The organism is Thermococcus sp. (assembly GCF_015523185.1).
Taxonomy (GTDB): Archaea; Methanobacteriota_B; Thermococci; order Thermococcales; family Thermococcaceae; genus Thermococcus.
Window position 1 is genome coordinate 1 of record NZ_WAKV01000029.1, and the last position, 46,777, is coordinate 46,777.

Genomic DNA, 46,777 nt, shown 5'->3' on the forward strand with positions numbered 1-46,777 from the left:
TATGTTTATGTTCATCGGAGGTGATTGGGTTGAGATACGTTAAGTTGCCGAAAGAACACACCTACGAGTTCCTTGAGAGGCTCAAGGAGTGGGGCAAGCTCTATGCCCCGGTAAGGATTTCAGAAAAGTTCTACGACTTCAGGGAGGTCGATGATGTCAGGAAGGTCGAGTTCCACTACACGAGGACGATAATGCCACCGAAGAAGTTCTTCTTCAAGCCGAGGGAGAAGCTCTTCGAGTTCGACCTGGGGAAGCCGGAGTACAGGGAAACCATAGAAGACGTTGAACCCTTCGTGATCTTCGGCGTCCACGCCTGCGACATCTTCGGGCTTAAGATACTCGACACAGTTTATCTCGATGAGCTTCCCGACAAGTATTACAGGGTTCGCAGGGAGAAGGGAATCATAATCGGGATAAGTTGCATGCCAGATGAGTACTGCTTCTGCAACCTAAGGGAGACCGATTTTGCCGACGACGGCTTCGACCTCTTCCTCCACGAGCTCCCCGACGGCTGGCTGGTCAGGGTTGGAACCCCCACAGGTCACAGAATAGTTGACAAGAACATCGAGCTCTTTGAAGAGGTCACCACCGAGGACATCTGCGCCTTCAGGGAGTTCGAGAGGAAGAGAAGCGAGGCCTTCAGGTACCACGAGGACTGGAGTGACCTGAGGTATCTCCTTGAGCTCGAAATGGAGCACCCCATGTGGGATGAGGAGAGCGAGAAATGCCTGGCATGTGGAATATGCAATACCACTTGCCCCACCTGTCGCTGTTATGAGGTGCAGGACATCGTAAACCTCGACGGCGTTACAGGCTATAGGGAACGGCGCTGGGACTCCTGCCAGTTCAGAAGTCACGGTTTAGTTGCCGGCGGTCACAACTTTAGACCAACCAAAAAGGACCGCTTTAGAAACCGCTACCTTTGCAAGAACTCCTACAACGAAAAGCTCGGTCTAAGCTTCTGTGTCGGCTGTGGCCGCTGTACGGCATTCTGTCCAGCAGGGATTAGCTTTGTGAGGAATCTGCGTGTCATTCTCGGCCTTGAGGAGCGCTCCTGTCCGACAAAGATAGCCGAGGAGATTCCGAAGAAAGGTTTTGCCTATGCAGAAAACATCAGGGGTGAGGACGTATGAGCGAGGTCGTGCCCAAGGATATTATGATGCCCGACGATAACCCCTACGCCCTCCACAGAGCTAAGGTTTTGAAAGTTTACAAACTCACGGAAAAGGAAAAGCTCTTCCTGTTCCGCTTTGAGGACCCGAAGATAGCCGAGAAGTGGGTCTTCAGGCCGGGCCAGTTCGTCCAGCTGACCATTCCCGGCGTTGGGGAGGTGCCAATAAGCATCTGCTCCTCGCCGATGAGAAGGGGATTCTTTGAGCTGTGCATCAGAAAAGCGGGAAGGGTGACAACTGTCGTCCACAGGCTTAAGCCCGGAGATACGGTTTTAGTTCGCGGCCCCTACGGCAACGGCTTCCCTGTGGACGAATGGGAGGGTATGGACCTGCTACTTATCGCCGCGGGCCTCGGAACGGCTCCACTGAGGAGCGTTTTCCTTTACGCGATGGATAACCGCTGGAAGTACGGCAACATAACATTCATCAACACCGCCCGCTACGGTAAGGACCTGCTCTTTTACAAGGAGCTTGAGGCAATGAAGGACTTGGCGGAAGCTGAGAACGTCAAAATAATCCAGAGCGTAACCAGAGACCCAGACTGGCCCGGGAGACACGGCAGGCCCCAGAAGTTTATCCCCGAGGCAAACACCGACCCGAAGAAGACGGCCATAGCCATCTGCGGTCCCCCGAGGATGTATAAGTCAGTCTTTGAAGCCCTCATAGAATACGGCTACCGGCCGGAGAACATCTACGTAACACTAGAGAGGAAGATGAAGTGTGGAATCGGAAAATGTGGCCACTGCGTTGCCGGAACGAGCACGAGCTGGAAGTACGTCTGCAAAGACGGGCCCGTCTTCGGCTACTTCGATATAGTTTCAACGCCCGGCCTGCTCGACTGAGGTGGTGGTTATGGAAGAGAAAAAAATCCGCATTGGGTTTTACGCTTTAACCTCATGTTACGGCTGTCAGCTCCAGTTGGCTATGATGGATGAGCTCCTACAACTTATTCCAAACGCCGAAATCGTCTGCTGGTACATGCTTGACAGAAACAGCGTCGAGGATGAGCCAGTTGACATAGCCTTCATCGAGGGAAGCGTCTCAACGGAGGAAGAGGTTGAGCTGGTGAAAAAAATCAGGGAGAACGCTAAAATAGTGGTGGCCGTCGGTTCCTGTGCAGTCCAGGGCGGTGTTCAGAGCTGGGAAAAGGATAAACCCCTTGAGGAGCTCTGGAAGACGGTTTACGGCGATGCCAAGGTCAAGTTCCAGCCCAAAATGGCCGAGCCGGTCTCGAAATACATCAAGGTAGATTACAACATCTACGGCTGTCCACCAGAGAAGAGGGACTTCCTCTACGCCCTCGGGACATTCCTGATAGGTTCCTGGCCGGAGGACATAGACTACCCAGTCTGCCTTGAGTGCAGGCTGAACGGAAATCCGTGCGTGCTCCTAGAGAAGGGTGAGCCCTGCCTCGGCCCGATAACAAGGGCCGGGTGTAACGCCCGCTGTCCTGCTTACGGTATAGCGTGCATCGGTTGCAGGGGCGCGATAGGCTACGACGTTGCCTGGTTCGACTCGCTTGCGAGAGTCTTCAGGGAGAAGGGCCTGACCAAGGAAGAAATCCTGGAGAGAATGAAGATTTTCAACGCCCACAATCCAAAGGTCGAGGAAATGGTTAACAAGATATTCGAGGGGGTGAAAGAATGAGCATGAAAAATCTCTACCTCCCAATCACCGTTGACCACATAGCGAGAGTGGAAGGCAAAGGCGGGGTTGAGATACTGATTGGAGAGGACGGCGTCAAGGAAGTCAAGCTCAACATCATCGAGGGGCCAAGGTTTTTCGAGGCAATAACCATAGGCAAAAAACTTGAGGAGGCCCTGGCGGTTTATCCAAGGATATGCTCCTTCTGTTCCGCCGCCCACAAGCTGACTGCGGTCGAAGCGGCCGAGAAAGCGGTAGGATTTACTCCACACGAGGAGATTCAGGCCTTAAGGGAAGTTCTTTACATAGGCGATATGATAGAGAGTCACGCGCTTCACCTCTACCTCCTCGTTCTGCCCGACTACCTCGGCTACTCCGGGCCACTTCACATGGTTGAGGAATACAAGAAGGAGATAAGCATAGCTTTAGAGCTTAAAAATCTTGGAAGCTGGATTATGGACGTTCTTGGCTCAAGGGCAATCCACCAGGAGAACGTCATCCTAGGTGGCTTTGGAAAGCTTCCCGACAAAAGCATTCTTGAGAAAATGAAGGAGCGCCTGAAGGAAGCTTTACCTAAAGCGGAATACACCTTCGAGCTGTTCGCGAATCTTAAGCAGTACGAGGAAGTTGAGGGGCCGATAACCCACTTGGCGGTAAAACCGAGGGACAACGCTTACGGAATCTACGGCGACTATATAAAGGCTAGCGACGGCAACGAGTTCCCGAGTGAAGAGTATAGGGAGCACATAAAGGAGTTCGTTGTTGAACACAGCTTTGCGAAACACTCTCACTACCACGAAAAGCCCTTCATGGTTGGAGCCATATCGCGCGTCGTCAATAACTCGAGTCTCCTCTACGGGAAAGCTAAGGAACTTTACGAGGGCCACAGAGACCTGCTCCGCCCAACGAATCCCTTCGCTAATAACCTCGCCCAGGCGCTGGAGCTGGTGTACTTCATCGAGCGCGGAATCGACCTCATTGATAATGCCCTCGCCAAATGGCCCTTCAGAGCCAAAGACGAGGTAAGGATTAGGGACGGCTTTGGCGTCTCTACCACGGAAGCACCGCGTGGAATACTCGTCTACGCTCTCAAAGTTGAGAACGGAAGGATTTCCTACGCGGACATCATAACACCAACAGCCTTCAACCTAGCGATGATGGAGGAGCATGTCAGAATGATGGCCGAGAAGCACTACAACGACGACCCAGAGAGGCTGAAGCTTTTGGCTGAGATGGTCGTAAGGGCCTATGACCCGTGCATCTCCTGTTCGGTGCACGTTGCAAAGCTCTGACCTCTCAACTTTTTTTTAAGGTCTTTAAATTAACTAAAATCAGTCGTCGTTCCCGATGGTTATGAGGAAACCTTCAAAAAAGAGGTCGAGGAGATGGCCAAATACCTGCGAAACAGGGAGGGGCTAAAGAAAAAATGGAAAAGCTCTTTGGAATCATCAAGACCGAAAAAACGTGGAAGGAACTGAAGGGGGAGATTTATAAAGGGCGTTTTGCTCGATACCTAGATTCTCCTTGAGCACTTCATGGGAAATTCCAAAGCCAAGGACATCATCCTGCGTTTAATGGACTCAGATGTAGTTCTCTTCATTAATTCAATAGTCTTCAGTGAGGTCGTTTATCTGCTTCTCGGCTTCTATCCCGGTGATCTCTGAGAAGCCTGAAGGGAAAGCCTGAAAAGCTACCTGAAGAGCTTGACCTTGTTTTTGAAGCCCTTGAAGAATACGCCTTTGTGGAGCTCGGTGAGAAAACTTCTCTGATAGCCAGAGACCTCATTAGGAAATACGCCATGCTCCCGAAAGACGCCTTAATCCTGGCGACCTGCATGGAGCACGACTTTTCCCTGGCGACGCTCGATGATGATTTTAAAATCCCGGTGAAAGAAGAGGGAATCCAGTTGTTAGGCGTATGAACAAAAAACAAAAAAGAATATCATCCAGTCATTCTCTCGCAGGGGAAGTAAACCTTGCCAACGAAGCCATCTCCTGTGGGCCCAACGATGTAAACGTCCCCTATTGAGTACCTGTAAACGATAGCCATGTCCCCGCTCTTGGATTTACAGACGTTGGGCAGAACATACGTTCCGTTTATAAACTCAACCTGGGGAGCGTTGGCAATCTGCATGGGCTCGCGCAACTTCACTGTAACGTTGAACATCTCGTTCCACAGGGCTATCTTTTTCACGGACCAGCTAAGGGGTCTCACAATGTAGTTGGTTCCGTTCTTCTCGACCTCGTAGTTGACCGTCATATCAACGGTTCTGTTGGGGACTCCTGAGACCCTAATATTCAGAAGAACGATAGAGCCGTTGTTGAGGAACGCCGTCAGTGAAAGGGGCTCGCGGGACTCGTTGTACTCATAAGCTGGAATCATGTATGTGGGAACCATGTATACATCATTTGAGAGCCTGAAAGTCGAGACGTTGTAAACGGTCTCACCGACCTTTATGAATATCACTGGATACGAGTAGTGAACAATTAGGTGACGGTAGCCTATGAAATCTGCTGTGACGTTAACCGTTACGGCCGTTATGTTGATGGGGACTTTAAACGGAACCTCCGTAACGTTGAGGGAAAAGCTCTGAGAAGTCGATGAGTTTCTTCCAGCCTGCCCGAGGCACCCGGCTGAGAAAACAGCCAGGAGAAGAACAAGGGAAGCAATCTTCTTTACCATAGGAACATCCCTCACAAATTTCTTTAATATCATTATAACGACTATCAGTTGTATTTATAAGGGTTTTGATAAAACTTCATAAACATCGGGGGGGAACCCAGTTGGGGAGATGTATGAGGACACTGGTTCTCGCCCTCGGAAACGAACTCATGAGGGACGATGGAGTTGGACTTAAAGTTGGCAGGGTTCTCAAGGAGAGGGGCTACAACGTTCTCGAAGCCGGAACCGACGTCTTCCTCTTGGCCAACCACTACAAAGGAGAGGACAGGATTGTGATAGTTGATGCAATACTCAGCGATAAGCTTGAAGCGGGTGAAATAGTTCATCTGAGGGGGGAGGAAGTTTTTGAAAAACTAAAGGCGGAGATAAGGAGTGCTCACTTCATGGGGGCTATCGAGGGGTTAAGGCTTTTGATGGAGCTCGATGAGCGCTTAAAAAGGGCCGAGATACACTTCGTAGGCATCGTGGCAAAGGAGATAGACCTCGGCATGGAGCTTAGCGATGAAGTCAAGGATGCCGTTCCGAGGGTCGTTGAGCTTATCGAACGCCTTTTTAGGGACAGTAAACTCCCAAAAAGAACATCCTTAAATACAATGTGAACATTAGGTAAATGAGTGATGTTTATGGAGGCATATAAGTGCGAACGCTGTGGGGCGCCCCTTGAGGTGACCCCCGAGACAATCGTTGCCGTCTGTCCCTACTGTGGTTTTCCGAACCACATCACCGGAAACCTCAGGACGGAGGACATGTTCATCGTTCCATCAATGAACAAAAACCAGATAGCGGAAGCGTTCTGGCGAACCGTTGAGAGGGACTTTGACCTTAGGCGGATTAAGGACTCCATCCAAATAGTGGAAATCGAAGGCCACTACGCTCCCTACTGGGTTGGGGACGTTCACGTCGAGGGAGACGTTGAGTATACGGTTCTTGAGGAGGAGTGCCACACCTACACCGACAGCGAGGGAAAAACCGAGACTAGATGCCACACCGTCGAGAGGCACTATCACGACCACGTTGATGAGACGCTTCACCTGATAGGACCCGCCAGGAGACAGGTGGCGAGCTTCGGCGTTGACGACATCATAAAACACTACTCCAAGACAAATCCCGAGGAGAAGCGCCTGCTCGACCTCGACGAGGGCCAGTGGGAGAGGCTCAAGCTTGAGATACTCAACACCGAGATGGACGAGGAGCAGGCGAAGCTGATGATGAGGGAAGACGCGATAGACGTCATAAGGAACCGCTATTCCGCGAAGGCTGACAGGATAGACCTCTTCGATGTAAAGGCAGGGGAACCTAATTACACGCGCCTCGTGCTCCTGCCGATGTGGACCGTCTATTACAAGTTTGAGAACTCGATATACCATTCGGTCTTCTCGGGCTGGGACGGAAAGAGGGTGGCATCAACCGAACCCATGTCCACCCTGAGGAGGGCCGAGTACCTCGGCGGTGTAGTGCTTGGGCTTCTCATTGGGGCCTTTGGAGTTGCCTACGGGGCGGGAGTAAACGACCTGGGCATAGGGGCTTTCTCCCTTGGAATAGGCTCAGTTCTGAGCGGTTACTTCGGTTTTAAAGTCCTCGAAGGCCAGCGCGTCGAGAGGGGTGGTTGAAGTGGAGGTCACCTGTCCCACCTGCTCGGCCAAGTTCAAAGTTCCCGATACCGTTGAGGTGGCAACCTGTCCCTACTGCGGAACGACGTTTCACGTTCATACCAAAAAGACTGGTGAACACTTCTTCTTCCCGCCGATGAAAAAAGACGCAGGCGGAGTTCTCCTCAAGTTCCTCTCAAGGCAGTACGGTGCTCCGGCGGACATAACGGGGGCGAGGATAACCAAAAAGGAACTTCACTGGGTTCCGGTTTACTTCTTCTACCTCCATGGGAGGAGCAGAAGATGGGAGAGCGTTGAGGAAGTCCAGTTCATGGGAATTCCGGCGGGTTCTCCCTTCGAGAGCCTCCTTCAAGGTTATCCCTTCCCGATTAGGGGGAAGGTCTTCTTCAACGAGGACATCGTGAAGAAAGGCCACTACTACGAGCCCGAGGTGTCGAGAGAAGAGGCGGAGGAGCTGGCGAGGGTGGCTTTGATAAACGCCCTGAAGGGAGAGGGAAGTCAGGAGGACAAGCATATAAGCGAGGAGGAACTTGAGCTCGAGGTTCGCTACCTCGGTTTAGTTCATTACCCCCTTTGGGAGCTTCGCTACGAGTACGGAGATAAAGAATACTGGGGCTACGTTGACGGAACCGATGGGAGGGTCATCTCCGCGGAGTACCCGCTGGAGAGCGGGGCCAGGAAGAAGGCAACCGCCCTAGCGATGGGCGTCGTTGGAGCGGGGGCGGTTCTGGGTGTAATAGCCTCAGCTATGTTTGGAACGCCATGGGGAATTCTTGGGGGAGTTATCCCGGGCATTGCCGGGGCCTGGGGGATAGGCTCAAAGGGTGCCGTGAAGAAGAGGATAGTAAGCGGTGTCATGAAGGGTCGCTCCGGAAACCTTTACTTCCAGCCGATTTGAGGTGATAACATGGGGAAGGAAACCTCGATTGTTGAAAAGCTTGAGCTCGTGATTCCCGGTTTCCACGGATACAAGAAGAAGGAACTTTTGAGGGAGGACGACAGGCTAATCAGGGGCAAGGTCGCGGAGATACTCAGCCAGGCCAAGAGGGAAATGGAGAGGGCACTTCAAAGGTGCGCGATGGTAAACTGCCAGCAACTTATGGCCATTGAGAACCTCAGGAAGAAGCTTATGATGCTTGAGAGCAGGGTCAGACATGCGGAGGCCGGCTACCGCGGTTACTTCGACAGGATTAAGTTCAGGGAGGAGGAGATAAAGAGGCTCATAGAGTACGACGCCAAGATGATTGAGCTGGCTGAGGGGATACTCAACGAGGCTAAGAACCTGAACGCGCAGGTTGCAAACCCCCAGTCCATTGGAATAGCTGTGCTAAACCTCGACGACAAGCTCGTTAACTTCGAAGAGGTTTTGAGCCAGAGGATGAGCTTCGCGGTGGGTGAGTAATATGGTTCAGGTGATAGAATGGGTCAACCCTGGGGAAGACGAGATAATCTGGCGCTATCCGAACGAGGTCATAAAGTGGGGCGCCCAGCTGATAGTCCACGAGTACGAGGTAGCGGTCTTCATGCGCGACGGAAAAATCTACGACGTCCTCGGCCCGGGAAGGCATACCTTAACGACGCAAAACTTGCCACTCCTCTACAAGCTCGTAGGGGGGAGCAACAGCCCCTTCAAGGCCACTATAATCTTCGTCAGCACCAAGCAGTTCCAGGGACGATACGGAGGAGAAACCCAGACGAGGGAGCTGGCTCCGGTCAAGTACTACGGCGTCTACTGGTTCAAGGTTGCCGACCCGGTTCTCTTCATAACCGAGGTGGTCGGGGGGCAAAGCCTCTACGACGCTCAGGACGTTACAAAGTTCATTCGCGCTTATTTCAACGAGGGCATGATGAAGCACCTTTCCACTTACTCAATAGTTGACCTCTTCCAGAACCTTGACATGGTGAGCACCCAAGTTAAGGTAAAGCTTATGGAGGACTTCAGAAGGCTCGGCCTTGAGCTGGTAGATGTGAAAATTGAGGGCGTCAACACCACCGATGAGTGGCGCCAGAGGCTCTTCTGGCTCATGCAGACGGGCAACGCTCAGGCAGTGATGCAGATGGACACGGTAAAGCAAGTCGCTGCTGAACTCGGAAAGAGCCCCGGGGCAGGAATGGGAACCGGGATGGTCCTAGTTCCTCAGCTCTTCCAGCAACCGACCCAGCCGGCACAACCAGCTCAACCCTATGCCGGAACACCTGGGGGGCCACAGCAGTCCGCTCCAGCTACACAGCAGGGCCAGCAGGAAATCTGTCCGTACTGTGGCAAGCCAATTCCACCTGGAGCGCGCTTCTGTCCCTACTGCGGGCACGAAATCAAGCGCTGTCCCAACGGCCACATAGTTCCTGAGGGAGCTAAGTTCTGTCCCGTCTGCGGGGCGAAGATTGAGTGATTACTTCCTCTCCATATTTTTGAGGCTCTCCCTGGCTAGTTCCAAGAGCTCCTCGGGTGTTAGGACCTCGATGTCCTCGGGTTTCTTTTCGAGCACGTCTTCCGATGGCACGATGAGGACCCTTCTGCATTTGAATTTTCCGAGTCTGTCTTCTAGCCTCCTGACTTCTTCCCTTTTAACACGCTTCTTCCACTTGACCTCACCAACGAGCTCCAGCCGATTAAAGCCTTGGAGGGCGATGTCAAGCTCAAGCTTCGGCTTTTCTATCCTAACTGGTCTCAGTCCATAGACCTTCGACAGCAAGGATTCCACAAAGCCTTCCACCGCCTTTGGAACCTTCTCGTTAACGGCCCGCGCTATGAATTCCCTCGGGGTTTCGAGCTCGGTGTATGCGTATTTTTCTTCCAGGTAAAAATGCAGGTCGAGGAGCGGTGACGAGTGCTGATATGAGAACTTCCTTCTCCTCTTACCAGTCACGGGAAGTTTTCTGAGTATCCCCATGTCTGTCAGGATCAGCAGATACCTCTGGAGAACCCCGGGGTTGTCCTTCTCTATGAGACCCCGCGAATAAAGGAGAGACGAAAGTTCGGTGCTCGTCCTCTTTCCGTCGGCAATCCCCTTCATTATCACCTCGTAGACCGCGGTTAGTTCCTTCACCTCCTCCGTGAAGGTCTCCCCTATCAACTCCCTTATCATCAAACCCGCGGAGAAAAGGTAATCGGTTAGGAACTCTCTCAGGGAGGGTCTGTACGGCTGGATGAGAAGTGGCTCGCGGAGGTAGGCAGATGCCTCGACGAGCTCCCTTCCTCCCAGCTCCCTGGAAAGCTCCACCAAGATTTCCCTCTCGTCTATCAGACCAACCCTGACCGGTGTGACTATTCCAAGCAACGGACTTTCTTTACTGAGCAGAACCCTCCTTGAAAGCCACAGGGTAGAGGTAACCAAGATGAGCTCTCCCCTTCCGGAATACGCGTGTAGAACATCGAGGAATCTACTTGGAAGGCGGTGAAACTCGTCAACCACTACCCTTCCTCTCTTTAAGAATCTTGGGAACAGGTTAATGAACTCGGCGCTTGTCATCGTCCCCCCGTTTGTCCTGTCGTAAACCACACCATCCCTGCCCACAAAGAAGAACTCGTCGTAATCGAGGAAATTCTGAACGAGGAATGTTTTCCCGGTCTTCCTTCTACCATAAAGCATCTTCCAGCCCTGACCTTCCAGGGCCTTAAGTTCTATTCTCCTTTGAATTATTCTCATGGAAATAATTTGCACAAAAATATATTTAAAGTTTTGGGATCACTCCCCGTAGAACTCCTTCTCAAAAACATCTATCCCGACCTCAAGGTTTTCCAGCCAGTCGAGGAACTTCCCGACGTGCTCGTCCCTGAAAATCGCCCCGTGTTGCGGCGATATGACCTTCGGCTTCAGCTTCCTGACGTGCCTCACCCAGGCCCTCAGCGCCTTTGTGGAACTCATATAGCGCCTGTGGAAGCCCTCCATGTGCCGGAGATGGTCGTCGAAGTCCTCCACGAAGAGGTACCACTCCCCGTCCGTGAAGGCCGCCGCACCTATGTCCGAGCTGAAGAGGATTCCGCTCTTCTCGTCGTAGAAGGAGAAGTTGCCTGGACTGTGGAGATAGTGGCTTGGAACTGCTTTGATGATAGATTTCCCGAGCTTAAAGTCGGCTCCTTTGTCAGGGATTCCGATGGTCCTTCCCGCGCTGAGAACCGCGAGGTGCGGGATGAAGCGAACCCAAAGGTCAGAGATAACGAGTTTCGCCAGCGGGGCGTACTCGAACCAGAGGTTCAGCCCGGCCACAACATCGGGATCCTGGTGCGAGTACATGAGGTACTTTATCTGGGTCGGAGGAACTATCGAGGAGACGTTTTTAAGAACCCTGGAGAAGACGAAGAATCCGCCAGGCTCTATCAGAGCTGCCTCGCTTCCGTCAACGACCAGATACTGGTTCGTGAGAATCCCCTTCTCGTCCTCGCTCTCCTCTATTCCGAGCCAGAATACCTTGTGCTCCCCGTCGTCGTAGAGCGGGTAGCTGTTCATGTTCCTTATCATTCAGACACCCCCAACCGGAACCCAAACGTTCACCATAAACGCTCCCTCTATCAGCGAGGCCAGCTCGACAGCCGCCCGCGCATCAGCTTCGTTCTGGACTTTGAGGGCCTTCGGCCCGTTCTCGTCCCTGTATTCGATGGCGAGTATCCTGCTCCCCTCGAGCAGAACCTTGAAGGACTTGGTTCCATCGTTGGTTATCCCCGAGATGTAGAGAATCTTGTCCTTCACATTAGCGCGGAGTTCTCCAACGAGGTCGAAGAAGCCGTTCTTTCCGATGATGTGAAGCCCACCGTGCACCATGCGGGACTTGGCGAGGAAGTTGGCAACGCTCATCGGGTCCGAGAAGTCCACGTGCTCCGAGATAAACCCGTGCTCTTTCCCGGCTGGAACCTTCAGCTCCTCAGAAACGGGCCTGTTTTCCGCCAGCTCTTTCAGGGACTTTCCAATCCTGTCCACAAAGTCCTGGAGGGTTTTCCCGAGCCAGAACTTGCCTTTCCCCTGATAGGAAAGCTCCAGTTCGACACTGGTACTCTTCTGCCACTCCTTAAGGGTAACGAGGAGGACTAGATGGCCTCTCTTTCCAGTTCCGTCGTAGATGTAGCTGTTGTAGTCGGTGTGATAATCGAACTGGTACGTGTCCCTGAACTTGAAGACGAACCTGGGGAGCATTATCTCCGCGCTCACCCCGTTCCTTGTGCTCACCTTAACCACATAGGGCCAGTTGGTTATGAACGAGGGAAGGTCCTCAAGAACAGCCTCAACGGCTTCCTTTGGAGCGTTAACAGAAACGGAAGAGTTCTTCCTCTTCATTTTGCATCACTCAGTAGCCTATGGATTCCGACGTAGATGCCCTCAACCCCTTCCGCAGGCCTGGCGGGCACCATGAAGTAAACGTCGTTCCCGTCCCTGAAGGAGTACTCCTTCTCCTCACTGTGGAGTATCACTTCCATCTCAAGGCCTGATATCCTGCCCTCACTGATAGTAGCCCTACCAACTACGTGAGGCACGCCCAGATTGACTCCCTCAGTTATGCTCTTCCAGAGCTTCTGGAGCTCTCCAAAAGGGTCGAGGCTCCATCCCTCAAACCTTGAAAAATTGTCACTTTCAGTGCCCATAATACCCACCAGCTTTTCGCTTATTAATCATGTTTGTATAACCAACTCACACAATACGTGTATTAAAACCCTTTGGTTTGCAAAATAAACCAAATTTGTGTCGGTAATAATCAGATATGTGCAATCTTCGGATTTTAGTTTGAATTCCAAAAATAAAGCTCGGGATTGTGGTTCGATTATAGGATATGGCCAAATGGAAACAGAAAGTTATGTTAGAAGTACCAGAGGCTCAAAAGTCCGCTTATAGAGTTCTGAGATGAATGGAAAAGGTAAACAATTACTTAAAGCCCAAACCTATTCTCGATGTAAGCCCTTATCAGCTCCTTAGTTGCGAGGAGGCCCTTAACGTGCGTCCTTTCCATACCGTGGCTCGCGTGGACACCGGGTCCGATGAGAGCAACCCTGAAGTCCCAGCCGGCCCTTAATGCTGCAGAACCATCGGAGCCGTAGTAGGGGAACACATCAACCACGTGCGGTATGTCTCTCTCCACGGCCAGCTCTATCAGTCTGGTAGTCATCTCGTAGTCGTAGGGACCGGTTGAGTCCTTTGCCGCTATCGAGACGGCCGTTTCTTTGCCGTAGACGCCTTCGCCGACAACGCCCATATCCACAACGAGTAGCTCTTTAGTGCTGGAGGGATAGCCGGCGGAACCCCCGTGACCGACCTCCTCATAGGGTGAGAAGAAGAAGGCCACAGGGAGCTTTTCCAGTTTCTCTGCTCCAAGCTCCAAAAGCAGGTCAATCATAACCGCGATGCTCGCCTTGTCATCCAAGAAGTGCGCCTTGACGAAGCCGTTGACGTATTCGAACTTCGGGTCGAAGGCTATAAAATCCCCCGGTCTAATGCCGAGCTTCTCGGTGTCTTCCTTCTTCTCGACGAGCTCGTCGAGGCGGATGTACATGTTCTCCTCTTTCCTCTCCTTCTTTCCTGCTTCCCTATTGACGTGGACGCTCGGGTTCTTGAGGAGGAGCGTTCCTCTATAGCGCTTCCCAGAGCGGGTGATTATCGTGCAGTACTCTCCCTCGAACGTCGGGAGAAGAAGTCCACCGATTTTTGTAAAGCTCAGGTGTCCATCTGGCAGGATTCCCTTCACCATGGCTCCAAGCGTATCAACATGGCCCGCTATGACAAGCTCGGGCTTCGGGTGGTTGCCCGCTATTAAAGCTCCTTTGTTGGTGTAATACGTCTTTATTCCAGCCTCGTTGAGCTTCCTCTCGATGTGGGCGAGAACCTCCTTGGTGTAACCGGTTGGGGAGGGTATTTCCAGAGTCTCCCTAAGAATCTCAACGACGCGCTCCATAGGAACCACCGTTAAGAAGTGGCTCGAAGGGTTAAAAAGGGCACCGGCAGAAGGTCAAGGGGACAAAAGCGCCCAAGAAATCTGGTAGCGGGGGGAGGATTTGAACCTCCGACCTCCGGGTTATGAGCCCGGCGGGCACTCCTAGCTGCCCCACCCCGCTGCTCGACCCGTTAGTTAGTCATTCGGGGAGACTTTATAAATCTTTCGGAGCGGGATTTATATTCCCTCCCGTCGTTTTTGGTTCGGTGGTGTCATGTACCTGACAAAGGAAGAGGAGCTCATTCTAGCTGGGGAATACGGCTACGCGCTCCAGAAGGCGATGGAAATACTAGTGGCACTCGGGGATATTTACGGTGCCGAAAGGCTCATTCCGATAAAGAGTGCACAGATTGCCGGTGTTTCCTACAAGAACCTTGGAGAGGCTGGCCTTGAGTTCCTGAGGGACTTTGTAAACGCTGGAGCAAAGGTGAGTGTCCATACAACGCTGAACCCGGCAGGGATAGGCAATGAGGAGTTCATGGAAAAGCAGAGGGAAGTCCTGGACCTTTACAGGGCCATGGGGATAGAGGTCACCTCAACGTGCACGCCCTACTACGGGGCGAACCTGCCCAAGTTCGGCGACCACGTAGCTTGGAGCGAGAGTTCGGCGGTAAGCTTTGCCAACTCTGTAATAGGTGCCAGAACCAACCGCGAGGGAGGACCTTCAAGCCTCGCCTCAGCCATCGTTGGCAAAACACCTGAATACGGGCTCCACCTCGAGGAGAACAGGAAAGCCACTGTGAGGGTGAGGGTTGAGGCAAGGGTAAAGACGTTCGTTGATTACTCGGCACTCGGCTACCACCTAGGAAAAACCCTTGGCAACGACGTGCCCTACATAACCGGCCTCATGCCGGAGAGCACAGATTACCTCAAAGAACTCGGCGCTTCAATGGCGGCAACGGGTTCAATAGCCCTCTACCACGTCGAGAACGAGACACCTGAATACAGGGATGCGATAGACGATAGTTTGGAAACCATAACCGTTGAGGAAAAAGATATTGAAGCCGTTAGGGAGCAGTTCCGGGATGACTGGAGGGACATAGACACGATTCTAATTGGTTGTCCTCATGCATCAATTCAAGAGGTAAAAGGGATAGCCGAACTTTTAAAGATGAGAGGAAGGCCACTCAAAATACCGCTCTTCATCACCGCGAGTAGGGCAGTGAAGGCGCTCGCCGATGCTCTAGGCTACACTGAAATTATAGAGCGCTACAACGGCCGGATTATATCCGATTCGTGCTTTGTCGTGTCTCCAATAAGGGGCTGGTACAGGGGGATAGCCACCAACAGCGGAAAGTCGGCCTTTTACTTCCGCTCCTTCGGCTTCAATGTCAGGCTTGACGACGCCGAGAGGCTCATAAAAGAGGCCCCGTGAGGTGAGATTATGAAGCTTAGGGGAAGGAAAATCGTCGGCGGAAAGGCCGAGGGAGAACTGATAGTGTCCCAAAAGCCCCTCTCATTTCTCGGAGGCGTTGACCCGGAAACGGGAATCGTCACCGACGCCGAGAGTGACATAAGGGGAGAGAGCATAGCCGGGAAGATACTGGCCTTCCCGAGGGGAAAGGGCTCAACGGTTGGCTCCTACATAATCTACGCTCTCAAGAAGAACGGAAAGGCACCAAAGGCTATAATAGTGGGCGAGGCAGAGACCATAGTTGCAACCGGTGCCATAATAGCAGGAATCCCGATGGTGGACGGTATAGATATCTCAAAGCTGAAGACAGGGATGAAAGTTAAGGTTGATGCCGACTCCGGGGAGGTTTACTTAGAGGAGTAACCCAATTTTCTTCTCTTTGCTTTGAGAAGCTGACTTTTCAAGGAAAACGATGTCGACTAGAACACTCCCAGAAAAGGAGATTTTGAGAGGCCATCAGGCCTCCGGCTCGGCGAGAACTTTAATTTTCCTAATCTCGGCGCGCTTAATTGGGTATATCTTCCTTGCTTCCTTGGCAATCTCCTGGGCAATCTGGCCGTTAACAGACTGGAGGACGAAGTCCGCGAAGTTAAGCTCCTCGGCTTTCTTGTAGATTATGTCCTGTATTATCTTCCTGATGGCTCTCTCTTGGCTGGTCTGGATTCTCCTGTAGGCTATGACCATGCCCATAACTCTGAGCTTGTAGCCGTCCTTGGTGGTGATGTTGAAGATTCCGTCAACGCGGGTGGTTCTTCTCCTGACGAGTGAGCGAATGTAGCTCCTCGCGAGGGTGTGACCCTTGAACTTGGTGTAGGCGTTCTGGCCCTTAACGTCGTAGACCTGGAAGTAGAGCTTGACGTGGCTCTTAGTGAAGTCTCCGGTGAGGTCCCTAAGGGTGGTCTCGATTACCCTTCCTATAACCTTTTCAGGCTCGTCCGCCGGGGTAAGTCCTATTTCCTTGCTTCCGAAAAAGTCTGGAGCGTAAATCACGAACCATTCTTTCATCTTCCACTTATCCTTAGTAGCGGCTGCCCTACGCCTTGGGTTACCCCTTGCCATCTTAACACCTCCAATTCACACCTTTTCGGTCATTTCCTCGGCGACCTTGACCGAAAACACCAAATCATCGAGCGCTTTGATGAGTGTCTCAATCTCACCCGAGTATTTAACCTTTGTTATAACGTCCCCATCAACCCATCGGGTTCGCACATTTAAACTTTTCTTTAGCCGGGCTGGCATGGCCTCGTTGTCAACCTCTATCGCCTCAGCTATGGCCCGGGCCTTGAGTTCGTCGCCGTAGTGCCACCGTATCTCAACGTTTGCCTCAATTTCCATCCTTCTTCACCTGCTTCGCTAGAACCTCGTTGAAAAACTTTATGAACTCGTCTATCTTAGATTTCGGGAACCTTATTCCCGCGGCTATTGCGTGACCACCGCCTTCTCCACCAAGCTTCTCGGCAACCTCCTTGAGTGCCTCGCCAAGGTGGTAGCCCTTCGCCAGGGCCTTTTCCGTCGTTCTTGCAGAGGCCTTCACGAGGTTTTCATCTTCTTCACTGTCCGCTATGACAACAACAGGCTTTTCTGGATTTGCCAGGCCCGCGTTGATGGCCATGTTGGCCACTATACCAACGAGCGTGTCGCGAATGTTTTTGCCTGCGTAAAAGACGTAGGCGTGTTGGCCCTCTTCAACCATGCTCCAGTTCTGTATCAGGAACTTCCTAGCCTCTATCTGCTCCCTCTTGTAGTCCTCGAGCATCTTCCGGGCCTTTTTGTAAGCGTCTTCATCTCCGAGGCATATCGCCACGCCGAGCGTTCCAGCGTTCAGCCTTCCGGTGGCGTTAAGAAGGGTTGCAAACTCCCTCGCCTCGTGCCTGACGTCGCCCTCGGGATACAGCGGGCTTACCACGACGTCTCCTATGAGCCTGTCTATTACCTCCTTTGGCGCGGAGTGCTTTATCAGATGCACAAGCAAGGCCTCGTGAAGCTTCCGCTTTTCCTCCTCGCGGAGTTGCCAGTAATGGATTTCAGGGTCGAAGCCCCTGGCGCGGAGCCATTCAATGGCTTTCCTTTCATCCCCTGTAATCTCGGGGATTTCTGGGTTGGTGGCATAAGCTAGCATCTGGTAGAGTGGCCTACTCTCCCTGCCGAAAAGGCGAAGCTCCTTTCTAACCTCTAGAACACCCAGGTCTTTGCCGTCCTCAAGGATTTCAAGGTTCAAACCGTGGAACTGGCCGTCTATCTCCTGCATATCGCCAACGGCCCCAACCGTTGCTATGTAAGCCAAATCCCTGTTCTTCCTGTTCATCTCTCTTGCTATGAAATACGCAACGCCGGAACCACTCAAATCGCGGACGCTGTTTGCCCCGAATGGAACGGGGTTCACGAGGAGTTTCGATTCCTCCGAGAAGTCGCCCTCTGGAGGATGATGGTCGGCAACAACAACGGTTCCATCTAGTTTTTTCTGAATCGGCTCTATTGAACCGCTTCCCAAGTCACTGAAGACGTAGATTTCCCTCTTTTCCCTTGCGAGCTCTTCTATCAGCCCCTCGCTCACCTGCTTGACTATGCTGAGCTGGAAGGTTCCACCTTCCCTCGCGACGGCTTTGGCCAGAATAGCGCCGGCTGTAATGCCATCGGCATCGCGGTGGGAGATGAGCCGTATAGTGTGGCCTAACTCGATGTGCATCTTAATAAGCTCGGCTCCCTCGCGAACCCTCTCCAGAAAGGCTTCCCTGTCCACGGGGCATCACCAAGGAAGAAGAAGGAGAGGGTCAGCGAACAAGGAGCTTTGCCTGCTCCGGGTCGTAGCGCCACTTTGCCGGCAACTTCCCGGTTCTTCTGTAGTACTTGACGAGCCTCCTGATTTTGCTCTCGATGAGCTGGAGACCCCTCCTGGAATGCTTGTCCTTCGGATGCTGTTCAAGGTGCTTCCTGAGGTTGACGGCTCTCCTGATGAGGAACATTAGGTCTTCCGGTATCTCCGGTGCAAGTCCGTTCTCCTCAAGGATTTTGGTTATCTTCTTACCTGTGACGAGCTTAACGCTCGGTATGCCGTACTGGTCGCGGAGAATCGTTCCTATCATCGCTGTGCTGTAGCCCTCTTTCCTGAGCTTTATAACGAGGGCCTCGACCTCTTCAGCGGTGTATTCCACCCAGGCCGGCGGAGCGGTCCTTGGGGGCTTCTTTGAACCGGACTTACCCCTCTTTCTCGCGTGTATCCTCGCCATACAACCACCTCCCGGTGACGGCCAGCTCCCGCCAGCCGCCCCTTCGCGTTGGGAATTGAGGAGGGATTTAAAAAGGTTTGCCCAAAAAAGGAAAAGGTCACCCGAACTCATAGCCGTAGCCTGAAACCGTGAAGCCATAGACCTCGCAGTAGTAGTCGTTGCAGGCCTTCACCGTTACGTGGTAGGTCGTCTTCTCCCTTCTAGCCCTCATCTCGGCCTCGTTGGCGTACTGGACGGCTTTTTCGGTGACGTAGTCGAAGGTTTTGTCTACTAACTGTTCCTTCACCCAGTCGAGCAGGCCCTCTTTGAAGGCCTCCTTGTCAAAGCGTACAGAATCGGGAGCCTCAACTCCCTCAGTCTCAGGCATTTCCTCTTCCTCTGGGATAAAGGCCTCGACGCCTCCAACGATGGTTTTCACGCCCTTCGCCAAAGCCACCATGCCATAGGTTATCTTTGCCCCTAAGCTCCTCGCTTCTACCATTTTCGCGGTTAGAACTCCTATGTCCTTACCTGTCTTAAGGACTTCAACGCTATTCTCATACTTTGTGTGGATTGTGCCAACATCTTTCTCTCCGGGCAGTTTGTAGCGCTTTGGAACGAGCCTAGCGTAGAAGTACTTGACCGGCCTCGTCGAGCCGAGGTCAATAACCCTCTTGGGCTTTCCGTTGATTAAAGCTCCCGGCGCGCTTATCGTGACGTTCTTGCAGTGATGACACTCGAAGTAGAGAAGCCCAACGTCTGTGCTGTTGAGCCACTCCGAGCTTACAAGCTTCACCTCGGGCTTGGCCTTATAGCGGGCCTCGATATTGAACTCGTAAGTGTAGGACTTCTCTTCGCTCCCGTCTGAAAAGCGAAGCTCCACCTTAAACGAGACGAAGGCGAAGCCAATCTCTGTGATGTTCGGCAGGCTGAGCGTGTATTCGGTCTTGCTTACCTTCTCCAGCTTATCCTTATCGTCTCCACCGAGCGATACTCCCGTGAGCTGGTATTCCTCAATGCTTCCGTCAGGTAAAGTCACCCTTATCGGGTCGGCCTTTGTCTCAAAGCTGACCGAGTTACTATCAACAACCACGGTGGTGAATTCGTCGGGTTTAATCTTCTTTCCGTCCAGGAGGAACTCAACGTGCCTGTGAACCTTTGGCCTCGGCGTTTCCTTGATAGCGGTGTCCACCTTCCTGTACTCGGGCTTTTCTGCGCTAGGTGGTGAGGTAGGCTTTGAGGTTGGGTCGTTCGGGTTGCTTCCGGCTTTGACCTCCTGGAAGTCGGTGAAGCCGTCGCCGTCGGTGTCTTGGACGAGCGGGTTTGTGTAGTACCAGAAGAGCTCTTGCCAGTCGGTAAGGCCATCGCCGTCCGTATCTGGGTTGGCCGGGTCTGTATTCGAGCGATTTTCCACTTTATCACTAACGCCGTCCTCGTCGCAGTCCAAAGCAAAGGCGCAGGCGTTGTCCTCCATCAGGCCGTCTCCATCGAAGTCGTAGTGAGCAGGAACCGGGTCGCTCCCATCGGGAATTCCGTCGCCATCCGTGTCTGGATTTGTCGGGTCGAGGATTATCTGGTTTCCCCCTATGATGGACGTGGAGTTGTCGGCCCTATCGTAGGAGGTGTAAATGTAGTTAAAATGAAGCTCATCATAGTCGCTCAAACCATCACCGTCGGTATCGGGATTCGTTGGGCTCGTGGATGGAAGGAGGAAGCAGAGCTGACCATCGTGTTCAAACATCTTTTTCCTGAAAACGTCTTCCGGGAGGCCGTATTGAACTGTTAAGCTTTTCTCATCCAACGAGCAGAGAAGGTACTTCCACTCAACGGGCTGAACGAGGTAGTAGTCAATGTACCTCGAGAGGCTTATCTCCTCACCACTCGCACCGTCCCAGACCTTCACCTCACCGGGGCTCTGCGGAAGCCACGGGGGAACTTCCCCCGTCAGCTCCATGTTCACGAGCTGGGGCATCACCTCCTCGTAATCGCTCAGGCCATCGCCGTCGGTGTCTGCATTGAACGGGTCCGTACCGAGCTTGACCTCCCAGCCGTCCCAGAGGCCGTCTCCGTCCGTATCTCTGGCGTAGACGAGCGTTCCAAGCTCCAGCTCTTCCCTATCTGTCAAGCCGTCGCCGTCGCAGTCAGGACTTAGGAAGCAGAGGTAGTAGGGCGTGTTGAAGAGCGGACTCGGTGCAGGAAACATCCCCGCGTTGTAAACCAGAGCATCTGCTGGGTACCTCCCATCATAGCGGTAAAGCTCCTCACCGTCAGGAATCCCGTCGTCGTCCCAGTCGGGATTGGTGTAGAAGGGTCTCTCCTCATCGCCGTAGAGGTACGTGAGAACCGTCGCTTCGTAGTAGTCATCAAGGCCATCGCCGTCCGTGTCTGGTGTCGTCGGGTCGCTGGGGGTTCCTTTCTCAACGCCTTGAACGAGATACCTCCCGGTAAGCTCATCGTAGTCGGGGAGATTGTCTCCGTCCGTGTCGTAGCTCACGGGATTCGTCCCGTACTTGAGAACCTCTTCACCATCGGTCAGATGGTCTGCATCGCTGTCCTGCCTCATCGGGTCACTTCCATAGTAGAACTCCAGCTTATCGCTAAGGCCATCCCCATCGCTGTCCGGGTTATTGGGCAAACTTTCGTGGGCAATCTCGAAGGCATCGCTCAGCCCATCGCCATCCGTATCGAGGTTCTGGCTCGCTCCGTTCCCGGCTGACTGCGCCTGTGGTGTGAGGAAGAGGGAAAACACGAAAATCCCCGCGAGAACGAGAGGAGTGAGCTTCATCCTTCCGCCTCCGTCCAGACTATCTTACATTTGTCACCAGACAGGAAAGTAACGTAGTTTCTCTCGATGCCCTTCAGCTGGCCATCCTTCATGATGACCGCTGAGTAATAGTATTTGCACGCCACCAGTTGAGTGCTCACAGGGAAGCACTCCAGGTTTTTCACCTTCAGGTCTTTGAAGTCAACCGCCTCGTAGAGCGCTTTGTGAAGCTCCTCCAACGAGCCTTCGTCAACTACTGAAAGGTCGAAGAAGCCCGAAACGTTTTTCTCACCCCTGACTGCGCTGTAGTAGCCTTCAATGACTGACGGCGCTTTATCGGAGCACGTCCAGACGTAATCCGGGACGAGCGAGGCGTTTAACTCGACCGTGCGATTGAGCAACCTGTATGTTTTGATTCCCAGTGAGTGGGCGTAAGTAGATGTTGTAGACGTTTCACTCACCCCTGTCTGGTGCGATTCCGTTCCTTGAGCTATGGTCTGGGTGTTTCCAGCTGGGGAACTTGAGTGTGTGGTTTCCACGCCGGAATTGATGCATCCACCGGCCAGAACGAGGAAGACAACCAAGCCAACGAGAAAAAGCCTTCCAACCTTCAAGTGCACTACCTCCGCACTACTTCACCTCAAACCTGCCTAAGAAGTCCCCGTGCTTCTCGATGAGATTCTCGTACTGCGCCTCGCTCAGGTGAATCCACAGCTCGAAGGTCGGGTCGAGTCTCTCCTTTTCCCTCTCGTAGACTCCCTCGTCCTCGCCCTCTGCGTAGTACCAGATTTCAATCTTCTTCCACTCTCCCTCTCCGTCCCTGCGGACTTCGTCAATCTCATAGGGCTGGGCGTGCTTCTTAAGGCTGAAGTAAACGCTTCCAGCATCCCTTAGCTTCCCCCAGTTGTCAGCAAGCTCCGCCGCAGTCATCTTGAAGTGTTTCTTTTTCAGATGTTTGGTGGCTGAGCTGAGACCGGACTTAAGTTTTCCCACCAGACCCATAATAACACACTCCAAAATCATTAAAGAGAGAATAGGGCAGGAAAGCTTATTACCCTTTCCTTTTGGAAGTCTAATAAAGTTCTATAATCAAAATTTTAACCCAGAACAGCCTTCAGGATAACAAAGAGTCCTATGACAAGCAGTGTCAGCACAAAGGTAACGCTTATCGCCTCATCAGCCTTGAGCCTGTATTGGGCTAAAATGGCGTTGGCCGCTATGGCCGGCGGCATGCTTGCCTCAACCAGGACAGAGTAAAAGATTTCAGGCCTTGCGTTCCTGAGTGTTAAGAAAACGAAAATAAAGGGAATCACTATTCTAAAGGCCCCAACCTCAAGGAGCTTTCTAAGCTCGAAAGCCCTCAGCGTTATCCTTGAGCCGAAGTATATGAGAAGGAGCGGAATACTGAGCCAGCCGATGGTCTTTATTGGGTCAATGAACCAGCCCGGAAGGTTAATTCCAGCTATAATTAAGCCAAGCGCGAGGAGGTTCGCCAGCGTCGGCGGGAACTTCAAAGCTTTGAGAAAGCTCTCCCTAACGCTAGCGCCTCCACTTGAATAGTGGGCGGCAATGAAAGTAACTATGGGAATGACTATCATCGAGTTGGTCGTTGAGTAGAGTATCGCCGGTGTTATGTCTTTCAGGAAGAGGCTCGCTATCGGAAAGCCGAGTGCTGCCGTGTTGGGATAGACCGAAAGAACCATTAAAGCCCCGGCCCAGGGGTCGTTTTTGAGAACGAACTTGCCGTAAAGGTAGGAGAAACCCAGGCTTATGCTGATTATCAGGAAGACATAGAGGAAGACAGTCTTTATGCTGAGCAGATAGTCTAAATCCTTGCTCGCGACGTTGCCGAAGATGAACAGGGCAAGAAGGACATCGTTCACCAGAATCCGGAGGTAGTCAAAGGGTTTATCGTCCTTTATGATAAGCTTAATGGCGTAACCAATGGCTATGAGCACGAGCATCTCGGCGATGTTCATGATGAAAGCTTCGGTTTAGCGCTTAAAAGCGTGTCGAAGGGAAAAGCAAAAAGGATAAAGAGATTGTGGCGTCACTCCTTCTCGAACTTCTTGGTCTTGTGCAGTGGCCACCAAGCCTTCTCTCCAAAGAGGCTCATCATCGCCGGACCGAGGAAGTAAACCGCCAGTGTTGCCGTTATTAGCACTCCAGCCGCCAGAGCGAATCCTATCTCCCTCGTTCCCCATGTTGAGCTGGTCATCAGCGCTCCGTAGGTTGTGGCAAGCACCGCAGCGAGGCCAATAACTACGAGGTCCATCGTTCCAGCCGCAACGATGAGGGCTTCATCTGGCTTCCTGCGCTCGAACTCGTCTCTAGCTTTGACTAAGTAGAAGCTGTTGTAGTCTATGCCAACTCCCATGAGCACGACGAAGACCATCAGCGGCAGGAACCACATGATTTCCTGACCAAAGACCTTCTGGAATAGCCATGTTGATATAGCTATGCTGAGCAGGACTCCCATGCCTATTGTGGTCATAGTCGAGATAACCGCCGGGATTCCCCTGAGTGTCGGTATAAGCGACAGGAACATCAGGACGAGCGCTACTGGAAGGATTCTGTGCCAGAATATGTTGTTGATAAGGTTGCTCAAGTCGAGGTCCAGAGCGGCTCCACCGCCGACCATGCCCTTGGCTATCTTCCCGCTTGCTTCGTAACCCTTCATGAGGTTCCTTATCTGCTCAACTATGTGGTGGGCCTGTGGTGTTGTTGCCTCGTACTTGCTGACGACCTCGATGAGCACCATGTTTCCGGTAGTTGAGATGTATTTGTTGCCCCCTATTGCCTTAAGCTTGTCGAGGCTCGCATTGACAGGCTTTCCAAAGGGCTGTGTGACTGTGTAGACGTACTTAACGCCGTTAATCTTCTCGATGTCATTCACTATCTCGTTGATTGTTGCCAAATCCTTGTCGGTGATTGGGTGGTTGAACTTAACGAGGACGTAGGTTGCGCCCATGACATCTACTCCAAGCTTGCTCTGGCTTATCTCAAGGAAGTGGTATGTCTCACTGTCCTTCGGCAGGAAGAGCTTTATGTCATGGGTTCCGTTGAAGTTGGCGAAGGCATAGACTGCCGGGGCAAGCAAGAGCAGGAATATCAGCAGTACAGCCTTGGCGTGTTTGATTGACCACCTAGCTATTCTGCTCTCCTCGTGGATGTCCGTTTCGGTAATGTGCTTGATGTGCCTCGGCCACCAGAATACCGGTTTATCACCTATTAACACTGTTATTGCCGGGATGAAGGTTAGACTCGCTATAAGGACGACTATGACCGCTATTGGCGCTATTATACCCATCTGCTTGAATATGGGGAACTCCCAAGCAAGGATAAAACTCGCAAAGGCTATGATGTCAGTTGATGCACTGGCCAAAACAGCATCTTTGGCCCTCTTCAAGGCCTCGCTTGCCGCTTTGTTGTGGTCGTAGCCTTCGGCAAGGTACTCCTTAAACCTGTGCAGGTAGTAGGTCGAGTAGTCTATACCGAGACCCAGTGCTGTCGTCACTGTAATCATCTGAGCCCAGCTTCCAACGTTTATGACGTCACCCTTGGCGAGCAGGTAGAGGATTCCGAGAGCGGTTAGAGTTGCCGTTGCAACACCCGTGAACGGCAGTAGTGTAGCGAGGAGAGCGGCTCCAAGGATAATAAAAAGGACTATTAAGGCCCCTATGAAGCTGAACTTCGTCGTCTTCGCGTTGTCCTCTTTGCCGTAGTGTATCATTTCATAGGTCTGAACTGGTGTTCCGCTGATGTAAGCCTTTGCATCCGGGAAGTACTTCCTCATCTCCTTAAGCAGGACTTCCTTGGCCTTCAGGGTGTTCTCGTACTGGAATTTGGTCTGTTTCTCAAGGTCGGTAACGTTCTTGAGGCTCTTTGGAACCATCATGATTAGCATCGTCGTATTGTCAGGGCTCTTCAGCATGCCTATGTAGTCCTTTGCGAGGCTGTAGATTGACGGGTAAATCTGCTCCTCTATGGGCTTAACGTCCTCCCTGGTTATCTTGTTCGGGTCCTGCCTGAATCTAAATGCTATATCAACGAGCTGTGTGGCATTGACATGAATCGGAACACCGAGGTTTATCTCCTTTACAAACTTCTCCACTAGCTTTGCCGTTTCTTCCTTGACAAGGGTCTCGATGTCGGAGTCGCTCATGGGGTAGTTCTTGGCAACTGTCAACAGTATCTCCTTGAGCGTTTCCTTAACGTCCTCAGGGGCCGTGACGTTGGCGAGCTTCTCGTTTACCCCTTCCTCGAACAGACTGTAGGCTATCTGGTAGGCGTCCTCCCCGGCGTAAATCTGGTCAACAACCTTTCCGATGTCCACGGGAACTTTTCCAGCAACGCTCGTGATAATTTCCTTGACTACCTCTTTTACTCCAATACCCTTGGCCAGCTCCTCCGGGTTGTTGTTAATAACGGCGTTTACCATAATCTCGGTTACCTTCTCGTTCTTCACCTTCTCGGCCGTCTTCTGAATCAGGATTTCCCTCGCTATTGGCTCAACGTTGCCGTTGGAGTCGTAAACCTTCCCTATTACATCGGCTGAGAGCTCAACGCCCCTCTCCTTGAGAACTTCCTCAAGCAACGAAACGGTGGCCTTTTTGAGCACCTCAGGTTCCTTGGCCAGAACTCCCTTGGCGTCGGGGTCGAAGCTCACAACGGTCTTCGCTATGAGCTCTGCAAGGGGCTTCTCTTCCTCAGGTAGCTTTTCCTCGAGGGCGTTGGCGAGCAGGTTAGTCTCAAGTTCCTTTGTGGGCCCGTAGAGGAGGAGGGTTCTCAATACTTCATCGGCGTTAGGCAGATTCATGAGCGGGCTGTTTGCCATGAGGGTCTTGGCGATTGCTATGGTCGCGTTTTCAAGGGCACTTGAGGAGGAATTCCTCCCAAGGCCTATCGAGACGTTCACGATGTAGGCCAAGGTCTGAGCAGGAACCTGACCGAAGCCCGGAACCTCAAAGCTTCCTCCGGCATTCTCAATAACCAGCGGGAGGTTCTTGAGGGCCGTGCTGGCTATCTCCTCAACCGGTTGCACCGCATTCTTTCCAAGCTGAATGAGCGCGTAGTTGCTTCCAGCCTGCTCGTCGAAGGCCACAACACCCCGATAGAAGGCAACTGAATAAGCCTCGGCGAGGTTTTTCTGCATGGTGTCGTTAATCTGGCTCAGAACGATTGCCTTCGTGACGTTGGCCAGGAAGGCATCGGTTATAGCGCCGGCTCCGTAGGCGGAGTAAACCTGATAGGTCGCGTTGTAAACCACGTAGACGAACTCCACAGGAACGTTGAGCTGGGTCGCTATGGCCTGGGCCGTTGCGCCGTCAAGTCCCCTCTCATAGGCCCCTGCCTGGACAAGGGCATCATAGGTTCCAAGAACGCCGAGGTAGGTTCTGGCATAGTCATCGCTCAGGTTGTAGAGGCCTGTATTAAGGCCAGCTATCGTTGAGTTCAGTTCCTTCAACTGCTCACTTGCTCTGGTAAGGTTCTGGTGGAGCTCAACGTAAGCCATGTCGGTCTGGTTGAGTGCCTTCCTGAGGGCGAGGCTCTGGTTGTAGAGGACAGTAAGGTTGGCTTTAAGGGCCAAATACGCCCTTGCAAGCTCGGGAACTGTCTGGTTAAGGAGTTTCACCTGGTTGGTGAGGTTCTCAACCTGAAGGAGGGTCATCCTGTATGCGTTGCTTGCGTTGATTGCTGAGGTATAGAACAGCTCGGTAAGGTTTGCCGTCGTTTTTGTGAGGTTCAGTGCTATGTCGTATGACTTGTTGTGGAGCAAATCGATGGCATCGTAGTAAGAGGTAAAGTTACTTCCATAGGGCTTTGCCTCCGCTTTAAAAATCTCGTAGGCTTCCTTTGCCTGCGGACTGTTGAGTTTGATGTTTGTGATAATTATGTACGTCATGTTGTCGTTCTGGGCAAAGCTTGGGAAGTACTTGCTCATGTTGTTCTGAACCTCAACGCTCTCCACGTGCTTTGGCAGGAACTGACTCATGCTGTAGTTGGTTACATCGCTGAGCTTCATAGCCAGCGGTGTGGCCAGTACGATGACCACTATCCAGAGGGCAACTATCAGCTTCGCGTGCTTTACAATCCAGTCGTTCCATGCCATGTCAATCACCTATGTTATCTTTTAACACTTCGTTCTTAAACATGTCTATTTCCGACATGTCATCAGAGGGAATAGTTTATAAAGGTTTTTGGTCATTTACATGTCAGGGGTGATAGTAACGAAGGACGTTGAGCGGAAAATACTCAAAGGCCTCTTCACGGTCCCGCTGAAGAACATAATCCTTGTCATCGTTGGCCTTAAGGGAGAAACCCACGGCTATGAACTCCTTAAGGAACTGGAGAAGTTCACGGTTGGGATCTGGAAGCCGAGCCACAGCAACCTTTACACGCTCCTCAACAAGATGGTGGAGGAGGGCCTTCTCGAGCCGAGGGAAGAATACAGGGGAAAGGTGAGGCGCGTTAAGTATCGTCTCACCGAGAAGGGCTGGGAATACCTGAGGACGTCGAACGATTTAGCACTCCGCTCGCTCTATACTGCAATAAGCTACCACGAGAGGCTTAAAAAGAAGATTGAGGAGCGAGGAGGAGAGAGGAGAATCAATAAGGAAACCCTCAGAGAGTACCTGGAGTTGCTCATGAAGATTAGGGACTTACTCGATGAGGAAATAAAGACCCTGGAAAAGGAACTCTCTTCCGAGAGCTAACAGCAAATAGGGCCAACGTTGGTAGTATCTCGCCATTCTTTTGGTTTAGATTAGTGTCTCGTGTGCTGTTCTTGATAGAGCTTGTCTGCACGATCGATAAGTTTTTATATACTTCCAGCACAACTTAAATACATAAAATTGTACTACAAAACTCTGTACCTGGTGGTAGCATGGAAAACCTGAGAGCCCAGCTCGAAGAGCTGAAGAAAAGGCTGGAGGTGCTTGAGGAGAGCATAGATCCAGTTGACGAGGTAATGCTCTCTATAAAGGCCCGGTTGAGAAAGAAGCTCAGCGACGGAGAACTTCCTGAGCTGGACGAGGAAAAAGCCGCGAAGACGCTCAAGGCCCTGGCAAATCCTGATAGGATTAGAATCCTCAAGATGCTCTCCGAGAGGCCTATGGGCTTCAAGGAGATAAAAGAAGCCCTCGGCGTCGAGAGTCCAACGGTTTCCCATCATCTTAAACTCCTCACGAGAACCAGAATGGTTAGGAAAGGAGACAAGTACGAGATATCGCCGGATGGACGTTTGTTTTTGCGTTTGCTCGAGATAATCACCGCCCTTGGGGAGGTGGAAGAATGAGTTATCCCTTTGTAGATGAGAGCTCAAGGTTTAAGGTCGCCGATTACCTGAAGAAGCTCACCGCGGTTCTTTTGATAGTATGGCTCTTCAAAGGCCACCTTGGATTAGAGAACTACAACGAATACCTCGTTTACATGATAATCGCGCTGATATTCGCCTTCGAACTATTAAGCGTTGGCAAATGGTTCGGTATTACACTCAGCGGGGTTATATTTGCCCTGTCAAAGGCCTTCTTCTGGACGGCCCTCTTTCTCTACGTTGGTGGATGGCTTGGAATGCCGGAGGGCCTTCACGGTCTCGCGGGCAGGGCTTTCGCCTACTCGGTTGTGCTGGCAATAGCCGGCCTACTCCTGGGAAGGGCCGAGAGTGATAGGCTTGAGTGGAAGGTCGAGAAGAAGGCCTACTCTTTCGACGGTGCCGACTTCGGCAATGTAATATTAAGGGGAAAGGGAAAGGCCTATCCAGTAAAGTTCGGCGGAAAGAGGGTCGGTTGGGTTATAGACGGAAGCGTTGAAGTTGAGGCCAACACACCCCTTGGGAAGATAAAGAAAGTCCTCTCAAGTCCAGTTGCAGTATGGGGAGAGCTTGAGGTTGGGAAGAAAGTCAAGGTCGATGAGGCCTTTGTTGAGACAGCATCAAGACTAATCGACCCGGACAGGCTTTACAGGAAGGTCAAGAAAGGTTCAATGGCAGTTGACCTCGGAATAATCAAGGTTTACGAGGGCGAGGACTTTGAGTACGTGAAGTTGCCCTTCATCGAGGTCATTGAGACGCCCACCGGCCAGGAGGTCAAAGTCGGGCCGATACACATCCACGATGGCAAGGTTAAGAAACCGGAGGGGATGCTCACTATCAAGGAGCTTCGCAACGGATTCCAGCTCACAAAAGTCGGGGACAGGCTAAAAATTCAGACCGAGGAGTTCTTGATTGAAGTAGAAGGCAACAGGGTCACCTACAGGAGCGGAGACGAGACGTTAAGCCTTGGCGATTCTGTATCTCTCCGCTCTGGGGACGTTTCCGTCACCGTTGGGAGAGGCAGGGCTAAGATACGCATCGGGGACGTCGTAATCTCGGCAAGGGACGGTACAGTCAGGATAAGGACAGGAGGGAAGACCTACACCATAGAGGACGAGCGGGCCTACAGGCTCGTCGTAAGGAAGGCAAAGGAGATAGTCGAGGAGCAGAGCGCCGGCCTCATTGAAGGTTTGGGCATCAACAGGACGCTCCTGAACAAGCACGTGAAGGAACTTATTGACGAGCTGATGGACTATCTGGGGTGAAGACAATGGAATTTGAAAACGTCAAGGAAATCGAGGCAACGGCAGTTAACGGTAGGGTCAGGATTGAGGGCTGGGAAAACGACTACGTTGAGGTGAACTACACCCTGCACGGGGAGGTGGACGTCGAGGTTGAGCAGAGCGGAGGGAGGTTACTCGTCAGGGAGAAGCCCAAGACCAAGAAGGTCCTCGGAATCTTCCCAAAATCCTCTGAGGGATGGGCGGAGATAAGCCTGAAGGTGCCGAAGAGTGCCATCGTAAACGCCAGGAACGTCAACGGCGAGCTTAAAGCCAAAGGTGTGCGCTTTGAGGAGGTAACAACGGTTAACGGGGAGATTCACCTTGAGGACTGCGAGGCCGAAAAGCTCTCCACAGTCAACGGAGAGATAATGGCCCATCTAAGCGTTGCTGGACCACTCAGAGCTTCAACTGTCAACGGAGAACTTGAGATTACCATCGAGGAACTCGAAGGTGACGTGGAGGCGAGCTGTGTTAATGGCGATATCGTTCTCCGCCTCACGGACTTCTGCGATGCGAGGATAGAAACGAAGAAAGCCAACGGTGACGTTGAGTTTGTCGGGGTAGACCCGGACGACCCTGTGATAGGTACGGGGGAGTTTACCGTCAAAGTAAGCACCGTCAACGGGGACGTGAGAATAGAGCTTATTTGATTAAACAATTACCGAATTGTCTAATATAACATGGCGAGAGTTATTCACTAATTCCGTGGAGGGTTCCATATGGAAACTCGAAAAGGGATTGGCAGGAACTTCTGGCTCTTTGCAGTGGGTCGCTTTATTTCACAGCTCGGCTGGGCGGTTCAGGACGTCGCTTTGCCACTCTATGTTCTCGACAAAACGCACAGCGGGACCATGATGACGGCATTTATCTTGGCTGAGATGGTGCCAGCTTTGATTGTTATGCCCTTCGCCGGTGTGGTTGGAGACCGCTACAACAGAAAGCACCTGATGGTCAGTTTTGACCTCGCGCGCGGAGTTCTTCTCTTCGGCGTTTTAGCTTTCAATCTGCTCTCAATCAAGCAACTCCTCGTTGTTCAGGTTGTCATGGCCACGATGGGAGCGTTTTTTGGAGCATCAACGAGCGCAATGTTTCCTGACCTCGTTGACTCTGACGAGCTTGAGAGAGCCAACTCCATAACGAGCTCATTCAACATTTTCGCAAGGCTTGTTGGCCCGGCCCTCGGTGGCTTCATCTACGCGGTTGGGGGGATAGCCTTAGCACTCTTCGTCAACGCGGTGAGTTTCTTCGGCTCCGGTCTCTTTGAAATCCTCATCAAATACGAATGGAAGGCGAAGAAACTTGAGGGCTTTTCTCAAGTAGTATCGGACTTAAGGGAGGGTATATCCTTCATCCGCTCGAACCGCTACCTCTGGACGCTTATGGGTTTTGCAATATTCATGATAGCATTCGCCCAGCCCTTTGGAGCCGTTCTGATGCCTTACTCCATGAGGGAAATCCTGAAGTTCTCAAGCTACCAGTTTGGACTCCAGGAGAGCGCCTTCATGGTTGGAGCTTTAATAGGGAACGTGCTCATAGCAACGAAATTCGGCAGAAAAGCTGGTAGATATCTCTTTCACGCACTTCTTTTCAATGGTTTGCTTATACTCGCCTTTACGTGGTTAATAAGCCCCTTTTCGGATTTTTCCAGAAATACGGCATTTTTTGCCCTCGCAATAGTAAACGTCCTCTGGGGTACTCTCTCGGCCTTTATAGACGTCCCAATAACAGCTAGGATACAGCGCGCCGTCCCAAGTGAGGTGCGCGGGAGGGTCTTCTCGGCCATGGCAGTGCTCATGCATTCGGCTGGTCCCTTCGGGCTAATCGCTGTCGGTCCTCTCCTTGACAGGTTCCCAGCGTGGCTTGTCTCGCTCAGTCTCTGGACAGGAATGGGGGTGGTGGTGCTCTACTATTGGGCAAGGTACAGGGACATCCTAACTGGAGATTCAGAAGCTACAAATGGATAACGGGCCAGAAAAAGCGTAAAATTTTTAAGTTACTTTTTGTTTCTAAACTTGGGGGTGGGACCCATGGCGGCGGTGGACCTCGTGATGGGAAAGATACTAACGGACATGCTTGAAATAGACGGTGTTATTGGAACGATAGTGGTTGACAAGGACGGCCTTGTAATCGAATCGGCCATGAAGAAGAACCTCGACAGGGAAGCTATAGCCGGAGTTCTCCATGAGCTGGTCTCCGCGATAAAGCTGATGGGGGACCAGTTTGGGGCCGGCGAGCTTAAGGAAGCCATACTCGAATACAAGAACGCAAGAACCTTCGTGAACCCAATTGGTGGAGACTATTACCTTATAGTTATCGGCGATGAGAACCTTAACCTTGGAAGAATGAAACTCGAGCTGAGAAAGGTCCTTCCAAAGCTCGATGAGATGCTCTACTGATTTTCTTTCCATTTTGGGGGTGAGAAGATGCCAGTGAAGATACTGTCGTTTCTTTGGGGCAGGGGAAAGCCAGAAATATACGAAATGGTCATCACGCAGGATGGCCTGAGCCTCGAGGGCAACGAGAACCTTGGAGCCCACATAGAGGACATCCTCCACTACGTCGAGAAGAAGGCTCCCGAACTCGGAGTCAAGAAGGAGGAACTTCAAATATTTATCAAGAATGGCAAGAAGGTCATAGCAATACGTAGGATGGAAGGGCTCGGCGTTGCCGTCGTTAGCTCGTCTATAGAGGGTGCCATTGAGGCCCTAAAAGACATCGAAGGCAGGGTTAAGGAGCTTCTCAGGGACAAATATGAAGAGAGAATGAAAGAGTTCAGGAAGTCGGCTTGACTTCCCTAAGCTTTCCTTCGCGCTTCTCTATAACCCTCGCCATTACAAAGAGCAAATCGCTGAGTCTGTTGAGATAGACGAGGGCGTTCTTTCCAAAGCCATACTCAAGGACTATTTTTGCGACCTTTCTCTCGGCCCTCCTAGCTATAGCTCTACAAATGTCAAGCTTTGCACTGCCTATCGTCGAACCAGGTAGAACGAAGGCCCTCATCTGAAATTCTTCCTCGTATTTTGCAATTAGCTCTTCTAGCCACTTGATTTCTTTGTCGCCTATTTTGGAGTATTTGCCCTTGCTAGCGAGCTCGCCCATCAACTCGTAGAGCTGGACCTGTATCGTTTCTATTATCCCTGACATCTCTTTAGGAACGTAGTGCATTGCCTCTCCAAGGAAACTATCAAGTTCATCTATGGTTCCGTTAGCCTCCATTATTGAGGAATACTTCACGACCCTGTCGCCAGTAAATAAACCCGTCAACCCCTCATCGCCGGTTTTTGTTGTCACGGACATGTTTTTCACCGCAGGGTTTAACATGTTCCTGTTTATTAGGCTTCCGGAAAGCTTTTTAGGGAGTTTATGAAGAATACGCGGGTGATGTCATGAAGCGCCTGGCGATTGCAATTGTGTTACTACTATTAATGGTTTTTGCGCCAGTGGGTGGAATAAAACTTGCACTTGCGACTACTTCCGAACCCGCTGGCCAATATGTTGTGAAAATAATCAACGTGACAGCAAGTGCAGACGCCTACAGTTACATCTACAAGGGACAGTATTACAAGTGGTATAGCTATCATGAATATTCCGGAAAATATGAGCTCGCTATTGGAAACAGCTCTTACTATCAGAGAGAACGCACGTATCTTCGCTTCAATCTCTCTGAAATACCCAAAGTCGCCGAAATAGCAAACGCCGAGGTGTGCGTTTACGTTGCCTACATAAAATACTTCTCAACCCCGATGAACGTGGGTATCTACAACATCACCAACGACTGGAAGGAAAGTTACACGAATCCCGCTCCCACCCCGGAGGTTCTTTTTGATAACAAAACCCTCTCCAAAGGTTGGGTATGCTTCAACGTTACAAGCTACATCAAGGCAAAATTCCCGGAGCAGAGTGTGTTTAGTTTCGTTCTTAAGCTTGTAAATGAGAGCATATACAACTACGCTTGGATATACTCAAGAGAAAACGCCTTTGACAAGCCAGTTTTAAAGATATCCTATTACGTCCCCGTTGCGGTTAGCTCCCTTGTGGTAAACGAGCCCGTTTATTCTGGAATTCCAAGCAAAATCTACGCCAGTATAACCAACGGCGGGAACGTGGAGACCAACGTCACCTTCTATCTTAAGATAAACGGCGTTCCCCTCTACATTGAGAACATAACACTTCAACCAAAGAGCACCGAGACGATTGTTAAGACATGGATACCAACGATGGAAGGCCAGTATAATATTACAGCTGAAATAGTTGGAAACGGTGTAAGCGACCTCATAACCAAGAGCGTTCAGGTTTATGTCAACCCATACAGGCTGTTCTACGGTCTCACATACCTCTACGAAAACGGCTACGAGAAGATTGCGCCCCAGCTTGACGAGTTCTACGCTAATTTCACTGCCACAGTTCAGGAGCTCGAAAAGTGTGGTGTAAATCTCGGCGACTTGGCTGACGACGTCAAATGGATTGAGACCAATTACAACCTCACAAAGGCAGAATATGCCAAGTTCCTTGAGATGAAGAACAGAACTGCACTGTTTCTTTCAGGAAACAGACTCTACACATATTCCGTTATGGTCCACATAAGAAAGGCCCGCTTCTTGGCCCAAGATGTAGTTGAGAGGATTGAAAAAGTCCTTCCAGTTCTTCAGGAGACGCTTGTCAAGGTCGAGCCCCTCTGTCACCCGCAGGTGAATGAGACGAACCAGACCCAGACGAACCAGACGACTGGAAACATAACCGCGCCTTCTAATGGAACCACAGTGAATCAGACGGCGAACTACACCATACACATAACCAAAGTTCTCATTGACCTCTCGCACGGCCAGTACTACTTCACCAGATACGGCTTTACAGGACTACAGAAGGACATTGAGGAACTCGGCTGGGAAGTTAACGTCACCTACGCCCCGCTCACATACGACGAACTGAAGGAATACGACGTTGTTATACTCACCAACCCCAAGACTAAGCTGAGCGATGATGAAATAAGCGCCCTCAGAAAGTACGTTAAGGATGGAGGAGCTCTCTTCGTTGCGGGCGACTGGTACAAGTACCTGAGCGAGGACCTCAACGTACTCCTCGAAGGAACGGGAGTGCGGTTTGAGAAGACCGAGCTCATGGACGACGACAGGAACAGTGGAAAGCCCTACTATCCGTTCGTTGGAGTCTACAATAGGAACTGCTCAATAACCAAGTTCATTCCTGAGAACTGGACGATGTACTACAACGGCGACACCATTAAGGTTACAGGAAATGCAATCTGGATAATCAGGGGCTACGAGAGCGCCTACGCGGTTGATGCCGATGGGAACATTGTTTACGAGAAGGGAAGCGAACCCGTTGTTGCCGCGGCAGTAACCTTCGGAAAGGGCAGAATAGTTGTCTACGGCTCAAGCAAGGCCTTGAGTGATGCCTATTACGGAAAGTACATCAAGAGCAACTGGCCCTTTGTCAAGGGCGCCCTCCTCTGGCTCGTCGGGGAGAACTGATTCTTCCCCCTCTTTAAATTTCTCTCGGCGGAACGAGGATTCCAAGTTCTGTAATTATGCCCCTGACGTATTTCCAGGGAGTAATGTCGAAGAGAAAGTTCCTAACGCGATAACCCTGTCTCGCGTAGGGCCTCTCAAGTATCTCCACCTCATCGCTTTTCAGTTCGGGATGGAGCTTAAAGCTCTCAGCCGCGACATAAAAGGGAACGTTGTTGTCGTGAGAGGCAAGGGCTAGGAGATAAGTCCCAGCTTTGTTAATTACGGCCCCGTCCTTTGTTACGTTGTCCGCTCCAACCATTGCAATCGTGGCCTTTCCCGCGAAAAGTCCGAGCTGAGCATCGGTGATAAGCTCAAATGGAATTCCCTCTTTTTCAAGGGCACTAGCCAGTGCAATCCCCTCGTAGTCAGGAGCACTCTCTGTGAGTATAACCCGGAAGGTTGCCCCCTTGTTTTTTGCGCTTTTTAGTATCTCAAAAACAGCCGAGGAGAAGGAGTGTGTTATGACAATGTCTCCGTCATCAATCAGCTCGCTACCGATGTTGCCGATTGTTTTCTTTGCCTCGTCAATCAGATGGATAAACTCCTCGGCCCGTGATTTAACCAGAAAGGGATTTTCTGTTACGGGTATGAAGCGCGAGAGATTGTATAGGGAGGCCATCGTCGGATTAACGGCTGGAAGTTCCCTTCTTAGTTCAAGAAGTGCTTTCCTCAGTTCATCTCCATCCAAAAGGCTGGCAAGAACGAGATATGCCTCCGCCCCACGCCTTGCCATCCAGCTGGCACCGCGTATCCTCTCGGAGCGGAGCTCCTCCAGAATGGACTCCACCTCAGGAGGTAGCATTTTAATCCCTCAGGGGATGGTTCTGTCTGGGTGGACGACCATTCCGGTCTCGGTTATCTCGTAGGGCCTTATAACATTATCAAATCCACTCCCTCTGAACTTCGTTACCTTAATTGCCCTCATCAGCTTTCCATCACGCTCAAGGAGTTTCATCTCGATAACTCCACTTACAAGGTATTCCTCTATGTCCGTTCTTTCGAGCTCTGAAGTTATGAGAACCGTCACTCTGAGGCGCATCATACTCTTCACAAAGGTTAGAAAAGCTCTGCGGTAGTCCATCTCCTCCTTGCTGGCAAGTTTTAGCATTGTTATGGGGTCCACAACTACCCTTGAGTACCTCTTCACCCGGAATTGCTCCTTTATTGATTCAGTCAGTTTGTTGAGGTTCTTTGCAAATGTTTCAAAGAAGTCTTCAACCAAGACATAGTGTTCCGTTGTTGGAGTTGCATCTATGAGGGTGAATTCGTCATGATAGACATCAAAGCCCATCCTCCCAAAGTCTTCCCTTATGTTTTCTGCCGGCTCCTCGAGAGTTATGTACAACACGCTCTCTCCGTTGGCCACTCCGGCCATTGCAAAGTGCATTGCAAGGGTTGTCTTCCCTGTTCCGGGAGAGCCCTTGACGAGGTAAACCCTGCCGGGAATGAGACCCCCGTGAAGCATTATGTCAAGCCCAGGAACCCCGGTTGAAATCCTACCCGCCACCATCACCTCTCAGCCATAACCACTAACGGTGTTCACAATTATAAGCTTATCTCTTCCAGATTAACACCGAATACCCCTCGGCTGAACTCCAAAAAAAGTATGGTCTGAGGAGAACTACGGGAAGGAATTACTAACCCAATGAGAAGAAATACCTCGTCATCCACAGTGGTCTGGGTGACACTGGGCCCCTTCAAATCTCAACCGGGAAAAGCTTTATAACCGGGCCTTTTAAGTTAAGCCGACAAGCTCATCTAAAGGTGGTGTGTTATGGGAAGAAGGGAAGAGATGATTGCGAAGATTAAAGAACTGATGACCCAGCCTGAGAGAATCAGGAACATGGGTATCGCCGCTCATATTGACCACGGTAAGACAACCCTCAGCGACAACCTGCTCGCCGGAGCGGGAATGATTAGCGAGGAACTTGCTGGAAAACAGCTGGTCTTGGATTTCGATGAGCAGGAGCAGGCGAGGGGTATTACAATCAACGCGGCCAACGTCTCGATGGTCCACAACTACGAGGGCAACGACTACCTCATCAACCTGATTGACACTCCAGGTCACGTTGACTTCGGGGGTGACGTTACTAGGGCCATGCGTGCCATAGACGGTGCGATTATAGTCGTCGACGCCGTTGAGGGTGTCATGCCCCAGACCGAGACCGTTCTCAGGCAGGCCCTCAGGGAATACGTCAAGCCGGTTCTCTTCATCAATAAAGTTGACCGCCTCATAAAGGAGCTCAAGCTCGGCCCGAACGAGATACTCAACCGCTTCGCCAAGATAATCACCGACGTCAACAGGCTGATAAAGAGATACGCCCCGGAGGAGTTCAAGAACCAGTGGCTGGTTAAAGTTGATGACGGTAGCGTCGCCTTTGGGAGTGCCTACTACAACTGGGCCCTCAGCGTTCCCTTCATGAAGAAGACAGGCGTTACCTTCAAGGACATCGTCGAGCTAACCAACGCCGGTGACCTTAAAACACTCAGGCAGAAGGCCCCGCTCCACGTCGTGGTTCTCGATATGGTCGTCAGGCACCTTCCGAACCCGCTTGAGGCCCAGAAGTACAGGATTCCGCACCTCTGGCAGGGCGACATAAACAGCGAGGTCGGTCAGGCCATGCTCAAGTGTGACCCGAAGGGCAAGATGGTCATGGTCGTGACCAAGATAATCATTGACAAACACGCTGGTGAGGTCGCTACCGGCCGTGTCTGGAGCGGAACCGTCAAGAGCGGTAAGGAGGTCTACCTAATCAACAGCAAGAGGAAGGCCAGAATCCAGCAGGTCGGTATCTACATGGGTCCCGAGAGGATTAATATGGACGCCGTCCCGGCCGGAAACATTGTAGCGGTTACCGGTCTGCGCGACGCCATGGCCGGTGAGACCGTCGCCGAGGAGCCAATCGAACCGTTCGAGGCCCTCCACTACGTCAGCGAGCCGGTGGTTACCGTCGCCATTGAGGCCAAGAACGTTAAAGATTTACCGAGGCTCATCGAGGCTTTGAGACAGCTCGCCAAGGAGGACCCAACGCTTCACGTCAAGATTGATGAAGAAACCGGTCAGCACCTCCTCAGTGGTATGGGTGAGCTCCACCTTGAGGTCAAGCTCGTCAAGCTCAAGGAGGACTGGAAGATTGACGTTGACGTTTCACCGCCGATAGTAGTTTACCGCGAGAGCGTCACAAAGCAGAGCCCAATCGTTGAAGGAAAGAGCCCGAACAAGCACAACAGGTTCTACATCACCGTCGAGCCCATGCCCGACGAGATTTACGAGGCCATCAAGGAGGGTATCATTCCTGAGGGCAGGCCAAAGGACCCGAAGGCCGTCGCCAAGAAGCTCGCCGAGCTCGGCATGGACTACGAGATGGCCAAGGGTATCGTTGATGTCTACAATGGCAACATGTTCTTCGACAACACCAAGGGTATCCAGTACCTCAACGAGGTCATGGACTTACTCGTTGACGGATTCCACATGGCCATGGATGAGGGACCGCTCGCTAAGGAGCCCGTCATGAAGGTCATAGTCAGGCTCCACGATGCCAAGATACACGAGGACAACGTCCACCGTGGTCCGGCTCAGATTTATCCGGCCATAAGGACTGCCATCCACTGTGCCATGATGAAGGCCGGCCCGGTCCTCTACGAGCCCTACCAGAAGGTCATTATCAACGTGCCCTACGAGTACATGGGCGCCGTCAGCAGGGAAATCAACCAGAGGCGTGGTCAGCTCATCGATATGAGGCAGGAAGGTGAGGTCATGATTATCATTGCAGAGGCTCCCGTCGCAGAGATGTTCGGATTCGCGGGAGCGATACGTGGTGCGACCAGCGGAAGGGCCCTCTGGAGCACTGAACATGCGGGCTTCAAGCGCGTTCCGAACGAGCTGGCCCAGCAAATTATCAGGCAGATACGCCAGAGGAAGGGCCTCGACCCGAACCCGCCGACCGAGAAGGACGTCTGCCCGCAGCAGTGAGTTTTTCAATTCCTTTCCCTTTCTCAATTCTAGGATATAGTTCGTTTCCAACCTAATCCTCCCACCCAGAATAGAGAAGCCCAGATTTTAACAATCCGCGTTCAAAGGCGATTAGTTAACTTTTTAAACTCACCCCTCAAGTTAGGGTCGGAACTCATGAGGCCCCCCCGTAAACGGCGGGTTCCCCGCCCGAGGGGGCTGAGGTTCGAAAGATTTAAAAAGCCATCCTAGTCAACGAGACTAGACCAAAATCTGGAGGTGTTTGAAAATGCCAAAGGAGAAGCCGCACGTTAATATAGTGTTTATCGGCCACGTCGACCACGGAAAGAGCACCACCATCGGAAGACTGCTCTTCGACACCGCCAACATACCGGAGAACATCATTAAGAAGTTCGAGGAGATGGGTGAGAAGGGTAAGTCCTTCAAGTTCGCTTGGGTCATGGACAGGCTTAAGGAGGAGCGCGAGAGGGGTATCACCATTGACGTTGCCCACACCAAGTTCGAGACCCCGCACAGGTACATTACTATCATTGACGCTCCAGGCCACAGGGACTTCGTTAAGAACATGATTACAGGTGCCAGCCAGGCTGACGCCGCCGTTCTCATCGTCGCCGCCACCGACGGTGTCATGCCCCAGACCAAGGAGCACGCTTTCCTTGCCAGGACCCTTGGTATAAACCACATAATCGTCGCCATCAACAAGATGGACATGGTCAACTACGACCAGAAGGCCTTTGAGAAGGTCAAGGCCCAGGTCGAGAAGCTTCTCAAGATGCTCGGCTACAAGGACTTCCCAGTTATACCGATTAGCGCCTGGGAAGGCGATAACGTCGTTAAGAAGAGCGACAAGATGCCCTGGTACAACGGCCCGACCCTCATCGAGGCCCTCGACCAGATACCCGAGCCGCCGAAGCCAACCGACAAGCCGCTCAGGATACCGATTCAGGACGTCTACTCAATCAAGGGTGTCGGTACCGTTCCCGTTGGTAGAGTCGAGACCGGTGTCCTTCGCGTCGGTGACGTAGTTATCTTCGAGCCGGCGAGCACCATCTTCCACAAGCCCATCCAGGGTGAAGTCAAGTCTATCGAGATGCACCACGAGCCACTCCAAGAGGCTTACCCGGGTGACAACATCGGATTCAACGTCCGTGGCGTTGGTAAGAACGACATAAAGCGCGGTGACGTTGCCGGACACACCAACAACCCACCGACCGTCGTCAGGCCAAAGGACACCTTCAAGGCCCAGATAATCGTCCTCAACCACCCGACTGCTATTACAGTCGGATACACCCCGGTACTGCACGCCCACACTACTCAGGTCGCTGTTAGATTCGAGCAGCTCCTCGCTAAGCTCGACCCCAGGACCGGTAACGTCGTCGAGGAGAACCCGCAGTTCATCAAGACCGGTGACTCAGCCATCGTCATCCTCAGGCCGACCAAGGCCATGGTCATCGAGCCAGTCAAGGAGATACCGCAGCTCGGTAGGTTCGCCATCCGTGACATGGGCCAGACCGTTGCTGCCGGTATGGTTATCTCCATCCAGAAGGCCGAGTGATTTCTTCGGCCTTTCCTTTACTTCCTAAACCTTAGGAGGGGCGGAAATGCAGAAGGCGAGGATTAAGCTTGCTAGTACCAACATCAAGGCCCTCAACGAAGTCACCGACCAGATTAAACAGATAGCCGAGAGAACCGGTGTCAGGATGAGCGGCCCAATCCCACTCCCGACCAAGAGGATAAGGATAACTACTAGGAAGAGCCCGGACGGAGAGGGTTCAGCCACTTTCGACCGCTGGGAGCTTCGCGTTCACAAGAGGCTCGTTGACATAGAGGCCGACGAGAGGGCCATGCGCCAGATTATGCGCATCCGTGTTCCTGAGGATGTCACCATCGAGATTGAGCTCATCTCTTGATTCCTCTCCTTTATGCGCCGGGGTAGCCTAGCCTGGGAAGGCGCGGGCCTGGAGAGTCCGTGGGCGTTAGCCCGCCAGGGTTCAAATCCCTGCCCCGGCGCCAAAACCATTTTGCCATCGTTTTCATCGTTAAGGGCCTTTGTTGTGACACAGAAGATAGCATTACTCTTTATTCAACGCTCGCAATGAAAACAGAACAAGAGGATGAATGGCAGTTCAATGGCGCCTTCTCCTATGTCTCGGCATGTTCTTTCCCCATCTTCGCCTGTACTCGTTCTCAAGCTCGTCCCTTCTCACCATCTCGCGGTACTCCCTAGGCAGTTCCTCGCTCAGCTCCGACTTCCTGACGTCAACGCCAGACTGCCTTGCTATATACCTAAACCTTCTCAGTTCCCCGGGTGCGATGAATGTTATCGCCTTACCCCTCTTACCCATCCTCCCCGTTCTCCCAATCCGGTGGATATATTGCTCCGCGTTCATCGGTATAGAGTAGTTAACAACATGAGTAATCTCTGGGACGTCCAGACCCCTAGCGGCAACATCCGTCGCAACCAGAACCCTTGTTCTGCCCTCCTTAAAGCGCCTGAAGGTTTTCTCCCGGGATGGCTGGCTCATGTCACCGTTAAGGGCCTCAGCTTTGAAACCGTCCTTTCTAAGCCTGCCGGCCAACTCCTTTGTCTCCACCTTCGTCTGGCAGAAAACTATACCGTAGAAGTTACCGCTCAGAATTTTCTGTAGGATTCTGTAGCGTCTCGCGGGAACGGTCTCTACAAACTCCTGCTCTACCTCACCCGGTACTAACTCGTCCCTGCTGACGATTACTACCTCCGGGTTTCTCATATACTTCTTGGCGAGTAAAAGCACTTCCATCGGCATCGTGGCCGAGAACATCATGACGCGCTTTTCCCGGGGTGTTACCCTAAAAATCGCCTCGATGTCCTCCTGAAAGCCCATGTCCAACATCCTATCAGCTTCGTCAAGGACGAAGAAGCGAAGGGAGTCAAGCTTAAGGGTGCCACGCCTGATGTGGTCGAGAACCCTGCCGGGTGTTCCAACAACTATTTGGGCCGTTTTAAGGGCCCTCATCTGGGGACCTATTGGCTGACCGCCGTAGACCGCGTAGATGTCTATCTTCCGCTTTCCACGAAGAGAGCGGAGCTCCTCACTCACCTGAATTGCCAGCTCCCTAGTGGGAGTAAGGATAAGCGCCTGAACCCTCCTTTGTCCGGCCTCAACCATATCAAGGATTGGCAGGCCAAAAGCCGCCGTCTTTCCGGTGCCCGTCTTTGACTGACCAACAATATCATTCTCCCCCCGGAGAACAAGTGGTATGACCTCCCTCTGAACGTCAGTGGGCTCAAAAAAGCCCTTTCTCTCAACGGCCTTAACTGAGGCCTCCGATAAGCCAAGCTCCTTAAAACTCATTTCCAAATCTCCTTAAAGCTGAAGTCCTAAACGCGCTCCTTCTCAGAACGCGCCGAGGAGAAACGCGTTTTGGCGGGCCGGGGGGGATTCGAACCCCCGACCTGCGGATTAAGAGTCCGCCGCTCTAACCAGGCTAAGCTACCGGCCCACGACCCGAAACCATAGAGGGGAAGTGTATTTATAAATTTTTCGGTTCGTAACAGTTATTAGGCCTTTGAATATGACCACCATGAGGTAAGGGAGTTGAAGGGAGAATATCAGGCAATAAAACTCCTGGCAGAGATTGTGGCATTTATTGCGCTCACATCGGCCATCATAGTCGTCTACTCCCTGAGGGATATAATGGTTGGGTACCTTGATAAGAGAACACTCCGCGGTGTTTTTCTGGGTGTTTTCATATTCTGGGCAGGGTACCTTGAGAACGTTTTCAATGACGTCTATACCACAGAGCTCACAAAGGTTCTTGATGACGTTCTCGTGGCATTGGGAATGATGATAATTCTCATAACTTCCCTCCGAATGAAGACCGAAATCCGTGCTATAAAACCCAGGGTCATTACCGAAGGATAGTCCATCCTAAAGCCCGGCGCCTATGTAACAAGCAGGGCATCACTTCCCGAGATACTCTCCCTCCTTCAGGGCAAACGCCTGCTGGCCATCACGAGGCACCCACGACAATACGAAAGGCACGGGATTCCATACATCTGGGTCAGCAACGCCCCGTCAGAGACCGCAATAAGACCCACGGAACTGGCCCCTCTCCTCCACAAGGTTCTCTCCAGTGCGGGAGAAGACACGTTTATACTTCTCGACGGGGTTGAATACCTGATACCTAACAACGGTTTTGAACCCGTTATGAAGTTTCTCCTGAACCTAAAGGACAACCTGATAGCCAGAAACGCAGGGATTATTATTTCAATTGACCCAAAGGCCCTCGATGAAAAGTACGTGAATATGCTGATGAGGGAGTTCAAAAGATTGCCCGGGGAGAGACCGTAAAATTTATAAATGCGCCAACGCCCTTATATCTGGCGACGCGGGGGTTGCCGAGCCTGGTCAAAGGCGCGGGATTGAGGGTCCCGTCCCGTAGGGGTTCCGGGGTTCAAATCCCCGCCCCCGCACCAGAAAATTTTCTTGCAAAAAGTTTCTTTGGTGAAGCTTTTTCCAAAAGCTTCAACGTAAGGTTTATTAGGAGCCTTCCCCCCGGATGTCCGGAGTTATGCAAAGGTTTATAAAACGTCTCCGGAAACACTTTCCAGTCGTGAAAATTGCCTAACTCTGGGGTGATGCTCATGGGAAGAACTGTCAAGGTCGGTTCCGCTGGAAGGTTCGGTCCGAGGTACGGTCTCAAGATAAGGAGAAGGGTCGCGGCTGTTGAGGCCAAGATGAAGCAGAAGCACGTCTGTCCTGTCTGCGGAAGGAAGGCCGTCAGGAGGATAAGCACTGGAATATGGCAGTGCCAGAAGTGCGGTGCAACGTTCGCCGGTGGAGCTTACCTGCCGACCACTCCGGCTGGAAAGGTCGCGAAGCGCGTCGTCGCTTCCAAGGCCTGATTCTTTCTATTTGGGGTGATTTTCATGGTTAGGGCGATTTACCGCTGTGCAAAATGCGGTAGAGAGGTCGAACTCGACCTCGCGACAACCAGAGAGGTTCGCTGTCCCTACTGTGGCAGTAAGATACTCTACAAGCCCCGACCCAAGGTCGCGAGAAGGGTCAAAGCCATCTGAACCTTTTCTTTCGAAAGGCTTTTATCAACTAACCCCAACGAGTGGTTGCTATGATGCTGATAACGACTTCCCACCGACCGACGAGGAGGACGAGGAGCTTCGGTCACGACTTGGAGAGGGTTTTCCCCAACTCCCTTTACCTAACCAGGGGAAAGAAGACAATCCAGGATTTGCTCATGGAAGCATATGACAGGAACTACGAGAGACTCCTAATAATCAACGTCTGGAAGGGAAACCCCCTCAAGATGACCTTTATCAAGGTGGACCCCGAGGACTGGGGTTACCTCGGCTACCTCTACCTCCACGGCATTAAGCTCCAGCGTGAGATGGGTTTCAGGAACCTTAGACCAATCCGCGAGGAGATGCCCTTCATTGTAACCACAGCGAAGAGGGTTGGCATTGACCACACGGCCTTTGCCCAAGCCTTCGCCGAGCTTACCGGCGGAAGATTCGTGCCGAGGGGGAACAAGAGCCTCCAGACGATAGCGGACAGGCACAACACCGATGTGATAGGGGTAATTGAGAACTATCCAAGGGGCATGGCAGTTAACTTCTACCGCCTTGACGTCACCAGAGACAGGCCCGTTGGACCTCTAATCCTCGTGAAAATCTGGATAATGGAGGACGGCAGGAGATGGGACTACAGGGAGGCCCTGACAAAGGCTGGCCAATCGAGGGGATAGTTGAGCTCTCCTTCCCGGACGAGGAAACCGCCAAGATAGTTTACGAGAGCGTTCTCTACGAGCACAAGAGCGTGCCCTACAGGAGGAGCAGGATAGAGTTTCTGCGCGAGGGGAACATGATAATAATCCGCTTTTTGACCAGGGACAACTCAGCTTTGAGGGGAACGCTGAACTCGTATCTGAGATGGATTAAGGTCGCGATGGATTCGCTGGATTTATAATTTATAAATTACATATTGTCTGAGTCTAACATACATTTTGTAAATTCGAAACATTTAAATACTATGAGTTTAGTAATTGGAATTGACAATCCCGTTGGGGGGGTCAGATGCGACAGAAAGTGGTATGGTTTGTACTTGGAGTTCTAGTTGGAAGTCTTTTTGTTGTTTCAGCGTACCCACAGAGCAGTGCCTCTCCAGCAAGCCCAATTTCCGGGATTTACCCAATAAACCAAAACGTCTCCAAAATTTTGGCAGGACTGAAAAAGGGCAACTTTGAGGTTATGGATTCTCAAATACTGAAAAACCTAGTTAAGACAGGAACTATTCCTTACGCTCCAATCTTTGAGGGCAACACACTCTACGCCGTGAAGATGCTACCAGATGGGAAGTTCTTCATATACGCGGGAACCAATATAAAGAACATTAACAAGTTCCTTAATGATGCTAAGAGAGAGTTCTCCGAGGTGGACTGGAACAGTGAGGTTACTCTTAGTGTAGAGCCTTCTAAATTTTCTTGGCAGATAAAGATCAATGGAAATCCTACTGCAACCTACACTCCCATGGCAACTACAACAATAAGTGCCCATATTGAGAGCACTATCGAGTGGAGTTCCTACGATAACTGGAAACCCCATGGCAAGTTAAAGCTTGTGTGGGAAGTTTACAGACTTGCGGACACCGACCCAAAGAACGATTACCGGGTTGTAGACATGAAGACCTTTGTCTGGTCTGGGCATTATCTCTACGGCGATAGTGGAGCTGGAGTGTGGCAGATTGACACAGTTAAAGTTTATGCCAACGTTAAGCCCGATGGAAACAGTGTTTTTGATCTAGCGGACTTTGGCCCAAGTCATTACATCAATGAATACAGCTCAAAGGCTCAATCTACTATTTCATACACCTTGGGGACAGGAGGAGCGTCTGTTACAATCCAACAAGTTATCAAGCTCTTTAAAATAGCGGTCGATACCAACGGCGACTGGGTCAGGTGGACGTACACATTTAACAGAAACGAGCTAGGAAGTTACGCTGATAGCTGGATTAAACTTGAACCGGGGTACCAGTTTATAACTCACGTTCCAAGCTCCCCAACAACAGTCCACCAAAAGCTAGTTGCTTCAGTTGAGTGGACGTACAATCGCCCCCTGCTTCCGGACGATCACTGGACCGGCTCAATAACCATAGATTGGATATGGAACTTTAAGTGAGGGATTTTTATCTTCCTCTTTTTTAGTCGTCCCAAACTTATTTAAAGCTCACCCCTTATTCTAACCCGGCATCGCGATTACGGAGGTGCGAACATGCAGA

General features: G+C 51.7%; 50 protein-coding genes and 4 tRNA genes. 33 read left to right on the forward strand and 21 right to left on the reverse strand.

The genetic code is table 11. The features are described 5' to 3' along the window. Nucleotides 1-29 precede the first annotated feature (29 nt). The 6 genes from hydB (at nucleotide 30) to F7B33_RS03280 (ending at nucleotide 4,737) form a co-directional block, all read left to right on the forward strand. Entirely contained in the window at nucleotides 30-1,133 is a 1,104-nt protein-coding gene (hydB, locus tag F7B33_RS03255; RefSeq protein WP_297073074.1) for an NADPH-dependent hydrogenase/sulfhydrogenase 1 subunit beta, read from the forward strand. Further along, the gene (gene hydG, locus F7B33_RS03260) at nucleotides 1,130-2,014 is read left to right on the forward strand and encodes an NADPH-dependent hydrogenase/sulfhydrogenase 1 subunit gamma (RefSeq protein ID WP_297062411.1); all 885 of its coding nucleotides are present in this window, start codon (nucleotides 1,130-1,132) and stop codon (nucleotides 2,012-2,014) included. The genes hydB and hydG overlap by 4 nt, the downstream gene beginning before the upstream one ends. 10 nt (nucleotides 2,015-2,024) lie before the next feature. Further along, the gene (hydD, locus tag F7B33_RS03265; RefSeq protein ID WP_297062446.1) at nucleotides 2,025-2,819 is read left to right on the forward strand and encodes an NADPH-dependent hydrogenase/sulfhydrogenase 1 subunit delta; all 795 of its coding nucleotides are present in this window, start codon (nucleotides 2,025-2,027) and stop codon (nucleotides 2,817-2,819) included. 2 nt (nucleotides 2,820-2,821) lie between these two features. Then, a complete protein-coding gene (gene hydA / locus F7B33_RS03270) occupies nucleotides 2,822-4,108 on the forward strand; it encodes an NADPH-dependent hydrogenase/sulfhydrogenase 1 subunit alpha (RefSeq protein ID WP_297073113.1) in 1,287 nt (428 codons plus the stop codon). A gap of 243 nt (nucleotides 4,109-4,351) precedes the next feature. Next, a complete protein-coding gene (locus tag F7B33_RS03275) occupies nucleotides 4,352-4,480 on the forward strand; it encodes a hypothetical protein (protein WP_297062413.1) in 129 nt (42 codons plus the stop codon). A gap of 77 nt (nucleotides 4,481-4,557) precedes the next feature. Beyond that, nucleotides 4,558-4,737 carry a PIN domain-containing protein gene (locus F7B33_RS03280; RefSeq protein WP_366927514.1) on the forward strand — a complete coding sequence of 60 codons (180 nt, stop codon included), beginning with the start codon at nucleotides 4,558-4,560 and terminating at the stop codon, nucleotides 4,735-4,737. 20 nt (nucleotides 4,738-4,757) lie between these two features. Here the strand turns inward: F7B33_RS03280 and F7B33_RS03285 are convergent, their stop codons facing one another. Next, nucleotides 4,758-5,531 carry a hypothetical protein gene (locus F7B33_RS03285; RefSeq protein ID WP_297062414.1) on the reverse strand — a complete coding sequence of 258 codons (774 nt, stop codon included), beginning with the start codon at nucleotides 5,529-5,531 and terminating at the stop codon, nucleotides 4,758-4,760. A gap of 80 nt (nucleotides 5,532-5,611) precedes the next feature. On the opposite strand from F7B33_RS03285, the gene F7B33_RS03290 reads away from it, so the two are divergent. From F7B33_RS03290 to F7B33_RS03310, 5 genes are read left to right on the forward strand one after another with little or no spacing between them, the layout of a single operon-like run. Continuing rightward, nucleotides 5,612-6,097 carry a hydrogenase maturation protease gene (locus tag F7B33_RS03290; RefSeq protein ID WP_297073076.1) on the forward strand — a complete coding sequence of 162 codons (486 nt, stop codon included), beginning with the start codon at nucleotides 5,612-5,614 and terminating at the stop codon, nucleotides 6,095-6,097. An 18-nt stretch (nucleotides 6,098-6,115) separates the two neighbouring features. Continuing rightward, a complete protein-coding gene (locus F7B33_RS03295) occupies nucleotides 6,116-7,108 on the forward strand; it encodes a hypothetical protein (protein WP_366927515.1) in 993 nt (330 codons plus the stop codon). A 1-nt stretch (nucleotide 7,109) separates the two neighbouring features. Then, nucleotides 7,110-8,006 carry a hypothetical protein gene (locus tag F7B33_RS03300; protein WP_297073078.1) on the forward strand — a complete coding sequence of 299 codons (897 nt, stop codon included), beginning with the start codon at nucleotides 7,110-7,112 and terminating at the stop codon, nucleotides 8,004-8,006. A gap of 9 nt (nucleotides 8,007-8,015) precedes the next feature. Next, complete coding sequence (locus F7B33_RS03305; RefSeq protein ID WP_297073080.1) at nucleotides 8,016-8,510, forward strand: hypothetical protein; 495 nt, start codon at nucleotides 8,016-8,018, stop codon at nucleotides 8,508-8,510. Nucleotide 8,511: 1 nt separating this feature from the next. Beyond that, nucleotides 8,512-9,498 (forward strand): SPFH domain-containing protein, encoded by a 987-nt coding sequence (locus tag F7B33_RS03310; RefSeq protein ID WP_297062421.1) that lies wholly within the window; start codon nucleotides 8,512-8,514, stop codon nucleotides 9,496-9,498. Here the strand turns inward: F7B33_RS03310 and F7B33_RS03315 are convergent, their stop codons facing one another. The 6 genes from F7B33_RS03315 to F7B33_RS03340 all read right to left on the reverse strand — a co-directional run bounded on the left by F7B33_RS03315 (nucleotide 9,499) and on the right by F7B33_RS03340 (nucleotide 14,144). Then, nucleotides 9,499-10,755, reverse strand: a complete 1,257-nt coding sequence (locus tag F7B33_RS03315; RefSeq protein ID WP_297073082.1) for an ATPase — start codon at nucleotides 10,753-10,755, stop codon at nucleotides 9,499-9,501. A gap of 39 nt (nucleotides 10,756-10,794) precedes the next feature. Then, nucleotides 10,795-11,568: an MBL fold metallo-hydrolase gene (locus F7B33_RS03320; protein ID WP_297073084.1), complete on the reverse strand. Its 774-nt coding sequence runs from the start codon at nucleotides 11,566-11,568 to the stop codon at nucleotides 10,795-10,797. Beyond that, a complete protein-coding gene (locus F7B33_RS03325; protein WP_297073086.1) occupies nucleotides 11,569-12,378 on the reverse strand; it encodes a hypothetical protein in 810 nt (269 codons plus the stop codon). Further along, entirely contained in the window at nucleotides 12,375-12,683 is a 309-nt protein-coding gene (locus tag F7B33_RS03330; RefSeq protein WP_297062336.1) for a hypothetical protein, read from the reverse strand. Before F7B33_RS03330 ends, F7B33_RS03325 begins: the two co-directional genes overlap by 4 nt. Before the next feature lie 281 nt (nucleotides 12,684-12,964). Then, entirely contained in the window at nucleotides 12,965-13,984 is a 1,020-nt protein-coding gene (locus F7B33_RS03335) for a M42 family metallopeptidase (protein WP_297062338.1), read from the reverse strand. Between the two features lie 82 nt (nucleotides 13,985-14,066). Next, a tRNA-Met gene (locus tag F7B33_RS03340) sits at nucleotides 14,067-14,144 on the reverse strand. Between the two features lie 93 nt (nucleotides 14,145-14,237). Here F7B33_RS03340 and F7B33_RS03345 point away from each other — a divergent pair. Continuing rightward, nucleotides 14,238-15,398, forward strand: coding sequence for an aconitase X catalytic domain-containing protein (locus F7B33_RS03345; RefSeq protein ID WP_297073088.1), 1,161 nt, complete (start codon nucleotides 14,238-14,240; stop codon nucleotides 15,396-15,398). Between the two features lie 9 nt (nucleotides 15,399-15,407). Beyond that, nucleotides 15,408-15,800, forward strand: coding sequence for a DUF126 domain-containing protein (locus F7B33_RS03350; protein WP_297073090.1), 393 nt, complete (start codon nucleotides 15,408-15,410; stop codon nucleotides 15,798-15,800). Nucleotides 15,801-15,893: 93 nt separating this feature from the next. Here F7B33_RS03350 and F7B33_RS03355 read toward each other — a convergent pair whose 3' ends face one another. The 9 genes from F7B33_RS03355 to F7B33_RS03395 all read right to left on the reverse strand — a co-directional run bounded on the left by F7B33_RS03355 (nucleotide 15,894) and on the right by F7B33_RS03395 (nucleotide 27,519). After that, nucleotides 15,894-16,496 carry a 30S ribosomal protein S3ae gene (locus F7B33_RS03355; protein ID WP_297062331.1) on the reverse strand — a complete coding sequence of 201 codons (603 nt, stop codon included), beginning with the start codon at nucleotides 16,494-16,496 and terminating at the stop codon, nucleotides 15,894-15,896. Nucleotides 16,497-16,511: 15 nt separating this feature from the next. Further along, nucleotides 16,512-16,772, reverse strand: a complete 261-nt coding sequence (locus tag F7B33_RS03360; protein WP_297062329.1) for a KEOPS complex subunit Pcc1 — start codon at nucleotides 16,770-16,772, stop codon at nucleotides 16,512-16,514. Continuing rightward, nucleotides 16,762-18,177, reverse strand: a complete 1,416-nt coding sequence (locus tag F7B33_RS03365) for a DHH family phosphoesterase (RefSeq protein ID WP_297062327.1) — start codon at nucleotides 18,175-18,177, stop codon at nucleotides 16,762-16,764. The genes F7B33_RS03360 and F7B33_RS03365 overlap by 11 nt, the downstream gene beginning before the upstream one ends. A gap of 31 nt (nucleotides 18,178-18,208) precedes the next feature. Then, nucleotides 18,209-18,664, reverse strand: a complete 456-nt coding sequence (locus F7B33_RS03370; RefSeq protein WP_297062325.1) for a 30S ribosomal protein S15 — start codon at nucleotides 18,662-18,664, stop codon at nucleotides 18,209-18,211. Between the two features lie 97 nt (nucleotides 18,665-18,761). After that, a complete protein-coding gene (locus F7B33_RS03375; RefSeq protein ID WP_297073092.1) occupies nucleotides 18,762-21,428 on the reverse strand; it encodes a calcium-binding protein in 2,667 nt (888 codons plus the stop codon). Further along, nucleotides 21,425-22,021, reverse strand: coding sequence for a hypothetical protein (locus F7B33_RS03380; RefSeq protein WP_297073094.1), 597 nt, complete (start codon nucleotides 22,019-22,021; stop codon nucleotides 21,425-21,427). Before F7B33_RS03380 ends, F7B33_RS03375 begins: the two co-directional genes overlap by 4 nt. A gap of 16 nt (nucleotides 22,022-22,037) precedes the next feature. Further along, nucleotides 22,038-22,409 (reverse strand): hypothetical protein, encoded by a 372-nt coding sequence (locus F7B33_RS03385; protein WP_297073095.1) that lies wholly within the window; start codon nucleotides 22,407-22,409, stop codon nucleotides 22,038-22,040. 95 nt (nucleotides 22,410-22,504) lie between these two features. Beyond that, nucleotides 22,505-23,386, reverse strand: a complete 882-nt coding sequence (locus F7B33_RS03390) for an AEC family transporter (protein ID WP_297062585.1) — start codon at nucleotides 23,384-23,386, stop codon at nucleotides 22,505-22,507. A 71-nt stretch (nucleotides 23,387-23,457) separates the two neighbouring features. Beyond that, entirely contained in the window at nucleotides 23,458-27,519 is a 4,062-nt protein-coding gene (locus tag F7B33_RS03395) for an MMPL family transporter (RefSeq protein ID WP_297073115.1), read from the reverse strand. 109 nt (nucleotides 27,520-27,628) lie between these two features. Between F7B33_RS03395 and F7B33_RS03400 the strand changes: the two genes are divergently transcribed. From F7B33_RS03400 to F7B33_RS03430, 7 genes are all read left to right on the forward strand, one after another. Beyond that, on the forward strand, nucleotides 27,629-28,123 hold the full coding sequence (locus F7B33_RS03400) for a PadR family transcriptional regulator (RefSeq protein ID WP_297073096.1): 495 nt from the start codon (nucleotides 27,629-27,631) through the stop codon (nucleotides 28,121-28,123). 170 nt (nucleotides 28,124-28,293) lie between these two features. Beyond that, nucleotides 28,294-28,704 (forward strand): metalloregulator ArsR/SmtB family transcription factor, encoded by a 411-nt coding sequence (locus F7B33_RS03405; RefSeq protein ID WP_297062581.1) that lies wholly within the window; start codon nucleotides 28,294-28,296, stop codon nucleotides 28,702-28,704. Then, nucleotides 28,701-29,984: a hypothetical protein gene (locus tag F7B33_RS03410; protein WP_297073098.1), complete on the forward strand. Its 1,284-nt coding sequence runs from the start codon at nucleotides 28,701-28,703 to the stop codon at nucleotides 29,982-29,984. Before F7B33_RS03405 ends, F7B33_RS03410 begins: the two co-directional genes overlap by 4 nt. 5 nt (nucleotides 29,985-29,989) lie before the next feature. After that, the gene (locus F7B33_RS03415) at nucleotides 29,990-30,652 is read left to right on the forward strand and encodes a DUF4097 family beta strand repeat-containing protein (protein WP_297073100.1); all 663 of its coding nucleotides are present in this window, start codon (nucleotides 29,990-29,992) and stop codon (nucleotides 30,650-30,652) included. 69 nt (nucleotides 30,653-30,721) lie between these two features. Further along, on the forward strand, nucleotides 30,722-31,966 hold the full coding sequence (locus F7B33_RS03420; RefSeq protein ID WP_297073101.1) for an MFS transporter: 1,245 nt from the start codon (nucleotides 30,722-30,724) through the stop codon (nucleotides 31,964-31,966). 63 nt (nucleotides 31,967-32,029) lie between these two features. Further along, nucleotides 32,030-32,398, forward strand: a complete 369-nt coding sequence (locus F7B33_RS03425; RefSeq protein WP_297063516.1) for a roadblock/LC7 domain-containing protein — start codon at nucleotides 32,030-32,032, stop codon at nucleotides 32,396-32,398. Between the two features lie 27 nt (nucleotides 32,399-32,425). Next, nucleotides 32,426-32,791 (forward strand): hypothetical protein, encoded by a 366-nt coding sequence (locus F7B33_RS03430; RefSeq protein ID WP_297063514.1) that lies wholly within the window; start codon nucleotides 32,426-32,428, stop codon nucleotides 32,789-32,791. On the opposite strand, the gene F7B33_RS03435 is transcribed toward F7B33_RS03430, so the two are convergent. Next, nucleotides 32,775-33,299, reverse strand: coding sequence for a cob(I)yrinic acid a,c-diamide adenosyltransferase (locus tag F7B33_RS03435; RefSeq protein ID WP_297063527.1), 525 nt, complete (start codon nucleotides 33,297-33,299; stop codon nucleotides 32,775-32,777). The genes F7B33_RS03430 and F7B33_RS03435 overlap by 17 nt on opposite strands. A gap of 89 nt (nucleotides 33,300-33,388) precedes the next feature. On the opposite strand from F7B33_RS03435, the gene F7B33_RS03440 reads away from it, so the two are divergent. After that, nucleotides 33,389-35,491, forward strand: a complete 2,103-nt coding sequence (locus F7B33_RS03440; RefSeq protein ID WP_297063512.1) for a DUF4350 domain-containing protein — start codon at nucleotides 33,389-33,391, stop codon at nucleotides 35,489-35,491. 13 nt (nucleotides 35,492-35,504) lie between these two features. Here F7B33_RS03440 and F7B33_RS03445 read toward each other — a convergent pair whose 3' ends face one another. Continuing rightward, complete coding sequence (locus F7B33_RS03445) at nucleotides 35,505-36,332, reverse strand: translation initiation factor IF-2B subunit alpha (RefSeq protein WP_297063510.1); 828 nt, start codon at nucleotides 36,330-36,332, stop codon at nucleotides 35,505-35,507. Between the two features lie 9 nt (nucleotides 36,333-36,341). Next, nucleotides 36,342-37,040 carry an ATPase domain-containing protein gene (locus F7B33_RS03450; RefSeq protein WP_297063508.1) on the reverse strand — a complete coding sequence of 233 codons (699 nt, stop codon included), beginning with the start codon at nucleotides 37,038-37,040 and terminating at the stop codon, nucleotides 36,342-36,344. 264 nt (nucleotides 37,041-37,304) lie between these two features. On the opposite strand from F7B33_RS03450, the gene F7B33_RS03455 reads away from it, so the two are divergent. From F7B33_RS03455 to F7B33_RS03470, 4 genes are all read left to right on the forward strand, one after another. Continuing rightward, a complete protein-coding gene (locus F7B33_RS03455) occupies nucleotides 37,305-39,503 on the forward strand; it encodes an elongation factor EF-2 (protein ID WP_297073103.1) in 2,199 nt (732 codons plus the stop codon). Between the two features lie 268 nt (nucleotides 39,504-39,771). Further along, the gene (tuf, locus tag F7B33_RS03460) at nucleotides 39,772-41,058 is read left to right on the forward strand and encodes a translation elongation factor EF-1 subunit alpha (RefSeq protein ID WP_297063504.1); all 1,287 of its coding nucleotides are present in this window, start codon (nucleotides 39,772-39,774) and stop codon (nucleotides 41,056-41,058) included. A gap of 46 nt (nucleotides 41,059-41,104) precedes the next feature. Next, entirely contained in the window at nucleotides 41,105-41,413 is a 309-nt protein-coding gene (gene rpsJ, locus F7B33_RS03465; protein WP_297063503.1) for a 30S ribosomal protein S10, read from the forward strand. A 16-nt stretch (nucleotides 41,414-41,429) separates the two neighbouring features. Then, nucleotides 41,430-41,516 (forward strand) — tRNA-Ser (locus F7B33_RS03470). A gap of 113 nt (nucleotides 41,517-41,629) precedes the next feature. Here F7B33_RS03470 and F7B33_RS03475 read toward each other — a convergent pair. Both F7B33_RS03475 and F7B33_RS03480 read right to left on the reverse strand, forming a co-directional pair. Continuing rightward, entirely contained in the window at nucleotides 41,630-42,838 is a 1,209-nt protein-coding gene (locus F7B33_RS03475; RefSeq protein WP_297073105.1) for a DEAD/DEAH box helicase, read from the reverse strand. Between the two features lie 70 nt (nucleotides 42,839-42,908). Further along, nucleotides 42,909-42,986: transfer RNA gene (locus tag F7B33_RS03480), tRNA-Lys, on the reverse strand. A gap of 95 nt (nucleotides 42,987-43,081) precedes the next feature. Here F7B33_RS03480 and F7B33_RS03485 point away from each other — a divergent pair. From F7B33_RS03485 to F7B33_RS03520, 8 genes are all read left to right on the forward strand, one after another. Then, nucleotides 43,082-43,408, forward strand: coding sequence for a hypothetical protein (locus F7B33_RS03485; protein WP_297073107.1), 327 nt, complete (start codon nucleotides 43,082-43,084; stop codon nucleotides 43,406-43,408). A gap of 51 nt (nucleotides 43,409-43,459) precedes the next feature. After that, nucleotides 43,460-43,837 carry a DUF835 domain-containing protein gene (locus F7B33_RS03490; RefSeq protein ID WP_297073117.1) on the forward strand — a complete coding sequence of 126 codons (378 nt, stop codon included), beginning with the start codon at nucleotides 43,460-43,462 and terminating at the stop codon, nucleotides 43,835-43,837. Nucleotides 43,838-43,874: 37 nt separating this feature from the next. Continuing rightward, nucleotides 43,875-43,962 (forward strand) — tRNA-Leu (locus tag F7B33_RS03495). A 168-nt stretch (nucleotides 43,963-44,130) separates the two neighbouring features. Continuing rightward, nucleotides 44,131-44,391 carry a 50S ribosomal protein L37ae gene (locus F7B33_RS03500; RefSeq protein WP_014121315.1) on the forward strand — a complete coding sequence of 87 codons (261 nt, stop codon included), beginning with the start codon at nucleotides 44,131-44,133 and terminating at the stop codon, nucleotides 44,389-44,391. Nucleotides 44,392-44,415: 24 nt separating this feature from the next. Beyond that, a complete protein-coding gene (locus tag F7B33_RS03505) occupies nucleotides 44,416-44,565 on the forward strand; it encodes a DNA-directed RNA polymerase subunit P (protein ID WP_297063500.1) in 150 nt (49 codons plus the stop codon). Between the two features lie 50 nt (nucleotides 44,566-44,615). Then, nucleotides 44,616-45,248, forward strand: coding sequence for a ribosomal biogenesis protein (locus F7B33_RS03510; RefSeq protein ID WP_297063524.1), 633 nt, complete (start codon nucleotides 44,616-44,618; stop codon nucleotides 45,246-45,248). Beyond that, a complete protein-coding gene (gene pcc1 / locus F7B33_RS03515) occupies nucleotides 45,200-45,469 on the forward strand; it encodes a KEOPS complex subunit Pcc1 (protein WP_297073109.1) in 270 nt (89 codons plus the stop codon). Before F7B33_RS03510 ends, pcc1 begins: the two co-directional genes overlap by 49 nt. A gap of 107 nt (nucleotides 45,470-45,576) precedes the next feature. Beyond that, nucleotides 45,577-46,677 (forward strand): hypothetical protein, encoded by a 1,101-nt coding sequence (locus F7B33_RS03520; RefSeq protein WP_297073111.1) that lies wholly within the window; start codon nucleotides 45,577-45,579, stop codon nucleotides 46,675-46,677. Nucleotides 46,678-46,777: the final 100 nt, after the last annotated feature.

Excerpts from the sequence above, each read along its gene's own strand:
- hydG (WP_297062411.1), top strand. The coding sequence starts at position 1,130 with ATGAGCGAGGTCGTGCCCAAGGATATTATGATGCCCGACGATAACCCC.
- hydD (WP_297062446.1), top strand. The coding sequence starts at position 2,025 with ATGGAAGAGAAAAAAATCCGCATTGGGTTTTACGCTTTAACCTCATGT.
- hydA (WP_297073113.1), top strand. The coding sequence starts at position 2,822 with ATGAAAAATCTCTACCTCCCAATCACCGTTGACCACATAGCGAGAGTG.
- F7B33_RS03275 (WP_297062413.1), top strand. The coding sequence starts at position 4,352 with ATGGGAAATTCCAAAGCCAAGGACATCATCCTGCGTTTAATGGACTCA.
- F7B33_RS03285 (WP_297062414.1), bottom strand. The coding sequence starts at position 5,531 with ATGATATTAAAGAAATTTGTGAGGGATGTTCCTATGGTAAAGAAGATT.
- F7B33_RS03290 (WP_297073076.1), top strand. The coding sequence starts at position 5,612 with ATGAGGACACTGGTTCTCGCCCTCGGAAACGAACTCATGAGGGACGAT.
- F7B33_RS03295 (WP_366927515.1), top strand. The coding sequence starts at position 6,116 with ATGTTTATGGAGGCATATAAGTGCGAACGCTGTGGGGCGCCCCTTGAG.
- F7B33_RS03305 (WP_297073080.1), top strand. The coding sequence starts at position 8,016 with ATGGGGAAGGAAACCTCGATTGTTGAAAAGCTTGAGCTCGTGATTCCC.
- F7B33_RS03310 (WP_297062421.1), top strand. The coding sequence starts at position 8,512 with ATGGTTCAGGTGATAGAATGGGTCAACCCTGGGGAAGACGAGATAATC.
- F7B33_RS03315 (WP_297073082.1), bottom strand. The coding sequence starts at position 10,755 with ATGAGAATAATTCAAAGGAGAATAGAACTTAAGGCCCTGGAAGGTCAG.
- F7B33_RS03320 (WP_297073084.1), bottom strand. The coding sequence starts at position 11,568 with ATGATAAGGAACATGAACAGCTACCCGCTCTACGACGACGGGGAGCAC.
- F7B33_RS03325 (WP_297073086.1), bottom strand. The coding sequence starts at position 12,378 with ATGAAGAGGAAGAACTCTTCCGTTTCTGTTAACGCTCCAAAGGAAGCC.
- F7B33_RS03330 (WP_297062336.1), bottom strand. The coding sequence starts at position 12,683 with ATGGGCACTGAAAGTGACAATTTTTCAAGGTTTGAGGGATGGAGCCTC.
- F7B33_RS03335 (WP_297062338.1), bottom strand. The coding sequence starts at position 13,984 with ATGGAGCGCGTCGTTGAGATTCTTAGGGAGACTCTGGAAATACCCTCC.
- F7B33_RS03345 (WP_297073088.1), top strand. The coding sequence starts at position 14,238 with ATGTACCTGACAAAGGAAGAGGAGCTCATTCTAGCTGGGGAATACGGC.
- F7B33_RS03350 (WP_297073090.1), top strand. The coding sequence starts at position 15,408 with ATGAAGCTTAGGGGAAGGAAAATCGTCGGCGGAAAGGCCGAGGGAGAA.
- F7B33_RS03355 (WP_297062331.1), bottom strand. The coding sequence starts at position 16,496 with ATGGCAAGGGGTAACCCAAGGCGTAGGGCAGCCGCTACTAAGGATAAG.
- F7B33_RS03360 (WP_297062329.1), bottom strand. The coding sequence starts at position 16,772 with ATGGAAATTGAGGCAAACGTTGAGATACGGTGGCACTACGGCGACGAA.
- F7B33_RS03370 (WP_297062325.1), bottom strand. The coding sequence starts at position 18,664 with ATGGCGAGGATACACGCGAGAAAGAGGGGTAAGTCCGGTTCAAAGAAG.
- F7B33_RS03375 (WP_297073092.1), bottom strand. The coding sequence starts at position 21,428 with ATGAAGCTCACTCCTCTCGTTCTCGCGGGGATTTTCGTGTTTTCCCTC.
- F7B33_RS03385 (WP_297073095.1), bottom strand. The coding sequence starts at position 22,409 with ATGGGTCTGGTGGGAAAACTTAAGTCCGGTCTCAGCTCAGCCACCAAA.
- F7B33_RS03390 (WP_297062585.1), bottom strand. The coding sequence starts at position 23,386 with ATGAACATCGCCGAGATGCTCGTGCTCATAGCCATTGGTTACGCCATT.
- F7B33_RS03395 (WP_297073115.1), bottom strand. The coding sequence starts at position 27,519 with ATGGCATGGAACGACTGGATTGTAAAGCACGCGAAGCTGATAGTTGCC.
- F7B33_RS03405 (WP_297062581.1), top strand. The coding sequence starts at position 28,294 with ATGGAAAACCTGAGAGCCCAGCTCGAAGAGCTGAAGAAAAGGCTGGAG.
- F7B33_RS03410 (WP_297073098.1), top strand. The coding sequence starts at position 28,701 with ATGAGTTATCCCTTTGTAGATGAGAGCTCAAGGTTTAAGGTCGCCGAT.
- F7B33_RS03415 (WP_297073100.1), top strand. The coding sequence starts at position 29,990 with ATGGAATTTGAAAACGTCAAGGAAATCGAGGCAACGGCAGTTAACGGT.
- F7B33_RS03420 (WP_297073101.1), top strand. The coding sequence starts at position 30,722 with ATGGAAACTCGAAAAGGGATTGGCAGGAACTTCTGGCTCTTTGCAGTG.
- F7B33_RS03425 (WP_297063516.1), top strand. The coding sequence starts at position 32,030 with ATGGCGGCGGTGGACCTCGTGATGGGAAAGATACTAACGGACATGCTT.
- F7B33_RS03430 (WP_297063514.1), top strand. The coding sequence starts at position 32,426 with ATGCCAGTGAAGATACTGTCGTTTCTTTGGGGCAGGGGAAAGCCAGAA.
- F7B33_RS03435 (WP_297063527.1), bottom strand. The coding sequence starts at position 33,299 with ATGTCCGTGACAACAAAAACCGGCGATGAGGGGTTGACGGGTTTATTT.
- F7B33_RS03440 (WP_297063512.1), top strand. The coding sequence starts at position 33,389 with ATGAAGCGCCTGGCGATTGCAATTGTGTTACTACTATTAATGGTTTTT.
- F7B33_RS03445 (WP_297063510.1), bottom strand. The coding sequence starts at position 36,332 with ATGCTACCTCCTGAGGTGGAGTCCATTCTGGAGGAGCTCCGCTCCGAG.
- F7B33_RS03450 (WP_297063508.1), bottom strand. The coding sequence starts at position 37,040 with ATGGTGGCGGGTAGGATTTCAACCGGGGTTCCTGGGCTTGACATAATG.
- F7B33_RS03455 (WP_297073103.1), top strand. The coding sequence starts at position 37,305 with ATGGGAAGAAGGGAAGAGATGATTGCGAAGATTAAAGAACTGATGACC.
- tuf (WP_297063504.1), top strand. The coding sequence starts at position 39,772 with ATGCCAAAGGAGAAGCCGCACGTTAATATAGTGTTTATCGGCCACGTC.
- rpsJ (WP_297063503.1), top strand. The coding sequence starts at position 41,105 with ATGCAGAAGGCGAGGATTAAGCTTGCTAGTACCAACATCAAGGCCCTC.
- F7B33_RS03475 (WP_297073105.1), bottom strand. The coding sequence starts at position 42,838 with ATGAGTTTTAAGGAGCTTGGCTTATCGGAGGCCTCAGTTAAGGCCGTT.
- F7B33_RS03500 (WP_014121315.1), top strand. The coding sequence starts at position 44,131 with ATGGGAAGAACTGTCAAGGTCGGTTCCGCTGGAAGGTTCGGTCCGAGG.
- F7B33_RS03505 (WP_297063500.1), top strand. The coding sequence starts at position 44,416 with ATGGTTAGGGCGATTTACCGCTGTGCAAAATGCGGTAGAGAGGTCGAA.
- F7B33_RS03510 (WP_297063524.1), top strand. The coding sequence starts at position 44,616 with ATGATGCTGATAACGACTTCCCACCGACCGACGAGGAGGACGAGGAGC.
- pcc1 (WP_297073109.1), top strand. The coding sequence starts at position 45,200 with ATGGGACTACAGGGAGGCCCTGACAAAGGCTGGCCAATCGAGGGGATA.
- F7B33_RS03520 (WP_297073111.1), top strand. The coding sequence starts at position 45,577 with ATGCGACAGAAAGTGGTATGGTTTGTACTTGGAGTTCTAGTTGGAAGT.